Consider the following 57,671-nt stretch of genomic DNA (forward strand, 5'->3'; position numbering starts at 1 on the left):
GAAGCCCCACGAGCGGACGATCGCCTTTGGGCCTCGGCTTCGGCGCGGCCTCGCCGATCTTTGCGATCGAGATCAGTGGCAATCCGGCAAGCGCCTTGGCGTGCGGCGTCGCCAACCATTCGTCATGCGAGCGCATGAAGGCGACGACGGCGCCACCGGCATAGGCCGCGGTCTCGAACGCCTCGCCGTCCCATTGCATCAGTGCGGCCTGAACCGCGTTACGCTCCGGCCTGCAGTTCAGCACCTTGCAGACGGCATCGCGGTGATGGGGAAAATTGGTGTGCAGGCGCACGAAGCCATCGCGCGTTTTGTAGACGCCAGCGATCGCGTCCCAGGCCGGCGGCGGCGGCTTGCCGTCGACGCGCAGATAACGTTCGCTCCGGCATTCGACCATGGCATGGCGCATATCGACCGCGACCTCCTGCGCTTGCCCGCTGCGCATCTTCCATATCTCGGCCGCCGCCAGTCCGGTCGCAGCGACGCTGACCTGTGCCGCCGCGGCGACACGAAATGAGGACGGCAATTGCGGCTCATCGCCGGTCAGCGTGAGCGCGTCGAGCGCGGAAGCTTCGCCGCCAATGGAGGTCCAGATATCGGAAAGGATTTCGCGGGGGCTTTGCATCGGCGTTTCTCTTCCCTAACGTTCTTTTTCAACATCCCACGCAAGCTTAGCCCGGATGGAGCGCGAGCGAAATCCGGGGAGAATTTGCCAATGGGATCGCTCTACTACGTCCTTGACCGCAGAAGGAGTTGCAATGGCTGCCATCGATCCCCTGACGGCGGGAGCCGTTCTGCTTGCGACTGCGGCCACGGATGCAGTCTACGTCATGTTCACCTCGGCGGTGGTCGCGCGCAAGCGCGTGCCGGCGGCGACCTGGAGCAGCGTCTGGTATTTGCTCTCGTCCTACGCCGTCATCAGCTACACCGAGAATTGGGTTTACGTTGCCTTCGCAGCGCTCGGTTCGTGGGTGGGCGCCTATGCAACGATCACCTTCCTGCATCGCCCGCCTGGAGGACCGCCGGTTGGGGCCGCGCCGGAGTAGACCCTTGGTCGTCTTTGCGGGCTTCATCTCGCAAACAGTTCTCTGTCGTCGCCCGGCGATGACAACTGAATATGAGGTGGCATTCTCGCGACGCATTGCGTCCGAGCTTTGCTGTCAACTTTCCTGCCATCCAAACAGGGCGCAGGGAAGACCGGGTGCTTGCTGCACCCGCGGTCTCGCGTGCGATTTGCGCAAACAAAACTGCACACGAGCATACAGGGCAGCGGGAGCATTCCGGCCTTCCCTGCGCAATGGCTTTACGGTTTACTTCGTGCTCTTCCCGGAGAACGGCTTTCTTGCCTCCGTCGCCCCCGAGAAGCTTTCGCTTCTCTTGGACTTAACGCCAGCACCGCGGCGCCCGAACCACACGACTTCGCCGTACGCTTCCGGCGCGCAACGTCTATCGCGCCCTCAGCGTCCATCGCATCTCACAGCGCGTTCGTGACGATCGCGAGCGCCCCTCATCCGCCGTGAGACGGGCGGAGTTATGCGGCTGATTTGGCCTGCGACGAAAGCGGAATATTTTTGCGCGGAGGGCTGGACACTTTTTGACTGATTTGCCCGTCGGGTTGATTTGTCGCGGGCCTCTGCATGAACTCACACTTGCGCGCGAAGCAAATCAGCCCGAGGCCGGATCGGGTTAGTTTGGCGCACCCGCCACCTTCACGTCGTCATGCGAGCCAACGGGTCGCAATGACGGAAGGAGGGGCGCTCTCGCCTACCCAATCACTGCATCCCGGGTTTGGTGCGATCGCGCCGAGCGCGCGTGCGGTGACGAGATCGCATCCCTCTTCGCCAGGAAGAGGTTCATGGTCGCATGATGGTTCTTACCCATCGTCAATGGATCGGTCGGCGATTTGATCGAGAAGGCGGCAGGGAGGCTGTCGCGCGGTTTGCTAGATGAGTTGAGACTAGGGATTCTGTTCTTTGGACGGCAGTAAAAAGCTCTGTTTTTGCTAAACAATGCAAGGTAGCATCGACCTCGCCTCTAACGGAGAGTCTCATGGGTCTACGTATCTCTGTTGCGATACTGCTTTCCCTGACCTGCTCCCAAGGCTGGGCCCAATCCAACGCGATCCGCGTTGTCTCAAGCTTCTCGGAAAAGTCATCGCTTGCAAGTACCGTGAGGGAATTTCAAACGCGAACGACGGAGCGCCTTGGGAAAGAGTGGAAGATTGAAATTCTTCCACCCTCCGTTAATGTCCTTGATACCGTCCGCACCGGTGGTGCCGACCTTGCTGTATTGTCGACTTCCGCGCTGGCTTCGCGGAAGTCGCTGTTAAGCATCGATGATAACGACACCAGCTTTGCAATATTCGATCTTCCATTTTTCTTTAAGGACCTGCAGGAAGCGCAAGAGGTACAAAAATCAGCAGTCGGCGATACGGTACTTGCTTCTGTTGGAAAGCTTGGCCTTGTTGGATTGGGGTATTGGAATGGAGGGATGAGCCAGCTGTTTGGCAAACCCGTCCAAAGTGTGGATCGTCTGAAGGGCCTGAAGTTTAGAACAACGATCTCGCCAGAAGGCCGGGCAGCGGTCGCTGCGCTGGGAGCTTCCCCATCTACTTTTGCGGCCGGGGAGATAGGGATGGCACTGCAAGCCGGCGCCATCGACGCTATCGAAACCGCGCCGCACTATGTGACGGACGGCGTCATCAACCTGCAAGGCGGCTCAATTTCCGAGATTAACTTCCGACCGCTGGTAGCAGTTGTAGTAGCGAGGCGGGAATTCTGGCGAACTCTGTCACTTCAGAATCAAACGATCCTGCTTGACGAAGTTTCCCGCTCAGCTGAAAGCGCGACAAATCAGGCCATACAGCGGGACCGGTCAGCCCTCGACCAACTTAATGTCTCTGCTGTCTACTCGCATACGGACATTTCACCAATGGAGCTGGCTAATTTTCGCCAGTCAGCCTCGAAGACTTGGGGAACCACCACTTCGTCGCGGGTTGATGGGGTTCTCTTCGTTTCGAAGCAAATAGTGGCTCGAACTCCACCGACCACTCCCTCCATAGCCCCGTCAACCATGACGGTCAGCACGCCGGTCTTTTTCGCGACCGATCGCAAGGATGAGGGCGCCACCGACCCGAACGTCCGCTTCGCCGGGCAGCGTGGAACCTTGTCATTCGGACGTGCCGAAGTCACCGTTGGCATCAATCGGCCGGTCGCTAGCGATCCCGACCCCGCTACGAAGCTCGACCAGATATCGCTCCTGTCCCGCGCAGATTTTATAGCGAAGCTTAACGATAGGTTGACCGGCAGCAGCCGCAAAGAAGTTCTGATTTACGTTCACGGTTTCAAGAATTCGTTCGCGGACGCCGCAAAGAACGCAGCGTTGCTTGCATCCGATATCAAGTTGGACGGCGCGGTGACGATTTTCAGTTGGCCTTCCGCGGCCATCGCCTCCGAGTATTGGGGAGACGAAGACGAGGTTCTAGCAAGCCGAGCAGCCTTTCTTGATTTCCTCCAGGCTGTTCGAAGTGCGGCAGGCGCTGGCCGTATCAATATTGTTGCGCACAGCATGGGCAGCCGTCTTATTGCCGAAGCAATGGAATGGGCTCTGGGGCGTCCCGGCTTTAAACAACCCCTCTTGCAACATCTCGTCCTGGCGGCACCGGATATCTATGTTGCGAGGTTTGAACAAGCCGCACCAAGTTTAGTGGCATTTGCAAAGCGCGTAACATTGTACGCCTCCGACAATGACCAAGCCCTGTGGTGCTCCAACCAGATCGTCCACAGCAAGCGGCGTGCAGGCCAAGGAGGCAAGGAAGTCGTGGTAGTCAGCGGTGTTGATACGCTCGATGCAACGCCCGCCGACGTGCGACCATGGTGGCAATGGCGCCCCTGCGGCTCTGGTCATTCTTATCTGACACGCAACAGTTCAGTCCTCGCCGACCTACACAATCTAATGACCTTCGATGCAGCGCCACGTGAACGGTTTCGTTTGCAGGCGCGACAGAAAGGCACCCTCAGCTACTGGATATTTCAGGCTGCGCAGTGAAGTCGGTCACGTATCGGGTTAGAGCGGGTCTTGGTCATCATACACTCACGCCATCGCGAAACTTTAGATCCGTTAGCAACTGGCCGGAGTTCACCACAGAAGCACCTGACGTCGATCCGATCCGCCCGCACGTTCAGGGGCGCGAGATCGATCTGTTACGCGAAATCTGGTCACATCATCAGAAAAATTTTCTCGCGACTCGATGACGTCGCCACGCGACCAACTGCCTGCTCGACACAAAAAGACGCAGAGCTTGCCGGCCCGGCTTCGGCGATTTGAGCCTTCTTCGGAGTTAACCTGGCCGCTACAATGCGGCGGAATCACATAAGGAAAAACAAGATGGACTTGGGTTTGAAGGGCAGAAACGCCGTGGTGCTCGGCGGCACGCGCGGCATCGGGCGGGCGATTGCGGACACGCTGGCGGGCGAAGGCGCAGGCGTCGCAGTGTGCGCCCGCAACGCGGATCAGGTCGCCGGCACCGTTACGGAGCTGAAGGCGATGGGTGTGAAGGCGACCGGGGCATCCGTGGATATCACCGACGCCGCCGCGTTGAAGTCGTGGATCGCGGATGTTGCGCGGCAGCTGGGCAGCGTCGACATGCTGTTCTCCAATGCCGGGGCCATGGCGCAAGGCGGCGATCCCGCGTCGTGGGAGCAGAATTTTCGGCTCGACGTGCTCGGCGCCGTCAACGCGTTCGAGGCCGCGCGGCCGTTGCTCGAGGCCAGTGGCGAGAAGACCGGCGACGCGGCCTTCGTCATCATTTCATCGGTTTCGGCGGCGCAGGCCGATACCGCCAGCTCCTACGGCCCAATCAAGGCGGCGCTGATCCACATGGCCAAGGGACTGTCGCGGCAATACGCTGCCAGGAAAATCCGCGTCAACGTGGTGTCGCCGGGCACCGTCTATTTCAAGGGCGGCATCTGGAACATGGTCGAGCAGAACATGCCGAAGCGCTACCAGGACGCGCTGGCGCGCAACCCGACCGGCCGCATGGCAACGCCGCAGGAAATCGCCAACGCGGCGGTGTTCCTGGCGAGCCCGGCCTCCTCCTTCACGACGGGTTCGAACCTCGTCGTCGACGGCGCGATCTCGAACCGGGTGAATTTCTAGACGATGGGTTGATCGGGTGGGCAAAGGCGCATCGCGCCGTGCCCACCATCCATCCGCAGCGGCAGCAGAATGGTGGGCACGCTTGCGCTTTGCCCACCCTACGATTCCGAAATGACGGACGCCTACTTCACCGTATCCGCGCCGGCCTTGCACGCGACGGCATCCTGATCGCCGGTGGCACCACTGCAACCGACCGCGCCGATGATCTTGCCGCCCTCGACAAGCGGGATCCCGCCGGGAGATGCGGTCGGCGAAGGCGACTCCAGCGTGGCGATATAGGCGCCGGCGGGGGTCTGCATCGCGTTGTTGAAGATCTGCGTCGGGCGCCGATAGCGCGCCGCAGTCCGTGCCTTGTTCTGTGAGATCGTCACCGACGCCTGCTGCGTGCTGTCCATCTTGTAGAAATAGACGAGATCGCCGTGCGTATCGACGACGGAAATGGCGAGCTTCCAGTTGCGGGGAGATTTCGTGGCCTCGGCAACGATCGCCTTCACCACGTCAGCGGCGCGATCGGCCGTGATCGAATTTCCGTACGGGACATCGAACGGCATCTGGTCCGGCACCGCCGCCGGGGCCGCCGGCTGCTGGGCCTGAGCCTCGCCGCAGGTGGTCACGACCGCGCAAGCCGCAAGAATCGCCAAGGTCTTGTGACGCATGTCTTCCTCCCAAGGATATTGATTATGAGGGTATTGATTATGTTGCGGCCGGGCCCGTCCCCCTACGCTGCCCGGCTGGCATCGACAGTAGGCGTTTTCAGGGCCGGTTGAAACTCAATTTGGGCGTGCGTATCGCGCGCTTCGCGCTTTGCTGCGGCCGCGAAGACAATTGCGACGTCCCGAACGCCCGACGGCGCAAGCAGAGTTGCGAGAACTCGGCTTACAACTCGCGAACCAAACCGGTAAATTTGAAACGATAAACTAAGGAAACTTTACGAAGTTACCTTCATTATGACGGCCTGTTTCGAAGACTCAGACGACTGGGTCCAACGACGGATGGGCAGGATGATTGTCGACGAACAAAGAACAAAAGTGCAGCGCGAACCGCGGCGCGAGCTGCGCAAACGGCCGACATGGCTGACGATCGACAACGGGACGACGAAGATTGAATGCTTCGTGCTGGACGTCTCGCCGGGCGGCGCCAAGATCGCGACCGATACTGCGCTTGATGTCAGAGACAGCTTTGAATTGGCGCTGGTGCCTGAACATACGACGCGCCAGTCGTGCGAAGTGGTCTGGCGCCGGGGCAAGACCTACGGCGTGAAATTCCTGTCCTGAGAGCGACGCCTTCGCCGCGTCCCGAAGGATGCAGCCGCCACCGTGGCCTCTCGGTTCGCCCGGCGATGCGAAGCATCGTCCGGAGAGGGCGCTTGCGCGCCCCCTCACCATGAGGGGAAATAGATTTTCCTCGGCCGGGCGCCCGCCCGCCGTCCCCACCCACTCCCGCTGACATACTCTTGTCGTGATTGGCCTTGGCGTATGACTGTATTATTACAGTTAAGTGTCAGTTCGATTACGGCGGAGCGACGAATGAGCTTGGAATGGCAGGCGCGGTCAGGTTCCCTGGCCTGGTCTAATCCCGTGTCCTGGTGGTGGGCCCTGCTGACGCTGGTGAGCGGCGTCAATATAGCCGTCTGGTTCGTGCTGTATCGCGAGCTTCCCCTCCAGCCGACTGGCGCGGCCGGCATCGGGGCCATGCTGCTGTTCTGTGCGGCCTATGTTTTCGGCTGCGCCTTCAGGTCGTTTCTGCCGCGCGCCGATGTTCAGCGGATCTGCCTGTTCGACACCTGGCTGTCGAGCGTCGTTGTCGGTCGGACGGTGGCGACCGTGGCCGAGATCTGTTTTGTCGCGCAATGGGCGATTCTCCTGCACCAGCTCGGCACGATGACCGGGGCGGAAACGACCGTGAATGCCGCGTGGGTGATCGTCCCGCTGATCCTGATCGCGGAATGCCTGTCATGGTATGCGGTGCTGACCAGGAATTATCTCGGTAACGCCATTGAAAATTCGCTATGGGCAGTTGCCTTCTTCATCGTCGGTGTCGGTCTTTGCCGCCTGCTGCCGGAATTCCATGGCGTGGTTCGCGTGGTGCTGGCCATAACCATCGCAGGCATTGCAGGCTTTCTGGCGTTTCTGATGACGATCGACGTCCCGATGTACCTGAACCGCTGGCGGACCGGCGATGCCGATGGCGACAAGCGCCTGACGCCCCGCGAGGGCCTGCGCGACGTCAGCACGCGCTGGGTGGTGACGCACGACCTTGCCGAATGGAAGGACGAGATTGCCTGGATGTCGCTTTATTTCAGCCTGGCGGTATGGTCCAGCCTCGCGCTGTGCGTCTTCTACTCGCTCGAAAATCATCTGCCGCAGTACCGTACCGAAGCTGCGATCGTGAGCGGAACGTCGACCACGGCGGCAGCGGCGGGCAGCCCCCGGTAGCACAACAGCCGCGCTGAAACTTTACGCCGCATTGCCGCGTTACACGCATGTATCGCAGGTGCGGCGTTTTTTGTTTCAAGGGCAGGCTTTGGACCGGTTTCAGATAGGCACCCATTTTCTGGCGCTGGCCGCGGCCTTCGCGCTGGTCGCGCTGGCAGGCTGCGGCTTCGTGCAGGCCAGCGAAAACCTGCGGGTGCATTCCCCTGCTCGCTGAAGCCTGGTGAAGCGAGCAATCTGTCGCAGCCGGTATTTGCGACTCCTGTGATCTGCGGACTTGCGGTGAGCCGAAATCAGGAATCATCTTGTCGGATCGGGATCGAAAGGAGAAGGTTATGCAGCCATCGACAGACGATCTGCTGATACGTCAAATCAGTGCCCTGGTATCAGCGACCGCTGACGCAGCGTCCACCAGCAGGGAACACGTTCCATTCATGGAAGCCAGGCTCTACGAAACCCTGGCTGCCTATTGCGCCGAAAAGCAGCGGCTCACAGCGGCATTTGCCGGAAGTGGAGCCGGAAAGACGCGCACGGAATTGGTCTACTGGTAGATCGGAACCAGCGGATCATTATGACAAGCCACAAGGCACTCAAAGGGAATACTTTTTAGATTCTCACGCCGTGCGAATGCGAGTTGGTCCGTTACCTCCGACCAGGTCCGATCGGGCAGACGATCGCCTGAACTGGCCTGGCGGAATACCGAACTCGCGCTTGAACGCCCGATTGAACGCCGCTTCCGAGTCGTAGCCTACCTCGGAGGCCACCTGGATTACTGCCTCCCGCGTGGTTTGCAGCCTCCTGGCGGCGAGTTGCAATCGCCAGCGCGCAAGGTAGGTCAGCGGCGGCTCGCCGAGAAACCGGGAGAACCTCTCGGCAAGGACCGAGCGCGAAACGCCGGTTTCGGCGGCAAGCAGCTCCACGGTCCAATGATGACAGGGTTTCCGATGCAGCAGCGCCAATGCGCCGCCGACGACCGGATCCCGCGCACCTGCAAGCCAGCCGGTCTGTTCCGGCGGCAACGCCTGCATATAGCGGCGAAGGGTTTCGATGAAGAGCGCCTCCGCCATCTTGGAAAGCAGGACCGCCTGTCCCGGCAGCGCGGATCCCGCCTGGGAGACAAGATGGCGAACCGAGCTCTCCAGCCATTCGCCGGCCGGGTCGCCCCGCAGGTTGATCTTGATCATCAGCGGCAGGCCGGCAAGGAAGAGCCGGTCGGCATGACGTTCGCAGCCGAAATAACCGCAGACGAACCTTGTCACCTCGCCTCCGCCGCCCAATCGCATCGTGGTGAGATGGCCGACCAGGAACTCGCCGAGCGAAGCGCCGCTGTCGAGGTAGGTCGATGGCGAGCCGTTCGAAACAGTATGGGCATCGCCGTGGGGGATGATCAGTATATCGCCCGCAGCGACGGCGATGTCGTCTTCGCCCGGGAAGTGCACGATCGCCTTGCCGTCCGTGACCAGGTGATAGCTGACCAGGCGCTCGGTTCCGGGAGCAAGGACATGGGCGACGTTTTGCAGGTGAGGCACCCGGAACCCCCAGGGGGCTGTGCACTCTGCGTGGTAGAAGATGGCGCCCGTCATATGCACCGACGCGAGAGCTTCCGATAGGGCATCCATTTGCCTGGCTCCCGAACGTGGACCCCATGGGCTGCAAAGAACCACGGAGTTTCGGCAAAGTTGGGGCTTCGGTTTCTCGCTAAACTCGACTGCATGATCTCGGCCGCCCGATCAGTCAGTCTGGCTGCCATGAACCGGCACGGAAAAACTTTGCAAGGAGATTTCGATGGGCAAGGAATTCGACGTGATCGTCGTGGGCGCGCGCTGCGCCGGTTCGCCGACCGCCATGTTGCTGGCGCGCAGGGGCTACCGGGTGCTGGCGGTCGACCGTGCGTCATTCCCGAGCGACACCGTGTCGACGCATCTTGTGCATCCTCCCGCCGTGAATGCGCTGGCGCGATGGGGGCTGCTCGACCGGCTGGTCGCGACCGGATGCCCGCCGATCCATACCTACTCCTTCGACTTCGGCGCATTCACCATTGCCGGCGCCCCCGGCACCGACAAGGATCCCGTTGCCTACTGCCCGCGGCGGACCATCCTCGACAAGCTGCTGGTCGACGCCGCGGCCGAATCCGGCACGGAGATTCGTCAGGGTTTTGTCGTCGAGGAAATCATGCTCGAGGGAGAGCGCGTGGTCGGCATCAAAGGTAGGTCGAAGCACGGCGGCACTGTTACGGAATATGCCGACGTGATCGTCGGCGCCGACGGCCGGCACTCCATGCTGAGCGAGGCGGTTCACCCCGAGCCCTACCGCGAGAAGCCGCCCTTGCTGGCGGGTTACTACAGCTACTGGCGAGGGCTGCCGACCGACGGCCGCTTTGAAACCTATGTCCGCGACAAGCGCGCATTTGCGGCAATGCCGACCCATGACGATCTGACGCTCGTCATTGCCGGATGGCCTTACGCGGAGTTTGCGGAAAACAAGAGGGATATCGAGGGCAATTACCTGAAAGCCATCGAACAGGCGCCGGACCTTGCCGGGCGGCTGCGTGGCGCAACACGCGAAGCACCGTTCGCCGGCGCGGCGGTGCCGAACTATTTCCGCAAGCCTTACGGCCCAGGCTGGGCTCTCGTGGGAGACGCAGGCTATAACAGGGATTTCATAACGGCACAGGGAATTCTCGATGCCTTCCGGGACGCCGAACTCTGCGCCACGGCAATCGACCAGTCATTGTCGGGCGTGCGGCCCTTCGAGGACGCCATGGGCGAGTACCAGCGCACCCGCGACGCGGCGGCCGGGGCGATGTACGACTTTACTTGCGAACTCGCAACGCTCGAGCCGCCGCCACCTGAGCTGCAACGAATCCTGGAGGCGGTTCACAGCAACCAGGCCGCCATGGACGGCTTTGCACGTCTAAATGCCGGGACGATATCGCCGACGGAATTTTTTGCACCTGACAATGTCGAAGCGATCTTTGCCGCGGCAGACGCGAGAACTCAAAGGGCGAACTCATCGTGACTGCCGCAGATAGATCGGCTCAGTGAAAATCACGTGACGGCGGCAGGATGCGGACGTTGCGCGGGTGGCGGATTTTTTGCGCGGGACTATCGGCGTGGTCGCGGCGGTCGTCGTTGAGCGGTTCGACCAGCGCGGGGCCAGCCGGGACCGGATGCCTGCGGCCCGGCGCGTCATTGGCGAGGCCGATCAGGTCGTGGGAGCGGTCGAACATCCGCTGCGCCACCAGATGCGTGACGTGTTCCGGGCTGCTCTGGATATAGCCTTCGACCAGGATGAGGCGCGCGCCCATCACCTCTTTCCGGTACTGCTCCATCACCTTGGGCCACACCACGATATTGGCGATGCCGGTTTCGTCCTCCAGCGTCATGAAGACGACGCCCTTGGCGCTGCCCGGACGCTGGCGCACCAGCACCACGCCGGCGCAACTGATACGGCGCCTGTCGTTCTTGTGGTTGACGTCCTTGCAGGCGACGACGCGCTCCTTCGTGAACCTCTCGCGCAAGAATTCCATCGGATGGCCCTTCAGCGACAACCGGACCGTCTGGTAATCGGCGACCACCTGCTCCGGCAGCGGCATCAGGGGCAGCGGCCTTGCGTTCTCGTCGGGCTGCTCGCGGGCGACCGCGGCCTGAAACAGCGGCAGCGGCACATCATCGGGCAGCCGCCGCACCGCCCACAGCGCGGCGCGGCGGTCGAGCCCGAGGGAGCGGAAGGCATCGGCGTCCGCCAAGAGGATCAGCGCGCGCTTCGGCAGTGCGGTGTCGCGGGCGAATTCTTCCAGCGAAGTGAAGGGACGGCGCGCGCGCGCGGCGACGATGCGGTCGGCCCAGTCTGTTTCCTGCACGTTGTCATTCCGGGGCGCTGCGATAGCAGCGAACCCGGAATCTCGAGGTTCCGGGTTCACGCTTCGCGTGCCCCGGAACGACGAGAAACCCCGGAAGGACATCTGAACTCTCTTCAACCGCTCCTCGTCCTCATCAACCCAACTAAACCCGTCGATCTGGCGAAAACCAAGCCGCACCGCGCAATACTTCCCACTCCCCTGCTCCAGCGTGTTCTGTGCAAAGCTGTAGGAGACGTCGATCTCGCGCACCTCGACGCCGTTGGTGCGGGCGTCGCCGACGATCTGCGCCGGCGCGTAAAAGCCCATCGGCTGCGAATTGAGCAGGCCGCAGCAGAAGGCGTCCGGGTGGTAATGCTTCAGCCATGAGGAGATATAGACGAGCTGGGCGAAGCTTGCGGCGTGGCTTTCCGGAAAACCGTAGGAGCCAAAGCCCTTGATCTGGTCAAAACAGCCTTTGGCGAATTCGGGATCGTAGCCGCGCGCGACCATGTTGCCGATCAGCTTGGTTTCGTACGTGCCGATGGTGCCGAGGTTGCGGAAGGTCGCCATCGACCGGCGCAGGCCGTTGGCCTCTTCGGAGGTGAACCTGGCGGCCTCGATCGCGATCCGCATTGCCTGCTCCTGGAACAAGGGCACGCCGAGGGTCTTGTGCAGCACGCGATACAATTCGTCCGCCGGGCCTTGGTCGGGCGACGGCGACGGATAGCTCACCTTTTCCTGGCCGTTCCGCCGCCGCAAATAGGGATGCACCATGTCCCCCTGGATCGGACCGGGGCGCACGATCGCCACTTCAATGACGAGGTCGTAGAAGGTGCGCGGTTTTAAGCGCGGCAGCATGTTCATCTGCGCGCGGCTCTCGACCTGGAACACGCCGAGCGATTCCCCGCGGCACAGCATGTCGTAGACCTTTTCGTCGTCCTGCTCGACGGTGGCGAGCTCCCAGCGCTCGCCCTTGTGATCGGCGATGAGATCAAAGCATTTGCGGATGCAGGTCAGCATGCCCAGCGCCAGCACGTCGACCTTCATCATATGAAGCGCGTCGACGTCGTCCTTGTCCCATTCGATGAAGGTGCGGTCGTCCATCGCGGCATTGCCGATCGGCACATAGGTGTCGAGCCGGTCCTGGGTCAGCACATAGCCACCGACATGCTGCGACAGATGGCGCGGGAATTCGATCAGTTCGGTGGCGAGTTCGACCGCGAGCTCGACCATCGCATTCTGTGGATCGAGCCCGGCCTGCCGGACCTGCATCTCATTGAGGCCCTTGCCCCAGCTTCCCCACACCGTGTCGGCGAGCGCCGCGGTGACATCCTCGGTCAGCCCCAGCGCCTTGCCGACGTCGCGGATCGCACTGCGCGGACGATAGTGGATGACGGTGGCAATGATCGCGGCGCGGTGGCGGCCGTAGCGGCGATAGACATATTGCATCACCTCCTCGCGCCGCGAATGTTCGAAATCGACGTCGATGTCGGGCGGCTCCAGCCGCTCCTTGGAGATGAAGCGCTCGAACAAAAGATCGACCTTGGTCGGGTCGACCGAGGTGATGCCGAGCACGTAGCAGACGGCGGAGTTGGCCGCCGAGCCCCGACCCTGGCACAGGATGTTCTGGCTGCGGGCGTAATGGACGATGTCGTGCACGGTCAGGAAATAATGCGCGTATTTGAGCTCGGCGATCAGCGCGAGTTCTTTCCGCAAGGTGGCGCGCAAGGTATCGCTGATCTCGCCGCCGAAATATTTGTCGACACCGGCCCAGGTCAGGTCTTCGAGATGCTCTTGCGCGGTCTTGCCCGGCGGCACCGGCTCGTCCGGATACTGGTATTTGAGCTGGTCGAGCGAAAATGAAATGCGATTGGCAAAGCGCATGGTCTCCGCGATGGCTTGGGGAATATCGCGAAACAGCCGCGCCATTTCATGAGACGGCTTGAGATAGCGTTCCGCATTGGCCTCCAGCCGCTTCCCGATCGCGTCGATCGTCGTCTTCTCGCGAATGCAGGTCAGCACATCCTGCAGCGGTCGGCGGGCGGGATGATGGTACAGCACCTCGTTGGTCGCCAGCAGCGGCACTTTAGCGGCCAGCGCCAGCCGATGCAGCCGCGCCAGCCGGCGCTTGTCGTCGCCGCGGTAGAGCAGGCTTGCGGCAAGCCAGACGCCATCGGTGCGGCTGGTCTTCAGTCGCTGCAGAATTTCTTGCGCATTCGCCGCGTCGAAACGATGCGGCAGCGTCAGCACCAGAAGCTGGCCTTCGGAAAATTCCAGCAGGTCATCGAACCTCAGATGGCATTCGCCCTTTTCGATCCGCGTGATGTCGTCGCCGCGCTTGCCGCGGGTAAGCAACTGGCACAGCCGGCCATAGGCGGCGCGGTCGCGCGGATAGACCAGGATGTCAGGGGTGCCGTCGATAAAGACGAGGCGCGCGCCGATCAGGAGCTTTGGCTTGTGCTTGACCTCAGGGTTTTCGAGTTCCTTGTACGCGCGCACCACGCCGGCCAGCGTGTTGTGGTCGGCGATGCCGATGGCGGGAATGCCGAGTTCGCTTGCCTGATGCACATAGGCGCGCGGATCCGAGCCGCCGCGCAGGAACGAGAAATTGGTGGTGATGCCGATCTCGGCATAACCGGAAATGTTGGCAAGGCCTTTCATGCGAACAGCCCGTGCACGAACCATCTGACCGGCGCGGGTTCGCCCTCCGCGTCGGCCAGCTCGCTTTCATAGAGCCCGTCGCGAAAGATCCAGAAGCGAAGCCCCGCTTCATCCTCGATGCGGAAATAATCTCGCGTCGGGCCATCGCCGCCTTGCTTCCACCATTCCATGGCGATGCGTTCGGGCCCCTCCACCCGCACCACCGCGTGCGTCACGCGCCGCCAGGTGAACTGATGCGGCGGGCCGTCGGGCACGGTCGCGAACGGCACCTTGATGGGCTCCGGCCTGTCGAACAGCCTCAACGGCCGCAGCGGCGGCTCGCTCTCGATACGCTCCGGCCATGCCGCCTGCGCGGCGGCCGCCAGATGATGCTGTGCGGCTACGGCCATCACCGCGCGCTCGGGGATGTGGGTATCCTGCGGCAGGTGCACGACGACGCGTTTTCCGCCGATGCGCGCGGCGATGCGGTCGATCAGCGCGGACAGTTCGTCATTGTCGTGGACATTGGCGTCGAGGTCGCGCTGCTGCTGCACCACGATTTCGGTGCGGCTGGCGGACAGCCTGATGAGATCGAAGCCGAAGCCGGGATCGAGGGGATCGTTCAGCGCATCGAGCCGCTCGCGAAACAGGCGGTCGATCACCTCTGGCTTCGTCACTGGACGGCCGGTATCGACCGAGATGGTGCGCACCGCGCCGTCGGTGCGAAAAAAACTTGCGTCCAGCCGCCGGGCGCCCTTGCCCTGTCTGTCCATCGCCGTGACCAGCATGGCGGCGAGCGCGGACAGGTTCATCGCGATCACGGTGTCGGTGGCGACCGGTTCGGGAAAGCGCTTTTCGACGATGTAATCCGGCAGCGGCTTTCGGGGACTGATCGGGGCATCGCCCTCGCCCAGCGCCTGCTCCAAGAGCGTGGTGAAACCCGAGCCGAACCGCGCCGTGATTTCGTGGCGTCCGCGCGAGGCGACGTCGCCGATGATCTTTAACCCCGCGCGGCGCAGGCCGACGGTGATGGCGTCACCGGCGCCGAGCGCGGACACCGGCAGCGGGCTGACGGCTTCCGCCTCCTCGCCATCGGCAACGATCTTTCCGGAAGTCTGGCGCGTCAGCGTGCGGGCGCAGATCGAGGTCGAGGCGATTGCGGCGCTGACCGCAAAGCCGCGACGGCTCAGCGCGCCGCTGACGGCCTGCAACAGCGCGCGCTCGCCGCCGAACAGGTGGGCGCAGCCGGTGATGTCGAGATAGAGCCCATGCGGCGGATCGAGCGCCACCAGCGGCGTGAAGCGGTCGCACCAGTCGGCGATGTATTCAAGCGTCTTGCGATCGGCGACTTCGTCGGCGTCGAACACCGTCAGTTCGGGGCAGATCGCGCGGGCATTGGCGAGCGGCAGGCCGATCGAGAGGCCGGCGTGTACAGCCAACTCATCAAGCGCATAAATCAGAATGGCGTTGTGCTGCTTGGCGACGACGACGCTGGGGGTTTTATCCAGCTCTTCGTTGTCGTTCCCTACCTTGCGCTTGATGCGGTCGATGGGCAGGCGTGGCAGCCACAGGCTGAGGATACGCCGACGGTTCTCTGAAGAGGCACTCATCACAATTCCATTCCATGATCCAGCGGCCGACCGGGCCATGACGGTTACGAACCAGTTGCGCGTCGAAGACGGGCGCGCCCCAGGCGGTCCACGGGGCTGACGGCGGCGAATGCGCCGCGCGCACGATCCATCTGGTCTCCGCGGTCGAGGGTCGCGGCTCCGCCGCCATCCGCAGCAGCAATGCGGTGACGCCGGAGGCTGCCGCGGCCAATGTAAGTTTGCGGCTGGCGACGAGATCGAGCTGACGCGCCTGCCCCCAGACTTCCAGCACGACGGCGCCGAGCGCATCGCAGGCCAGCGCGTCGGCGGCGGTCCGCAACGCGGCGTCGGTATCGGGCGCGCGCACGGTCACGAGCAGCCGCGGATCGAGACCCAGCTCGCAAAGCCCGCTCAGCGACAGTGCACCCGATTCAATTTCCGAAAAGTCCTGCCGCACCCAGACCAGCGGCCGGCGCGGCGATACCCTTCCCGCCAGCCCCGTGATGAATCCCGTGGCCGCCGCGCTCTGATGGCCCTCGGCGAACACTTCATGCACCGCGGCGAGCGCAAGACCGCCCTGCAGCACAGCATCCGCTACCGCATGGCCGAGCGCGATCTTGTTGAGATCATGCGCATCGCCATGCGTCTCGATCCGCTCGATGCGTCCGCGCAAATTCGCAAGCGTGCTTGTGCGTGCGGTGCTCATGCGCCGCTCCCTTAGAAATTTTGGCCTTACCGCTTTTTCCTAATGAACCCGCGGCCAGCCCATTTGTTCATGATATGTTCTAATATAAAGCTAACCGGCCCGGCAGAGTCAATCGAGATCGACACTTGGCCGATTCATTAGTGGAATCAAAGGGATTCAGCGATGGATGTGCAACGTAAGCTGGAAATCCTGGCGGATGCCAACCCCGCACGAATGCACCACATCACCCTCGACAGCGAAACCGATTTCGACGGCTGGCGTAAAGCCGCCCGCGCGCTGGCGCTGAACGATGTGAAACCCTCCGACGTGAGCTGGCGCGTCGCTGATGATGCGCCCGAACTGTTCGCGCCGACGGCGCCGCTGGAGCCGCCACACGGCACCTTCAACGTACCTGCCAAATTCGTTGAACTGGCAGGGGTCGCGATCCTGCACAGCAACCCCGAGCGGTTCGCCCTGCTCTATCGGCTGCTATGGCGGCTGCGAAGTCATCACGATCTGCTCGACATTGCGACTGATCCTGACGTGGCCGAGATCGCCGCGATGGCAAAGGCCGTGCACCGCGACGAGCACAAGATGCATGCCTTTGTCCGCTTCCGCGAAGTCGGCCGCGAGCAGAAGTCGCATTTCGTGGCCTGGTTCGAACCGGAGCATCACATCGTCAAACTGGCCGCCCCCTTCTTCGCGCGCCGTTTTGCCGATATGCCCTGGTCGATCCTGACGCCCGATGTCTGCGCGCATTGGGACGGCCATGCCGTCTCGATCACGCCGGGGGTCGCCAAAAGCGAAGCACCGACCGTGGATCGGCTGGAGGAAATCTGGCGCAGTTACTGCGCCAGCATTTTCAATCCCGCCCGGCTGAAAGTGCAGGCCATGCAGAAGGAGATGCCCCGGAAATACTGGAGGAACCTGCCGGAGGCCTCGTTGATTAAGTCCCTGATCGAAGGTGCGGAACGTTCAACCAGCGCGATGATCGAAAATGGCGTCACCGAACCGCACAAGGCGCAGAAACGGCCGGAGCCGCCCATGGTCCGTAAAAAAGGTCAGGACGACATCGAAACCCTGCGCGAGGAAGCCGCCGATTGCCGCGCCTGTCATCTCTACAAGCATGCGACCCAGACCGTGTTCGGCGAAGGCCGGCAAACGGCGCGGATCATGCTGGTCGGCGAGCAGCCCGGCGACAAGGAAGACCTCGCCGGCAAACCGTTCGTCGGACCCGCAGGGCAAATGCTCGATCGCGCGCTGGAAGAAGCCGGGATCGACCGCCGCACAGTCTACGTCACCAATGCGGTCAAGCATTTCAAGTTCGTGCCGCGCGGAAAAATCCGCCTGCACCAGAAGCCGAACACGCCGGAGATCAGGGCGTGTCGGCAGTGGTACGAACGTGAACTGGCCGCGATCAAGCCCGACCTGGTGGTGGCGATGGGCGCCACCGCAGCGCAGAGCGTGTTCGGAAAAATTACCCCGATCAACAAGAACCGCGGCCGCCCGATCGATCTCGATGACGGCACCAGGGCGCTGGTGACGGTGCACCCATCCTATCTGTTGCGATTGCCCGATGCCGACGCCAAGGCACGCGAATACCAGCGCTTCGTCCAGGATCTCAAAATCGCCGCCGGCGTGCTGCGAAAATCAGCACATGCGGCCTGAATTCCGCCAATCCGGCAGCCGCAATTTCTGGTGAAATACAACGGGAAAATTGACAATCCCATCTGCAACCATTAATTGATGGAAGACACAATCGCATTCTCAAGGGAATGTGGGACGTCTGGTCACGCCATGACGCTCCCATACGGTCGACGCGCTGCGCGGGTCCCCTTCAGCCCCGGCACCGTGCAGCGCGCGACCCACCTCTTCCGGCGCGAACCGAGCACAATGCCAACATCTCAAGTCGCGGCTGAGCGGCAAATAAAGAAGGCCCGTATTGGAGATACGGGCCTTCCTTGATGTGACCTCGCACTTCATGTGCGATCGAAGTTCATGAACGTGCGATGCGAGTTACGCCGCCGCCAGCTTGTTCTCGACCAGCTTGATCCAGTACGAGGTGCCGTACACGATCGCCTCGTCGTTGAAATCATAGGCGGGGTGATGGAGCCCTGCGCTGTCGCCGTTGCCGCAGAAGATGAAGGCGCCCGGCCGCGCTTCCAGCATGTAGGAAAAATCTTCCGCACCCATCAACGGCGGCATCTCATGGACGTTCTGGGCGCCGGCCACTTCCCTGGCCACCTCTGTGGCGAAGTCGGTCGGCTCGGCATGGTTTTTGGTGACGGGATAGCCGCGCTCGTAAACCAGATCGATTTTGGCGCCGGTCATCTTGGCCACGCCCTCACACACCTCGCGGACGCGCCGTTCGACCGTTTCGCGCACTTCCGGCGTCAGCGTCCGCACCGTGCCGCGGAGTTCGGCGGTCTGCGGGATCACGTTGCGGGCGTTGCCGGCGTGGAACTCGCAGATCGAGATCACCGCCGAGTCCAGCGGATCGAGGGTCCTTGAGACGATCGACTGCAGGGCGGTGATAAGCTCAGAGCCGACGAGCACGGAATCGATGCACTTGTTCGGGCGCGCGGCGTGACCGCCGAGCCCTTCGATCTTGATGTCGATCGAGTCGGTCGCAGCCATGACAGGACCGGACCGGATGGCAAAGGAGCCGACCGGAATCCCTGGGCCATTATGCATGCCGTAGACCTGCTCGATGCCGAACCGGTCCATCAGCCCGTCCTCGATCATGGCGGCGGCGCCCGCGCCGCCCTCCTCGGCCGGCTGGAAAATCACGACCGCGTCGCCGGCGAAATTCCGGGTCTCGGCGAGGTACCGCGCTGCACCCAAAAGCATCGCGGTGTGACCGTCATGGCCGCAGGCGTGCATCAGGCCCGGCGTCTTGGAAGCATGGGGAAGGTTGGTCGCTTCCTCGATCGGCAGCGCGTCCATGTCGGCGCGAAGCCCGATCACCTTGATCTCGCCATTGCCGGGCTGCTTGCCCTTGATGACGCCGACGACGCCGGTGCGGCCGAGGCCCGTCGTCACCTCGTCGCAGCCGAATTCGCGCAGGCGGTCTGCCACGAATGCTGCGGTGCGGTGGACCTCGTACAGCAATTCGGGATTTTCATGGATATCGCGGCGCCAGGCCTGAATATCGGGTTGCAGATCGGCGACGCGGTTGACGATGGGCATGGGAATTCTCTGGCCTCAAAGGTTGGAACGCTCGTGCTTCCTTAGCATGCAAGCGGCGGTCCACCCAACACTATGCCGCAGAGCCCCATTCCACCCGGGGGCTTGGCCGACCAGCGCTGGAAAAGCCCGGCGCAGCCTTAGCCCGCCCCTTGGCGGGTCACGCGGCCAGCGTGTTCTCGACCAGCTTGATCCAGTAGGAGGTGCCGAACACGATCGCCTCGTCGTTGAAATTGTACGCGGGGTGATGCAGCCCTGCGCTGTCGCCGTTGCCGCAGAAGATCAGCGCACCCGGCCGCTGCTCCAGCATGAAGGCAAAATCCTCGCCGGCCATCAGCGGCGGCATCACATGCACATTGGCATCGCCGGCGATGTCTCTGGCTGCCCGCGTCGCGACATCCGTCTGCAGGGCATGATTGACCGTTACCGGATAGCCGCGATCGTAGGTCAGATCGATCCTGGCGCCGGTGACCTGCGCCACGCCGGCGACGACCTCGCGGACCCGCCTTTCCACCATTTTCCGCACTTCACTGTCCAGTGTACGGACGGTGCCCGCCAGTTTCGCGGTTTGCGGGATCACATTGCGGGCGTGGCCGGCGTGAAATTCGCACATCGAAATGACAGCCGATTCCAGCGGATCGACGCTGCGCGACACGATCGACTGCAGCGCCGTGATCAACTGCGCGCCGACCAGGACGGAATCGATGCTTTTGTGCGGCTGTGCGGCGTGGCCGCCGCGCCCCTCGATCTTGATGACGACGGCATCGCCGCCGGCCATGATCGGACCGGGCCGGAGCGCGAACGCGCCGACCGGAATGCCCGGACCGTTATGCATGCCGTAGACCTGCTCGATACCGAAACGGTCCATCAGCCCGTCCTTGATCATTGCGACGGCGCCCGCGCCGCCCTCTTCGGCCGGCTGGAAGATCACGACCGCATCGCCTGCGAAATTGCGGGTCTCGGCGAGATAGCGCGCCGCACCCAGCAGCATGGCGGTGTGGCCGTCATGACCGCAGGCGTGCATCAGGCCCTTCGTCCTGGATGCGTAGGGCAGATTGGTCGCCTCGTCGATCGGCAGCGCGTCCATATCCGCCCGCAGCCCGATGACCTTCACGTCACCGTTGCCGGCGGGCCTGTTGCCCTTGATGACGCCGACGACGCCGGTGCGGCCGACACCGGTAATAACCTCGTCGCAGCCGAATTCCCGCAACCGGTCCGCCACCAATGCCGCAGTGCGGTGCACGTCGTAGAGCAGTTCCGGGTGTTCATGAATATCCCGACGCCAGGCCTGGATGTCGGGTTGAAACTCGGCGACGCGGTTGACGATGGGCATGGAGATAACAGGCTTTCCGGGGTTGAACGCTTCTGCCCCTGTAGCATGCAAGGGACGGTCCAACCACGCACCCTGCCGGCAGACCTCCCGTCCGAGTCGTCATGGCCGGGCTTGTCCAGGCTTGTCCCGGCCATCCACGTCTGACTAATAGGACAGAAAAGACGTGGATGCCCGGAACATCTGGCGCGAAGACGCGCTTCGCGCTTTTGTCCGGGCATGACGGCGTCGGTGGGTGGAAACTGAAAGATGCCGAAACGGCTTGAAGGTGATTTCGATTATATCGTGGTTGGCGCGGGAACAGCCGGCTGCATCATGGCCAACCGGCTGTCGGCGGATCCGAAAAACCGCGTGCTGATCCTCGAGGCCGGCGGCAACGACAACTGGATCTGGTTTCATATCCCGGTCGGCTATCTCTTTGCGATCGGCAATCCCCGTTCGGACTGGATGTTTCGGACCGAGCCGGAGCCCGGGCTCAATGGCCGGTCGCTCGCCTATCCCCGCGGCAAGGTGATCGGCGGCTCCTCCGCTATCAACGCCATGATCTCGATGCGGGGACAGGCCGCCGATTACGACCACTGGCGTCAGCTCGGCCTGACCGGCTGGGGCTATTACGATGTGCGGCCGCTGTTCAAGCGGCTGGAGGATCATTTCCTGGGCGAGAGCGAACATCACGGCACCGGCGGTGGCTGGCGCATCGAAGCGCCGCGATTGTCCTGGGAGGTTCTCGACGCGGTCGGCGACGCCGCCGAGGAAATGGGCATCAGGCGCATTGCGGATTTCAACACCGGCGACAATGAGGGCACGAGCTATTTCCACGTCAACCAGAAGCGCGGCCGGCGCTGGTCTTCGGCGCGCGGCTTTCTCAAGCCGGTGCTGAACCGCGGCAATCTGCGGCTGGAAAAGAACGTGCTGGTCGACCGCCTGATCGTCGAGAATGGCCGCGCGGTGGGCGTGCGCTTCATCCAGGGCAATGAAGTGGTCGAGGCGCGCACCAAGGGCGAAGTTGTTTTGTGTGCGGGATCAATTGGATCGACGCAGGTGCTGCACCGATCCGGCATCGGGCCGGCCGACTGGCTGTCGCCGCTCGGCATCGATGTCGTGCTCGACAAGCAAGGCGTCGGCCGCAACCTGCAGGACCATCTGCAGCAGCGCGCGATCTACAAGGTTTTTGGCGTCCGCACGCTGAACGAGACCTATTACAATCTGATCCGGCGCGGCCTGATGGGACTCGACTACGCCTTCCGCCGCCGCGGCCCGCTGACCATGGCGCCGTCGCAGCTCGGCATCTTCACCCGCTCCGACCCGCGTCGCGAGCGCGCCAACATCCAGTTCCACGTGCAGCCGCTGTCGCTCGACAAGTTCGGCGATCCCCTGCATCGTTTTCCCGCGATTACCGTCAGCGCCTGCAATCTGCAGCCGACCTCGCGCGGCACGGTACGCATCCGCTCGGCGAAGCCGGACGAGGCGCCATCGATCGCGCCGAACTATCTCTCGACCGACGACGACCGCCAGGTCGCCGCCGACGCCATCCGCACCACGCGGCGGCTGATGAAACAGAAGCGGCTCGAACGATATCGGCCGCAGGAGTATCTGCCCGGCCCGAGCGTCGGCGACGACGACGCATCGCTGGCGAAAGCCGCCGGCGATATCGGCACCACGATCTTCCATCCGGTGGGGACAGCGAAGATGGGCACGGCGAGCGATCCGATGGCCGTCGTCGACGAGCGGCTGCAGTTCCACGGCATCGCGGGCTTGCGCGTTGCAGATGCGTCGGTGATGCCGACGATTACGTCGGGCAACACCAATACGCCGACGGCGATGATCGCGGAGAAAGGCGCCGCGATGATCCTGGAGGATGCGCGATAGCGCCCTGCGTTAGCGGATTTACCTCTGGGCTATCCGACGCCAATTTTCGCGTGCACGCGCGCTGAAAGCGCAAGATCATCGTTGGTGGCGTACAATTCCAGGAAAGGAATGGTTGTCTTGACGACAATTCGATCCCGCCACTGATCGATCAGTTCGGCCAGTTCCCTCGTTTCCAGCGGATCGAGTTCATTGCGCATATGATAATATCCGACGAGGTAGAGTTTCGTCGGCGACACGCCGATGCTCTTTTGCACCAAAGCAAATGCATCCTCGCCCCTGATCTTTTGCGGGTAGACCGGAAAATAGATACGACCGGTATTCCTGGTGCCCTGAAAGGGCCCTTTCAGGCAAACGGATATCGAACCAATTTGGTCCAACAGACCTTGAACCGCCTCCGCACAGCGAACGAGGTCGGCCTCCGAAATGCCGCTAGCGAGCGTTGCGTGCAACCTTGATCGGCGCAATTCGCAAAGCTCCCACGCAATCTTTGGCGCGAAGCCTGATGACTTCATGGTCCGCTCAAGCGCCTGAACCTGGTCGGATCCGAGAAAGGCACCCGCGGAAATTGGCATCACCAGCGCATAGCGCGTCTTCTCGTAGGTACCGTTTCGATAATCGCGACCGTCGATCTCGCTGATGACGGCAGGATGACCGGCATTGACGAGCGGGAGGTGCGCGAGCCGGTATCCCTCGTCGAAGACGACGCCTTCGCCGGGCTGGAATGTCCTTCTCGCTGACCGATAGGCCATCATCGAGTCGTCGCAGTAAGTTATGGCTGGCATGCGTCCCTGCTCCGCGGTCTGCCGTACATGCCGGCAGCGCTTTATGTCTCACGATTCAAGACTTGTCTTGCGACAAGTGAGACGCGCGCCCGCCGTCGCTCGTGGGGCCGCGGGGATTTTGCGCCCGAACGCCGGCCGTTTCCGGGAGAATTGAGCCCGATCCCTGCTGGCACACCGCTTGCTCCATGCCCGGAACCGCGCATCAAGACGCGTCCGCAGGCAGTAGAAACCATCGAGGAGAACGCCATGGAGATTGGATATTTCACGATGCCTTCGCATCCGCCGGAGTGTGGATTGAAGGAGGGGCAGGACTGGGACCTCCTGGTCCTGCGCTGGCTCGACGAACTCGGCTATCAGGAGGCCTGGATCGGCGAACATCATACCGCGCCCTGGGAGCCCCACCCCGCGCCGGACCTGTTGATCGCGCAGGCCCTGCTGCAGACCAAGAACATCCGCATCGGTCCCGGCGGATTCCTGCTGCCCTATCATCATCCGGCCGAGCTCGCCAACCGCGTCGCGATGCTCGATCACCTTTCCGAGGGACGGCTGAATTTCGGCGTCGCCGCCAGCGGTCTGCCGAGCGACTGGGCGATGTTCAATGTCGACGGCATGAGCGGCCAGAACCGCGACATGACGCGGGAGGCGCTGGAGATCATCCTGAAGCTCTGGAGCGATCCCGCGCCCTTCACCTACAAGGGCAAGTTCTGGACGGTGACAAAGCCGGACACGATGTTCGATTTCCTCAAACCTCACATCAAGCCGGTGCAGGCCCCGCATCCGCCGATCGGCGTCGCCGGGCTTTCCAAGAACTCCGATACGCTGAAGCTGGCCGGCGAGCGCGGCTTCATCCCGATGAGCCTCAACCTCAATCCGGCCTATGTCGGCAGCCATTGGGACTCGGTGGAAGCGGGTGCGGCGAAAGCCGGTCGCAAGGCGAACCGGCAGGACTGGCGGCTGGTGCGCGAGGTGTTCGTCGCCGATACCGACGAGGAAGCCTGGAAGCTCTCAGCGGGCGACATGATGGGCCGGATGATGGGCGAATATTTCCTGCCGCTGCTCGGGCATTTCGGCTTCAAGGATTATTTGAAGCACGCGCCCGAGGTGCCTGACAGCGACGTGACGGTCGACTATTGCGCGCGGCGCAACTGGATCGTCGGCTCGCCGTCCACCGTCGCCGAAAAGATCGAGACCATCTATCAGGAAGTCGGCGGTTTCGGCGTGCTGCTGGTGTTCGGCTTCGACTACAAGCACAAGCCCGAGGCGTGGCGCCATTCGCTCGAACTGTTGCGGCATGAAGTGATGCCGCGGCTGAAACATCTCGGCGCCGACCGCATCAAGGCGGCGTGACAATGAAAGCAACGGATGCGGGACGATCGTTCCGCATCCGCTGGTCCGCGTTTGACCACAACCACCCGCATTATTCCGGAATCGAGGCATGAGCATCGACGCGCCAAGTTTCAAGCAGGCCATGCGCGAATGCGCCGGCGCCGTTGCGCTGGTGACGGTAGGCACGGCGCCAGGGCAGGCGCACCGGCCTGACGGTGACGTCGGCCTGCTCGCTTTCCGACGAGCCGCCATCGCTGATTGCCTGCGTCAACCGCAATGCGAGCGCGCATGCGCGCATCTGCGCGGAGCGCGCCTTCGCCGTCAACTTCCTGCAGGAGGAGCACGCGATGCTGGCGCTGACCTTCAGCGGACAGAAGGGCATCAACGGCGACGATCGCTTCGCCTTCGGGCGCTGGACCACCGGCGTCACCGGCACGCCGATCCTGGAGGATGCCGTCGCGGCCTTCGACTGCGTGCTGACGCAGGAATTCGAAACAACAACCCATTCGATCTTCATAGGCGAAGTACGAAAGGTGTCGGTGTCGGCGCAGACTACGCCCCTGCTCTATCTCCGCGGAAGTTTTCACGGCACGCGCGAAATACGCGATGCACTCTCGCTCGGCGACGTCGATGCCAGACGGCTGAGCTGGAGCGATTTTTCCTGACGCCTGTCCGCATCGCAACGACCTGCGTCGTGTACTCACAGACCGGTGGCGTAACGCACCGAAGTTGATGTTGGCTATCCTCCTAAACCGCCGCGGTTGCTGCGCAGCAGCGAAATGGCGTGATGGGCTACAAGGCGACAACATTCAGACGGCCTAACCAGGTTCTCTCTTTCCCTAGAAGCAAGAAGCAGACATAACGGTTCCCACAGCCCGCGTCTCCGAGAGTCGATGCCGACCTACAGTCCGGCCAGGATCCATCTCAACGCAGGACGTTCGGAAGTCTGCCGCGTCATGCCCGTCAAATGTCAAATCGATACACCTGGGGCAATTGATCTTGGGTTCATACCGAGCGATGGTATGGACATGGAGATGCGCTATCCGATCTGGAAGGATCCTTCTTGGCTTCCCTATTGTTTGGCCATCCTGATATTTTTTTGTTCGCGGGTGGTGGTCGCACTCGGACTTGTGTTCTCTCAAAAATACTTGCCCTCCGGGCCCGATGTCTGGTCTGCGGGACCGCTCTGGTACCACCAATTGCTGCAATGGGATTCGGAATGGTATTTCAAGATCGTCACAGATGGCTATCAGTATAACGGCGATCCGAGTGTTCAACAGAACATCGTATTTTACCCGCTGTATCCGATGCTCGCACGGGGCCTGGCGACGATTAGCGGTCTCACGCCTGCGGATGCATTGCTGTTGGTATCGAACGTCGCGGGATTGCTCGCGATCGTCGCCCTTTTCAAGCTGGTTCGCGAGGAATTTGGCGATCAACAGGCTCTCGCCACAACCGCGCTGCTCAGCTTCTTTCCCGCTTCGGTCTTGCTATCGGCCGGGTATACCGAGCCCTTGGCACTGCTGCTAATCGTCTCGTTCTTTCTTGCTTTGAAACGAAAATACTACTTGTCGGCAGCACTGCTTGCAGGCTTGGCAGTCTCTACTCGATCGACGGGCGTTGTCCTGTTGCCTGTCCTTCTTTGGGAGATGTGGGCCAATCGCTATCAGACCAAGTTCCTCCTTGCCCTCCTGCCATGCGTCCTTCTTGCGACGTCGGGCTTCTGGCTATTCATGATCTACCTCTGGAGCGCTTTCGGGACTCCATTTGCTTTTGCGGATGGGCAGGCGGCTTTCCATCAAGGAACGACGCTAGCGACAAGATTGATTGCGGCACTAAAGCTTGAGCCGTTCACACGAATGATGCTCAATGATTGGAATCCTTGGGGACAAGCGAGCTGGTTTACATTATTGTTCATTATCCTGATTGTCCTGGGCTGGTCTCGACTGCGCTCAAGCTGGACACTGTTCGCCATGGCTGTCCTGTTGCTGCCATATCTGACACTCAGCGGTGGGCCGGCAGGCTTCGTCTCAATGAGTCGATTTAATCTCGTTTCATTTCCCCTGTTTGTGACGTTGGCTGGTTTAGGATTGCGAGCAAAGTGGTTTTTGGCAGGAGCGATAGGACTCTTCGGCGCATCCTTGTTCATGAACACCGCCTTGTTTGCTCGTAGAATTTGGATTGGTTGATCGCTACAAATACTCGCGATGACATGCTGAGCAGCGACCCAGTTTCACACTGCGTGTCTGCCATAGATTTTTCAGATCGAATGTTCGCTTCGGGTCGCTTTCGACCGCATCTGCGGGCTTTGCCTGCCATTAATGTCCGCCATTGCTCCGAGAGCAACCGGTGGCGCCCTAGAGCCTTTTCCGTTCCGATGGAATCGGAACGGGGCTCTAGATTTTTGATTTGACGCGTTTTCTTGACGCGAACCGGTCTCCACTTCGCTGGAAAACGCTCTAGTGCGGGTTTGTATCGATCTTCAGCAGCTTGATCTTGCGGTAGAGCGTGGCGCGGCTGACATGCAGCGCCCGCGCGGCATCAGTGACGCGCCCGCCATGGCTGCGCAGCGCTTCGGTGATTTCGGCCCGTTCAGCCGCGGCGGAATCCGTCTCGGCCGCGCGGCCGCCGAACGGCGGCAGATCGAGATCGGCATCCGTGATGACGCCATCCTCGGCCGTGCAGCCGGCGAGCCGCAGCGCGTGGCGGAGCTGCCGCATGTTTCCCGGGAACGGATAGGCCAGCAGCATCGACCAGGCCGCGGGCGCAAGCCGGCAATCCGGCGCCTCCTCGCGTGCGATCAGCGCGATCAGATCGGCCCTGTCGGCGCGCTCCCGCAAGGCGGGCAGCCTGATTTCCAGGCCCCGCAGCCGGTAGTAAAGATCTGCGCGAAAGCTGCCGGCCTCCGCCATGCGGCCGAGATCGCGATGGGTCGCGCTGATGAGGCGGATGTCGACGGCCACCGGCTTCAGCGCCCCGAGCGGCCAGACCTCGCGATTTTCGAGCACGCGCAACAGGCGCGTTTGCAGCGCGATCGGCATGTCGCCGATCTCGTCGAGGAACAGCGTTCCGCCGTCCGCCTGGACGATCAGACCTTTCGATCCGTCGCGCCGCGCGCCGGTGAAGGCGCCGGTCTCATAGCCGAACAATTCGGCATCGATCAGGCTCTCCGGCATCGCCGCGCAATTGAGGGCTACATAGTTTTGCCGCGCGCGGCTGCTCGCGGCATGGATGGCGCGCGCGAATACGTCCTTGCCGACACCGGTCTCGCCGCGCAGCAGGATCGGCAGGTTGTGATCGCCGATGCTCTTCAGGCGGTTCACGCCCCTGATCAGCACCGGATCGCTGCCGGCGAGCTGGTTCAGGCGATCAAAGCGGCCTGCCGGAACTTCGCGGCGCTGCACCGGTGGAAGCCGCGCCGGTTTGGCGCGAAGCGGCGGCGCCACGTGCCCCTGCCCCAACGAACTGCCGTCGGCGCGATGAAGGTCGACGCGGCCATCCGCCATGCCTGCGGCTTGATTGTCGAACCTGACGACATCGGACAATGCGATACCGGACTCGAGCAGGCTGTCGGTCAGTGCCAGCATCGATCGTGCAGAGCGGCAGGCGCCGACGAGCCTGCGGTCGTCGTCATAGGCAATCAGGCCGCTGCCGCCTTCGCCCGGCACCGTTGCAATCCAGGCGTTGCGAAAACGCCGGCGGAAGATCGACCGCTCGATCCGGCGCGTGGCTTCCATGGTGACCGCCAGCGCGAGCTGGTGCGCGGCGCGGCTGAGGTCGTCGCGGCAGGACGTGATGTTGACCGCGCCGGCGAGACGGCCGCCATGGTCGAACAGCGGCGCCACGGCGCAGCTGAAAATGCCCCATTGCTCGCGAAAATGCTCATCGCGATGCACCAGGATCGGCTTCTGCTCGGCGAGCGCGGTGCCGAGCCCGTTGGTCCCCTCGAACGATTCCGAAAAATTCGACCCCGTATAGACCTTCCATTGCAGGAACATCCGGTCATCGGTCCCGCCCGGAAGGCGGCTGATCAACATGGTCGCGTTGGGGTCGGCCAGGTTGACGCAATATCCGGCGTCGCGCAGGACCCGCGCGATATCCTCCAGTTCGGGAACCGCGGCCCGGATCAACTCCTCCATCGGTTCGGCGACGTGCCTTACTTCGGCTTCGGTAAAGGTCTGCGGCGGCCCGCGGCGGGCGGGATCGAGCTTGTGGTCGATCAGGCAGCGCCGCCATGAATTCGCGATCCGCGAACCGTTATCGATGTCGGCCACCTGATCGGCGACGGACAAAACGCGGGCGACATGGTTCGAAGCCGAAAGGCTGGCCATGCGGACGTCTCCACCCCTGTAGCGCTGTGCAAAGTCTGGCACCGCAGGCATGGAAGTCAATCGTCAAGCGGGACGCCGACGGCCTTGACCGGCCCGCATCGCGTGATCCTGCCTGGAGGCACGGAACCGACCAGCATCGGCAGGCAAGCCGCTTGCGCTACTGCGCCCTGCGATAATGCCTTGGCGCGACCGACCTCTGCCGCAGCCGCGGCTCGGGTGCGGGCATAGCTTGGCCGTAATAGGCATTGGAATTGTAATAGGCACTCGATTGATCGAACGATCGGTACGCCGGCCTTCCGCCGAGTACGTCGGCATTGGGGTGAAAGAAGGAGTAGGCGCCGGGCTCCTGGATCGCGGGCTGTGCGAACACGGGCGTTGCGATCGCCGTCATCAGAAGTGCGGCGGCGAGTGTTGGGATGGACCTGGTCATCGGTGAGATCCTTTTTGTTAGTCACTCCGTCCAATTGGGTATCGCAGCGCAAAAGCGGATAGCTGTACGATGGTTTCACCGCGATGTGAAAAGCCGTGCTCAAAAGTCGCGACGGCGTGAGTGCGAAGTCTATTTTCGCCAGCAAATGCGCGGAATATTCGCCTACAAATGAAACGATGGACGCGACGCTTTCGCTATTGCGTGGCCGTGCTGCAGGGCGGATCAGCGAAGCGTAATCCGCCAACAAGCACGATGGTGAGACTTGCGGCGGATTAGGCTTCGCTAACTAATCCGCCTTACGACGGCGCGCGATTACGCCGACTTGCGCACCGCGTTGTCGACCAGCGTCTTGCCGAGCGACCAGATCGCACCGGGGACCTTGTGGCTGGCGGCGATGACGTCGTCGAACGACTTTTCGATCCAGCTGCAGTCTTCTTCCGTGATCACGAGCGGCGGCAGCAGCTTGATGGTGTGGCTGCCGTGGCCGGAGACCTGCGTCAGGATCTTGTGATCCTTGAACAGCGGCACGGTGATGAGCTGGCAGAACAGGCCCTTGTTGGCGGTCTCCAAGAGATTCCAGGAAGCCTTCAGCCGCAGCGATTTCGGCGGACCGAACTCGATGCCGATCATCAATCCTTTGCCGCGCACTTCCTTCAGCAATTCATAGCCGGGCACCATGCGGGTCAGCGCGAGGCGAAGTTCGGCGCCGCGCTTGGCGGCCTGCTCGACCAGCTTTTCGTTTTTGATCACGTCGAGGGTTGCGATACCGGCGGCCATCGCCAGATCGTTCTTCGCAAAGGTCGAACCGTGCACGACCGCGCGGTCCATCTGGTTGAAGATCTTGTCGAAGATGTGCTTGCGCGTCAAAAGCGCGCCGACCGGCACGTGACCGCCCGACAGCGCCTTCGCCAGCAGCACCATGTCGGGCTCGACGTTCCAGTGCTCGACCGCCAGGAATTTTCCGGTGCGGCCGACGCCGGTCTGGATTTCGTCGGCGATGAAGATGGTGCCGTATTTCTTGCACAGCGCGGCGGCGCCCGGCAGGAATTCGTCCGTGGGCAGGTTGACGCCCTTGCCCTGGATCGGCTCGACGATGAAGGCCGCGACCTGACGCGACGACAGTGACTGCTCGAGTGCGGCAAGATCGTTGAAGGGAATCTGCGTGCATCCCGGCAGCAGCGGCTCGAATCCGCTGCGGAAATTCGCATCATCCATCAGCGACAGCGCGCCGTAGGACAGGCCGTGGAAGGAATGCGAGCAGGAGACGATGCCCGGGCGGCCAGTCGCGCCGCGCGCGAACTTGATCGCGGCCTCGACGGTCTCGGCGCCGGAATTGGCAAAGAATACCTTGTCCAGATATGGCACATGCTCGAGCAGGCGTTCCGCCAGCACGCCGGCGAGCGTGGACACATCAAGTTGAACCAGATTGGGAAAATCGCTGTCGAGCACGCCTTTCAGCGCCTCACGCAACGCCGGATGATTGCGGCCAATCGCAAAAACGCCAAATCCGCTCAGTAGATCGAGATAGCGGGCCCCGTCCCGATCGAACAGGTATTGACCTTGACCCTTCTGAAAACCCACATCGTAGCCGATGGTCTTCAGCACCCGGACGAGCTGTTCATTCAGGTGTCGCGCATGCAGGGAACTGCGTTGCGCCTGCCGCTCTACAAACAGCTCCGAAACATCTAGATATGAATCTGGCATTGGCTACATACGTCGGTTGATGGCCGTTTCGTCAACTGAAAACGCTCAATGCGGCGTTTTGACCCCCGCCTTTGGATCATCTACTTAAACATAGGTTTGGACCATGTTGCACTGCCCAAGAACCATCGCGCGTACAATAGTTTATTCGGGAATCATTTTAGCCACAGGTGTTAACTTGGCGCTGGCCGCCGACCCCACCGGTGACTGGAAAGTGGCCGATGGTGTCGCCAACATCCGCGTCGCCCAATGTAACGGCAACATGTGGGGGGTCGTCGCCTGGGAAAAGACGCCGGGCGGCAAGGACAAGAACAATCCGGATACCGCAAAGCAGAGCCGGCCGACCCTGGGCATGCCGATCCTGATCGACATGAAGAAGAAGCCCGGCGTCGATGCGTGGGAGGGTGAAGTCTATAACGCCAAGGACGGACAAAACTACAGTTCGACCATCAAGCCGGTTGGGACCGACCAGCTCGAGATTCAAGGCTGCGTACTCGGCTTTCTGTGCGGTGGGGAAACCTGGACCCGTGTCGGTCCGCCGATCCCCTCAAGCCCCACCAACAGCATGGCCAAGGGCGCGCCAAAGGGTCCAGCCGGTGCGCCGCCCAAGACCGCAGCTCCGGCGCCTGCGCCGGCGGCGCCGAAGACCACGGGTGCGGTCAATCCTGCTCCCGCGCCGAAGGCCGCGCCCGGTCAGAAGCAGGCGGCGGCCGCGCCCGGCCAACCCGCCGATATCGGCGATATCTGCCTACTTCCCGACATCGCGCGGTTTGCCCATTAGCGCCGGCTGGAACAGCAGCACCGCGGCCAGCGTGATGATGAACGACAGCGCCAGCAGTTTTCCCATGCTGGCGGTGCCGGGATGACTGGATAGCCACAGGCTTCCGAAGGCGGTCGCGGTCGTCAGCGCGGAGAAAAAGATCGCGCGCGTCAGGCTCGACTGCAGCAGGTTGGTTCTGCCCTCGCGCCAGGCCGTGACATAGTAGATCTTGAAGGCGACGCCGACGCCGAGCAGCAGCGGCAATGCGACGATGTTGGCGAAGTTGAGCGGCAGCTCGATCAGCACGCAGAGTTCCAGCGTCACCGCGCCGGCCACCAGCAGCGGCACCATCGTCATCAGCACGTCGGAGATCCGCCGCAGCGTCAGATAGAGCAACAGGCTGATCACCAGCAGCGCCCAGATGCCGGCATGGATGAACGCCTTCACGATGGTGTCGCCGGATTTGAGGATCGACACCGGCCCGCCGATCGCATTCGGCTCGGCCGCCAAAACCGCATCGGCAAATCGGCGCAAATTGTCGTTGTCGTTGGGATCGCCCTTCGGCAGCGCCTCGACGCGAATCAACCCATCCTTGGATTTCCAGCTGTTCAACAGTTCCGGCGGCAGCGTCTTCAGCGTGACGGGGCCTGCCTGCATCGTGTTCCTGAGCTGATCGAATACGATCTTGAGCGGGACAACGAAAATGTTCTGCGCCTTGTCGCGCGTCGCCTGGTTGCTGCCGGCAAGGTTCGACAGCGCATCCGCCAACCTTCGCGAGGCAACCGCGCCCGGCCCCTTGCCTTCGCCGGCGGTCCTGCGCAGGCTGTCGACCGAACTCTTCAGCGCCTCCACATTCTCTTCATCGGTGGGCGCGGCATCGACAGAGTCGGGATTGAGCGCGGGTCCGACCACCCTCGCCGCCTTCGCGATCAGCTGCAGCTTCGCCGGCTGATCCTCAGGGACAAAACTGTCGATCGACATCACGCGCAGGACTTCCGGCAACTTTTCCAGCCGCGCCTCGATCTTCTTCGCTTCCGCTTCCGAAGTGGTCAGCACGTTGATGGCGTTGGCGCCGGTGTTGGGGTCCTTGCGCAGGTCGAGGAAGGTCGCGATCGATTCAGCCTTCGGATTGCGCAGGTTGATCGGGTTGAAGTCGAACTTCATGAAATAGAGCAGCGGCAGGCCTGCCACGACGAGGAGCAGCGTGCCGACGACGATGATGACGCGATGCCTTTCGAGGAATTCGTCCACGGGCGCCAGGAAGGCGTAACCGACCGGCTCGCTTTCACCGGGCGGGTGAAGCAGCTTCAGCATGGCAGGCAGGGCCGTGATGCTGGTGATGAACGCGATCAGCATGCCGGCGCCGGCAATCTTGCCGAGTTCGGAAATGCCCTTGTAGTCGGTCGGCAGGAAGCACAGGAAGCCGGCGGCGGTCGCCATCGCGGCGAGTGAAAGCGGCACCGCGCAACGTCGGGCCGCGCTCTCCAGCGCCAGCGCCATATCCTCGTTCTTGAAACGCTCGGAACGGTAGCGGACGCTGAACTGAATGCCGAAATCGACGCCGAGGCCGACGAACAGCACGGCAAAGGCGATCGACAGCAGGTTCAGCGATCCCACCATCATCAGGCCGACGGCCGTCGTGGTGGACAGGCCGATGAACAGGTTTACGAACACCGCGAAGATGATCTTCGAGGAATGCAGCGCCATCCAGAGAATGACGAGGACAATGAGCACCGTGACGACGCCATTGACGATCGCGCCGTCCTGCACGGTCGAATATTCTTCATTCGCGATCGGAACCGGGCCGGTCAGACGCACACGCGCGCTGTACTGACCCGCAAAATTGAGATCGGTGGCGGCTTGCCGGATTGCGTCGGTCGCATCCTTGCCGGGTTCGAGCGCGTTATAATCGAGCTTCGGCTTGAACTCGATGAAGGCGCGGCGGTCCGCATCGGTCAAAGGCTTGTCGTTGACGAGTTCGCGCCAGGAGAACGTTGCCGTCCCCTTGTTGAGGATTTCCTCGACCGTCTGGCTGATCAGGTTGAAGGGCCGCTCGGTATTGTCGAGCTTGACCTGCCCGCGCTTGACGCCGGCAAGCCCGGTTTCCAGCGCGCCGGTCAGGCCGCGGATCGAGGGATCGCCGGCCATGATCTCGATCAGGGGGGCGGCAGCTTCAAGCTGGCCGGCGACCTTGCCGACTTCTTCCACCGGCAGAAACAACAGCCCGTTTTTTTCGAAGAACTCGCCGGAACCCAGCGGCTGCACCGATTCGAAATGGTTGGTGTCGCCGGAGAGTTTTGTGGCCAGCGCCTTGCTCGCGGCGCTGGCGAGCTCGGGAGTCGGCGCCTCGACGACGGCGAGAATCAGTTTTTCGCGGTCGAACGCATGCTCGAATTGATTGTCGCGCTTGCGCCAGTCGAGGTCGGGCGAAATCAGCGTATTGATGTCGGTGTTGATGGCGAAATGCCGGGCGGCATAGTAGCTCCCTCCGACCGCCAGCAGCAGGGCGACGATGACGACGAGAGTGGCAAACCGCGTACAGGTTCTGACAATGGAGACAACAATACTGGTCAGCACTTCGTTTCTTTCTGAATCTCAAGGAGAGCTGGGCGAAAACGCCCGCTGTCTAGCGGAGTTCCCGAAGCCGATCTAATGTTGTTTTGGTTACTTCCCCGAGGGTTCAAGCGGAGCCGCCAAAACAGACCGGAACAGGCATGCGGGGGCCGGTATAGCCCGTCCGAATGGGCGATAAAGTGACGAACCGGTGAGGAGCAACGCTTCACAGGAAGCGGGTATTGGTATTTTGTTACCAATTCCTTGGTAACCATTGCGCGATCGACCTTTTCTATCTGCACGATTTTTGACACATAGTCCTGCGCTTCCATCTACTTGGGTGGGGATTACCTACGGGTTCCGGTCATGGTGCGGATATTGCAGAATCCGGATGTGACCGGCTGCACGGAGACCTACGGGTGAATTTGCGAGTTCAGTACCTGGTGCAACTATCGTAATGGACATCCCATGGAAGTATATCTAGCGCAGCCCCGCGGATTTTGTGCGGGCGTCGTGCGTGCCATCGAAATCGTTGAGCGCGCGCTCGAGAAATACGGTCCGCCGGTCTATGTCCGGCATGAGATCGTGCACAACAAGTACGTGGTCGAAAGCCTTAAGGCCAAGGGCGCGATCTTCGTCGAGGACCTGTCAGAGGTTCCGCCGCTGGCGGTAACCGTGTTCAGCGCCCACGGCGTGGCCCGCAGCGTCGAGGAAGAGGCCGCCGCCCGCGGCCTGCCCGTCCTCAATGCCACCTGCCCGCTGGTCACCAAGGTCCACAATCAGGGTAAGCGGTATATGTCCAAGGGCCGTACCCTGGTACTGATCGGGCATGCCGGCCATCCCGAGGTCGAGGGCACGATGGGCCAGGTTCCGGGACCGGTTCTGCTGGTCCAGAACGTCGAGGACGTGGCCGCCCTGCCCCTCCCCGTCGACGCCCCGGTGGCCTATATCACCCAGACCACCCTCAGCGTGGACGACACAAAGGACATAATTGCCGCCCTTCAGGCCAAATTTACAGATATTCAAGGCCCCGACATCCGGGATATCTGCTATGCGACACAGAACCGCCAATCTGCGGTAAGGGACCTAAGTAAGCTGGTGGACGTCATTTTGGTGGTGGGGGCCGCCAATAGTTCCAACTCAAACAGGCTTCGCGAAATCGGCACCGAGGTCGGGGTCGCGAGTTATCTCATTGCCGACGGGAGCGAGTTGAACCCCGATTGGCTGAAGGATGCGAAAGCCGTCGGCATTACGGCGGGCGCCTCGGCGCCCGAAGTTTTGGTCGACGACGTGATCGAGGCTTTGAGGCGTATCGGACCCGTCAAGGTGTCGGTACTTCCCGGCCGGGAAGAAAATATCGAGTTCCGTCTTCCAGCCGAACTGACTGCGGGTTGATCCACTTCAAGAGTTCCAGGTCTGGGCTCCAGGCCCAGACTCAAGTCCAGAAAGAAAATCTCTCAAATGGCAATACCGTTCTTCAAGGAAATGCGTATCGGCGGCTATCTGATCAAGCAGAAGTTGCTTGGCCGGAAGCGCTATCCGCTCGTGCTGATGCTTGAGCCGTTGTTCCGCTGCAACCTCGCCTGCGTTGGCTGCGGCAAGATCGACTATCCCGACGCGATCCTCAATCGCCGCATGTCGGCGCAGGAATGCTGGGATGCGGCCGATGAATGCGGCGCGCCGATGGTGGCGATCCCCGGCGGCGAGCCGCTGATCCACAAGGAGATCGGCGAGATCGTGCGCGGCCTCGTGGCGCGCAAGAAATTCGTCTCGCTCTGCACCAACGCGCTGCTGCTGGAGAAGAAGCTCGACCTGTTCGAGCCCTCACCCTATCTGTTCTTCTCGGTGCATCTCGACGGCCTCAAGGACCATCACGACAAGGCAGTGTCGCAGAAGGGCGTGTTCGACCGCGCGGTTTCCGCGATCAAGGCCGCGAAGGCGCGCGGCTTTACCGTCAACGTCAACGCCACGATCTTCGACGGCCATCCGGCGGAAGAGATCGCAAAATTCCTCGACTTCACCACCGAGCTCGGTGTCGGCGTCTCGATGTCGCCGGGCTACGCCTATGAGCGCGCGCCGGACCAGGAACACTTCCTCAACCGCACCAAGACCAAGAAGCTGTTCCGCGACGTGTTCGCGCTCGGCAAGGGCAAGAAGTGGAATTTCATGCATTCCGGCCTGTTCCTCGACTTCCTGGCCGGCAACCAGTCTTACGAATGCACGCCGTGGGGCATGCCGGCGCGCAACATCTTCGGCTGGCAGAAGCCGTGCTACCTGCTCGGCGAAGGCTACACCAAGACCTTCAAGGAATTGATGGAGACCACGGACTGGGAAACCTACGGCACCGGCAAGTATGAAAAGTGCGCCGACTGCATGGCGCATTGCGGCTACGAGCCGACGGCCGCCAACGCCGCGCTGGTCAATCCGCTGAAGGCGATGTGGGTCGCGCTGCGCGGTGTCCGGACCACCGGTCCGATGGCGCCGGAGATCGATCTCTCCCAGCAGCGCCCGGCGCAGTACATCTTCTCCGAACAGGTTCAGAAGAAGCTCTCGGAAATCCGCCGCGACGAGGCGGCTGCCGCCGCCGCGAAGCAGCAGGAAAAAGCCTCCACCGCCGCCTGAGCGGGATAAGCGAAAAGATCAGGGCCTCGGTTCTTGCGTGAACCGAGGCCCTTTTTTTGTTTGACGCCTTCGAAAATTCAAAAGCCGGATACGTGCGCGGATCAGATCTCCGCGGCAGCGAGGCTCTCGCCGTGCAGGAAGCCGCGGCAGCCGCGCAGGGAGCGCAACGCGCGGTTGAAATCGATTCCCGTCGAGACCAGCGCGCGCAGCGAGGTGGGATTGCGCGCAACCCCGCGCAGCACCTTGCGGAGGTCGATGTCGCCATTCGGCTTGATGGCGCTCTTGGCCAGCGCCGGAAGCGCCCGGCTCGCAGGATCGGAGATGACCCGTAATGCGGCGAACGGCAAGCCAGCCTTGGCCGCATAGGCCGCAGCAATATGGCTTTCCATATCAACCGCTGCCGCGCCCGTCTCCGAATGCAGCGCGGCCTTGCAGGCGGCCGCCGCAATCACCTGTTCAACGCCGGCCAAGCCACCGCGGACCACGCGCCGGCGACGAAGTGCCGCACGGGCGATCAACTCCTCATTCAACGCCAGACCAGCCAGAAAACGGGTGTCGCCGGCCATAACCTCGGTCGCTACCACCACGTCGCCGGACTTCAGCGACGGATCCAGCCCGCCGGCGACGCCGAACGAAATGACACCCCTGAAAGTAGTGGAATCCAGCGTTGCCAGCAATGCGCGCAATTGCTGCGGGTCACTGGAACTGCAGATGACGATCATGCCGGGGCCGGCCGCAATGCGGGCCTCCTGCACCAATCCTGTTACGATCAAAACCGGCCGCGGATCATTCGAGTTGCGATCAACCGAATTGTCCACGATCGCGGCGGCCCCCGCCCCAGTCACATCCCGACCCCTACCACCCTGCTGTTGGTGCTCTTCAAATTCCGATACCGCGCCAGCGCCCAGAGCGGAAAGAACTTCGAGTAGCCATGATAACGCAAATAAAACACCCTCGGAAAGCCCGTAGCCGTGTAGCGCGCCTCGTCCCAGAGCCCTTTCTCCGTCTGTGTGGCTTTTAGGTACTCCACACCCCGCACGATTGCCGGGCTCTCGACCTCGCCGGCCGCCATCAGTCCAAGCAAGGCCCATGCCGTTTGCGAGGAGGTCGACGGGGCGTCCTCGAATCCCTTGTAGTCCAGCCGATAACTGACGGCATCCTCGCCCCAGCCGCCATCCCTGTTCTGGATCGAGACCAGCCAGTCCACAGCCTTGCGCATCATCGGGTCATGGTGGTCGACGCCTGCGGCGTTGAGCGCACACAGCACCGACCAGGTTCCGTAGATGTAGTTGAGACCCCAGCGGCCGTACCATGACCCTTCCGCGAGCTGGGTGCGGCGCAAATAGGCGATCCCGTCCGCAACCGCCTTGCTGGTTTGTGCGGTCTCGCCAAGTTGCGCCAGCATCGAGATGCAGCGCGCGGTGACGTCCTCGGTCGGCGGGTCGAGCAGCGCGCCGTGGTCGGAGAACGGGATGTTGTTGAGGTAATATTCGAGGTTGTTGACATCGAAGGCGGCCCAGCCGCCATCGCGGCTCTGCAGGCCCTCGATCCACTCGCGGCGCCGCGCGCAATGGCGGTGTCGTATTCCTTGCTGCCGGACGCTCGCCGCGCGCGGTCCATCGCCATCACGACCACAGCGGTGTCGTCGAGATCGGGATAATAGTCGTTGTTGTACTGGAACGCCCAGCCGCCCGGACGCACATCAGGCGCCTTCGCCGCCCAGTCGCCCTTGAGATCGAGCACCTGCCTCGGCTTCAGCCAATCCAGGCCCTGCTCCATCTTCTTGATCGTGTCTTCGCCGCCGGCTTCCGCCAGCGCGTGGCAGGTCAGCGCGGTGTCCCACACCGGAGAGACACAGGGCTGGCAATAGGCCTCGTGCTCGCCGATCACGAGCAGCTTCTCGATGCCCTTGCGGGTAACCGCACGCGGCGGAAAATCCGGCCCCTTGCCGAGCGCGTCATACATCATGACGATGTTGGCCATCGGCGGATAGATCGCGCCCATGCCGTCTTCGCCGTTGAGCCTCTCTTCGGTGAAAGCGAGCGCCGCATCGATCGCGCGCTGCCGCAGCTTTTTCGGAAACAGCGGCTCAATGACCCGCAGGATCCTGTCGAGCGTGCTGAACAGCGTGAACCAGCCCCAGCTCTGGTGCGGCGCCTTCGGCGTCATTCCGACCGACTTGGGATCCTGCAGGAACAACTCGTCGACGCCGACGCCCTTGGGATTCTTCGCCAAAGGCTTCAACGCCGCCATCACCATCAGCGGCACAATCGTGGTGCGCGCCCAGTAGGAAATCTTGTTGATATGGAACGGCGACCACATCGGCAGCAGCATTATCTCGACCGGCAACACCGGCACCGCGCGCCAGCTCAACACGCCGTAGAAGGCCAGCAGAAAGCGCGTGAAGACGTTGACGCGGGCCGCGCCGCCGTGGCTGTGGATCGCTTCGCGCGCACGCACCATGTGCGGCGCATCGATGGAATCGCCGATCATCTTCAGCGCGAAATAGGATTTGACGCTCGCGCTCATGTCGAACGGGCCGTCCTGCACCAGCGGCCAGCCGCCGTGATTGCCTTGGGTGCGGCGCAGATAGTTCGCGATCTTGGCTTCGAGCGCGCTGTCGACGGGCTCGGCGAGATAGTGGCGCAGCAGGATGTACTCGGCCGGGATCGTGCTGTCGGCTTCCAGCTCGAACACAAAGTGTCCATCCGATTGCCGATAGCCGAGCAGCGCCTCGGTCGCTGACGAGATGCTCTTCTCCAGCGCGACGGGGTCGACTGTCGCGACGGGGTCGACTGTCGCGATGGGGTCGCCTGCAATAGTTTTGTCTACGGAAAGCATATCGCCAGCATCCCTCTATTCACGCGCGGGCTCTGTGAAGCCGGTCACGCAACTCCTGTCAGGCCTCAAGGCCTCGCCAGAACCAGATCGGCGGCGCGGTCACCCGACCGCACCGATCCTTCGATGGTTGCCGGCAATCCCGTATCAGTCCAGTCGCCGGCGAGAAACAGGTTATTGAATGATGTCACCGCCCCCGGGCGTAGCGCGTTCTGCTCCGGCGTAGCCTCGAACGTCGCGCGACGCTCGCGCACGATCTGCCATGGCGGCAACGGCAGGTCGCCCTGCAGGCCGGCGGCCTTGCAGACATCCCGCCAGATCGCCAGCGCGAGTTCTTCGCGCGGCATGTCGACAAGCCGGTCGCCATTGCTGATGGTGACCGACAGCCGCTGCGGGAATGCGAACAACCATTCCACGAGGCCACCGACCACGCCGAGGATCGGCGCGGCATCGCGGGGCGGATCGAAGCGAAAATGCGCATTGACGATGGCGCGGAATTTCGACGGCGTCTTCAGGCCCGGCAACAGACCCGCGGCCGGGCGCGGCGGCACCGCCAGCACCACGACGTCGTCGGGGCCGAGCGCAATCGCGTCGCTGCCGAATTTCAGTTCGCCGACGGCGTTGCCTGTCGTCGCGAATTCGCGCAGCTCATGGCCGAGTTGGACCGAGGCGCCCTTGTCCTGCAACAGCTTGATCGCCGGGTCGACCAGTACCGCGCTCAAGCCGTCGCGCGCGATCAGCGGCCGGCAGGCCTGGCCGCCCGCCAGCAACGTTTCCCGCACGATCGCGCCGGCCAACCCCGCGGAGCCCTCGGGCGGATCGACATTGAGCGCGGCCAGCAGCAGCGGCTGCACCAGCCGCTGGTACAGCGTACCTTTGCAGGGGATCGTATCGCCGACCAGCTTTCCGGTGCCTGCCCAGACCAGCGGCGCCAATGCGAGATAATCGAGCAGCTTGGTATCGGGGACACGGCGCGCCTCGTCGAACACCCATAGCGGCAATTTGCCGTCGCCGAGATCGAGCTGCCAGCGCTGGCCGGTCATGATGTCGACGAAGGGAAACTGCGCAGCCTTCGGCCCGACCAGCCCCGCCTCGGTGCCGATCGATCTGGCATAGGCCAGCGCATGCCGGTTGCCGGACAACAGCAAATGGTTGCCGTTGTCGATGGTGAGATTGGTGGCCGCGTCGAAATAGGACCGGCAACGGCCGCCGATCTGCTGCGTGGCCTCGTGGACATGCACCCGGTAATTGGCGTTGGCCAGCCGCACGGCGGCCGAAAGGCCGGAAATGCCAGCGCCGATAATATGAGCGTTTTTCTGCATCAGATGATCGCGTAACGGAGAAGGATGGCGATCTTCGCCCATTTGTGGACGCGGACCGGCTCGCGCGGGGCGGCAAAGCCCCGGGCCAGCAACAGGTCCAGGATCGCGCGGTAATATTTCGACATGATCCGCGGCGCGCGCACCACGCGGCGCGAATTGCGTTTCATGATCTCATCGGCCTTTTCGAAATGCTTTTTCGCCCGCTCGGCCAGCGGCAGGCAAACCTTGGGAAGTGCGCGATCGGCAGTCACCTTCTGCGGATTGTCGCTGGTGATGCCGGCGAGCAGCAGGCCTTCGCGCGGCAGATAGAGCCGGCCGAGGCCGGCGTCTTCGTCGATGTCGCGCAGGATGTTGGTCAATTGGAGCGCGCGGCCGAGATGGTGGGCGAGCAGGATGCCGTCTTCCTCGGGCATGCCGAACACCCTGACCGACAGCCGCCCGACGGCGCTGGCGACGCGATCGCAATAGAGATCGAGGGTCGCAAGATCCGGCGCACGAATGTCCTGTGGCACGTCCATCTCCATGCCGTCGACCACAGCGAGAAAATCCTCGCGCTTGAGGCCGAAGGTTTTCACCGAGGCGGCGTAATCTTGCAGGCGCGGCGGCGGATGACCGTGATATAGCGCATCGATGTCGTCGCGCCATTGTTGCAGCGCAGCCAGCCGCTCGGGCCGCGGCCCGTCGGAATCGGCGATGTCGTCGACCTGCCGGCAGAAGCTGTAGATCTGGAACATTGCCTCGCGCTGGTTGCGCGGCAGGATACGCATCGCGGCATAGAACGAGCTGCCGGACGCGGTGGAGCCGTAATCTGCGTTGGCCGCCGCCGTCTGCATCGTCATGCGCCGGCCGCCGGTTTTGTCTGGGGACGGCGTCCGGCGGCACGCCTGATCATTTCGCTGATCATGCCTCCGATGCTCTGCACGAGCAATTCGGGCTTGCTCAGGTGCACCCGCTCGCTCAGGGGATCGCGCACCTTCAGCATGCCGACGATCTTGTCGGCAAAGGCCTGGATCACGGCAATCTCGAGCCCGAGCCGGAAATCCTTCACCTCGGCGCTCAGCGACTTGCTTTCATTGAGCAGGGTTTCGGTGCGCACCGCGAGCGCCTGCAGGCCTTGCAGCAGCGCCGGCTGCGACTTCGCCTCGCCGAGCATCTCGACGGTGGCGCCGCTGGCGGCCAGCGCATCGCGCGGCAGGTAGACGCGGTTGAGATTTTTGTAGTCCTTGGCGCAATCCTGCAAATGGTTGTTGATCTGCAGTCCCGCGCACAGCGCGTCTGACGCGGCCCAGGTCGAAGTGCTCTCGCCATGGACGTCGAGCATGAAGCGGCCGACCGGCATGGCCGAATAGCGGCAATAATGAATGACGTCGTCCCAGTTCTCGTAGCGCAGCTTGGTGACGTCCATCCGGAACGCGACCAGCACGTCGAGCGCGTGGCGCGGCGCCATGGCGCGCTCGGCAAAAGCGCGGCGCAGGCTGACCGCCTCCGGTTGCGTGTCGCCCTTGCCCAGCAATTCGGCCTCGAGCAGGTCGAGATAACGCAGCTTCTCGTCCGCGCCGAGTGTCGTGTGGTCGGCGATATCGTCGGCCGTCCTGACGAAATTATAGAACGAGAGGATCAGCGCCCGGTGACGCGGATGAATGATCCACGACGCGACTGGAAAATTCTCGTCGCGGTGGGTCTTTCCGGATCGCAGATCGCTCGCGGTGGTCATCAAGAACTGGCTACATCAATCGGGATTGGCCGCATGCGCCGATGCTTCAGCGCATGCGAGGAGATCGCGAGCCCCATATAGGGGAATACGTCGCCAAAACCAATGCTATATGGGCTGATTAGCCCCGCCCGTGACGCGCGTCATAGAGCTGAAAATGGCTATTCCGCGAGGGTTAACGGACGCTGGCCGCGCCTTATTGACCGTTGCTCTTGAGGACCTGATCGCAGGCGGTGCTGATCTTGGAACGATGTTCCTTCAGACACGCCAGGATAGTGAAATCGCCCTGGTCGATCACGGGACGGCAGAACTTCTGCACGTCGCGGGTGCAGGCCTTCTGTTCCTCCGGCGTTCCGCTGCGTTGCTGCTGGGCGAAGGCTCCGGACGAAGCCGAGACCGACAACAGGGTGAGTGCGAGGAGAAATTTACGCATCGTATTCCTTCATTTCGGCAGCAAGAAATCCTGTTCCTCAATCTGCGCCGGAACAGATTTGTTTGGATGGCAGGCGCGCCGCGTAACGCAGCAACGAACGAATGACAAGCATGGTAAATGCGGACAAATTTACGGCGACCTTTTCGGCGACCCAAGCACCTTTAATAACCGACTGATACTTAACGTGTATTTCTGCCACACTTTGCCGACAATTGGTTGTTGCAGACGATGCGATGCAAAGCTAGATGCTGCGCCGACGGAGTCGGTTTGAATGCTTCCATTCCACTCGGCCGACTGTGCACTTTTTCGTGCCGAGATCGCCGGAAACCGCACTCTGTCATTTGAACCTAAGATACTGCGGGAATACTAAATCTTCGATGCGGCGAGACGTATCTTGCAAGAGAAGCGTCTATTTTATGGGAAAACTCACGATGAAACTGCTTGGTTCCAGCTTGCTCGGTCAGGCTCTCGCAGCGGCCGGCGTCGGCGCCGCGCTCTTGTTATCGGCCACCGCCGGCCACGCCCAGGCGGGAGGCCCGTTCGCCGGCTTTGACGGAAACTGGAGCGGCACCGGCACAGTCGCGCTCTCCAACGGCACCACCGAGAACATCCGCTGCAAGGCCGACTACAAGGTCAACGCCAACGGGCTCGGCCTGAAGCAAAATCTGCACTGCGCCAGCGACAGCTACAAGTTCGACCTGTCGAGCGACGTCACCAGCCAGGGCGAACGCATCTCCGGCAACTGGAGCGAAAAGAGCCGGAATATCTTCGGCAATCTGCAGGGTACCGCGGGCGGCGGCCAGATCGAGGTGTTCGTCGAGGCTTCTGGATTCGCCGCGAACCTGAATTTGAAGACTAACGGCAACAAGCAGAGCGTACAGATCGACTCCAAGGGCGAAATCCGCGGCGTCAAGATCACGATGACGAAGAGCTGAGGCTGCCCCTTTGAAACAGTGTGAATGGCAGCGCCCCGGCGCTGCCTTTTCATTTTGATCAGCCGAATTTCCAGCGCCAGCAGGGGTCGCCGCGGTCACGGCGTTGCGTCACTTCGACGCGCATGAAGCGATCATGCGCAAGTGCTGCCCCCACCCACAATTCGTTCCAGGCATCGAACACTTGAGGCGACAGCGCCTCGCGTTCCGCCATCAGGCGCCACGACGTCTGGCGCACGGTCGCGGCTGAGCCTTCCAGCTGCAACTCCGCGTCGTCGTCCTGCCCGCGGGCCAGCCGGGCGAAGGCGTTGGCGAAACCGGCCGCGCCCGCTTCCACGCCGCCCAACAGCCGGGCAACCTTATCGAAGGTGTGCATCCCGACGAGCCGCGCCGCGGCGCCGGCGAGATGGCCGCCCTCCTCCGGGCCGAGCACGGCGATCGTTTCCGGCACGATCGAGGTGACGTACTCCATCGCATAATTGCGAAGCACCTTCTGCAGCCGCTCCTCCGGCCATGTGTTCGCGGGAAGGCGCGGCGCGAGATCAGCCTGGAACGGCGGACAGCGCTCGCCGGGCGAAAACTGCAGCCGCTCCTCGGGCGCGAGATCGTGAGCCCACTCCTTGTAGTAACCTTCCAGCCCCGGCTGGCCGTCGACGGTCTGTCCCGTACAGACGAAGCCGAGCCTGGGATTGCCGAGCACGACGCCGTTATTGGCGTGCCATCCGCGCAGCATCGCCCGCGAGACTTCGGAAGGGATGCCGCAGATCGCAGTGCCGGACCAGATCCAGCGCGGCGGCGGATAGCGCACCCAGGCCTTGGTGTCGCTCTCGTAGACATACTCGACCTTCACGCCGCCGACCTGGTTCGACAGATAATGATATTTCGCGCACGCCACCGCATGCGGAAGCTGGTCGAGGCCGAGCTTCTTCAATCCGGGAAGGAAGCGCGCCAGTTGCTGCCGCCGAAAGGTGCGGAACACCACCTCGGCCGCGCGCGGCGCGCCCGCCCGCGACGCAAGCATCAGGATCAGCCCGGTGAGATAGGAATGATAGATGTGCTCGACCGCACGGTAGGCGGCCGCGTCGGCCGCAGGGCGAACAGCTAATCCTGCAGACGTCATTCCTCGGCCCCTCTCGGCTGCCGTTGGCCGGCAGCCCTTGTTTTCAGTAGCGGTTTGTTACTCCGCCGGCTTGGCGTGACTGACGCCGCGGATCTTTTCCGACAGATTGATCAGGAACATCGAGGTCGGCCGCAGGATGAAAAGATCTGCCACCAGCGCTGCGATCATCGAGAACGCGCTAAGCCAGCCGAACAGCCGCAGCGACGGCAGGTCGGAGAACACGGTGACGACGAGGCCGCAGGCCAGCACCACCGTGGTCAGGATCAGCGCCGGGCCGACCAGCACGGTGGCGCGCTCGACCGCCAGCGCCGAGCCGACGCCGGGCTTGCTCTCCAGCCGCAGCCGGTTGAGGAAGTGGATGGTGGCGCTCAAGCCGAGACCGAACGACACCGTCAGCGCGACCACGCTGGCGAATTGCAGCCCCTCGCCCAATATCCACAGCACCGTGCCCGATGCCACGACAGGGAAAATGCCGGGCAGGATACAGGAGAACATCACCACGACCGATCGGAACGCCAATCCGATGAAGATCGCAACTATGAGGAATTCAATCGTCAGGCCGTGGTTGAGCTTGTCGATCATGTTGGCGCTGTTGCGCGCCGCGATCGCCGACAGGCCGGTGACCGCGATTTCGAAGCCGGGATGCTCGGCCCTCACCTTGTCGAGCGCCTTGTCGAGCTTGTCGACGACGGGAAGGATTTCGCTGGCATCGAGGTCGGGAACACGCCCCGAAACCACCACCGCATCCTGATCGGCCGAGATGAAGCGACGGACCAGATGTTCGGGGATAACGCTGACATATTGCTTCAGCGTTTCGACGTCGCTGCTGCCGGCTTTCTCGGCGAGCCAGCGGCGCAGGGTTTCGAGCGACCAGACGTTGCCGACGCCGGCCGATTTCTCGACCATGGCGTGAACTTCGGCGATCGTCTTCAACGTATCCGGCGCATAGAGCGAGGCGCCCTTGGGGAATTCGATCAGCACGTCGATCGGATTGGCGCCGGTGAGCTTGGCGTCGAGGCGGCTCGACGCCGCCACCGCCTGCCGCTTGTCCGGCACCTGATCGGCGAGCCGATAGCGCGGCTCCAGCGTGGCGTAGATGAAGCCGAGGCCGCCGACGAGCAGCAACGCGAGCAGGCTAAACAGCCCGGGGCGGCCAACCATGCGCACCGCGATCCAGTAGCAGAAGTTGCGCAGCGCCTGCACGCCCGCATCCGCGCTCTGGAACTTGACGGCAAAAATCTTCTCGTTGCGGACGAACAGTACGCCGAACACCGGTACCAGCGAGAGCACCGCGATCAGCGCGATGATGGTCGCGGCAAGTCCAGCCTCGCCGAACTTTCGGATCAGTTCGGAATCGGAGAATTGCAGGGCGATGAACGAGATGCCGGCGGTGCCGTGGGTCAGCACGCAGGCCGGGCCCACCACCAGCACGGCATTGGTGAAGGCGGTGAGCTTGTCCTGGCCCGCGATCAGGCGGTCACGCGCCGCGAACGTCAACTGCATCGAGTCGGAGAAGCTTATCACCATGATGAGCGGCGTCATCACGTTCAGGAACATGTTGAGATTGAAACCGGCCCAGCCGAGGCCGCCGAGCGCGAGCAGGATCGCGATGATCGGCGGAAAGGCCGCAACCACCATGAACGATATCTTGCGAAAGAAGATGATCGCGATGATGCAGCCGGCCAGAATGCCAAGGATGTTGTAGGTCAGCCCGTCGCGCTTGACCGCGTTGCGGATCTCGAGCTGCATGACGGGAACGCCGGAGAGCTGGGCGTTGAGACCGCTGCCCGACAAATCTTCGGCCATGATCTTGCGCATTTCGCCGACCACCTTGCCGAGATCGTTTGAGGAAACCACCTTCGGTTCCAGCGACAGCACGATCAGCGCCAGCGTGCCGTCCTCCGACAACAGCTTGCCGCGAATGATCTCGTTGGTTTTGACGGTCTCGACGAACTTGTCGTAGGCGGCGCCTTGCGGCAGCTCGGGCGGGAACAGCGCGGCCGGCAGCTTGCCGGGCTCCGGCGCCTGGCGCGCCGAAAACAGCGAGACCAGACCACGCACGCCCTCGACCAGTTGCAGGTCGGTGACCATGTCGCGGATCTTTTCGAGGTTCTCGCGGGCCATGAGCGTCTTGCCCTCGACCACGACGAGTACGTCGAATTCGGTCGCCGGGAAGCGCTTGGTCACGGCCTCGTATTGCTTGTAGTCCTTGGAATCGGAACGGAACAGCTGGCTCAGCGAGTCGTCGATCTTGATCCGCTCGATGCCGAACAGCGCAGCCACAATCAGCGCGGCGAGAACGATCATCGACAGGATCGGCGCCTTGACCGCAATGAGCCCCATTCGCTCGAGTCCGAAGGCGATGCTCTTGCCCGGCGGCGGCTCCTCGATGGCTGCGACGTGGACGCGACTTTCGGAGTTCTTGTCGAGCATACCCTGTCCAGTTCTCACGTCGGCCTGTTGTGCAGCTTGGTTTTATGCAGTTTGGTGGCGCGAATGCGGCTTTGCCAGCCCCATCCGATCGGCGCTAGCCATTGAAATCACGCGGTAAATTAATCGGCGCCGTTTTACAGGGCCGAACCCCATCCGGCAAGCGCGCGCGGCGGGGCAAATCGACACGAAGGTGACGAAAATGCGCGTTAAGTCTCTGATTTGCCACACCTGCCGGAGCCCCCGCTGGCGGTTAACGCCAACGTCGGTCGCGATGGCCCGGCGCGGCCACCTCCGGTCAATTTTTCGGGATGCGGCGCACACAAGAAAACCGCACCGGAAGTGACGCACCGCTCGGCCGCGTGTCGATCCGTTTCGGACTCAATCGATCGGCCTGGCAGCGATCAGCGCGGTTCCGCTTTCGTCCTTCAGCGCTACGCCGGTGACCTGGCGCGCGATGCCTTCGCGCACCAGCCACGCGATCTTGAAGGCGGCTTCATCGTAGCTCAGCCCCGCACCGTGGATGTTGGACACGCAATTGCGCTTCTCATCGGTGAGGCCGATGCGCGGCGCAAAGGTGAGATAGGCGCCAAGGCTGTCGGGCGCCGACAGGCCGGGCCGTTCGCCGATCAGCATCACCAGCATCCGCGCGCCGAGCACGGCGCCGATCTCGTCGCCCAGCGCCACCCGCGCGCCCGATGCGACCACGACATGCCCCAACGAGATTCCCGCCTCCGTCAGGCGCGGGGCCAGATGGCGAACCAGTTCGACGGCGTGGACATTGACGGCCGCCGGCGACAGCCCGTCGCCGATCACGACCACAATCTCGCTCGCGCTGCCGCTTTGCCTTTCCAGCGCGCGCCGCGAATCCGTATCCAGCATGCGTCCGAGATCGGGACGGCGCAGATAGTCGCGCCGGTTCTGCGCCTGGCTGGAAACCTCGCTAACCTGCAGGCCGAGGCCGGCCAATCCGGCAACCAGATGCGGCGCATCGAAAGCTGTGTGAACGGCATCGCGCGCACGCGCGTGGTCGAGCATGAAGGCAAGCAGTGCGTCGGTCGGCAGGCTCGCGCCGGAGCGGCCGAGCCCGACACGCGCCGGCGTCAGCTCCCGCAAGGCCTCAAGCGAGCGGGACGGCGGCGCCGGCGTTTTCATGGGCTTTACTCGGCAGGGACCGAGGCCTCGCGCAGCCGGATCGAATAATTCGATGCGTTCTGCCGGCCGCTGGTTGCGGCGCGCGCAAATTCGATCAGGTGATGCGCAATCGTCGCCGAGCCGATCAGCCCCTCGATATCGCCGCGACGAAGCCGTCCCAGCGCGAACTTCCAGAACACTTTTCGGTAGTCGCCGAGCACGCCGACCTGCCAGAAGATATTCCGAAGCATGATCAGGGCGCGCTTGATGTTGGCCCAGCTCTTCTGCTCGGGCGCCACCGGCACCTTGATCCGCTGCGCGTAGGTGTAGTCGCATTGATACTGGTAGCGCGCGTACAGCTTCTCCGGCTGGTAGGCGATTTCCATGCACCGCTTCCAGGAATTGATGACCTGGTCGTAGGGCATCAGGAATTCAACGTTGGAGTCGCGGCTGTCGTCGTCGTTGACCAGCCGGCCCTCGCGCTCCAACCGGTCCCAAAGCGGCGTCTTCGGCAGCGCCTGCAGCAGGTTGATCGTCAGCAGCGGAATCTGCGATTCATCGACGAACTTGAGTAGCGCGTCGGCAGTCCCCGGCTTGTCGGTATCCAGCCCCATGATGATGCCGGAGACGACCTCCATGCCGTAGGAGTTGATGGTGTGGATGCCTTCCTGGATCGGGACCATCATGTTGTGGTCCTTGTGCATCGCGTGCAGCGCGTCGGGATCGGGCGTCTCGATGCCGCAGAATACGGTGACGAACATCGCCTCGCGCATCAGCGTGAGGATTTCAGGCCGCTTGGCGATGTTGAGCGTCGCCTCGCAGGCGAGCCGCGTGATGTAGCCGGTTCGCTTCTGCCATTCGACAAGGTGCGGCAGCAGATCCAGCGCCGCCTTGCGGTTGCCGATGAAATTATCGTCGACGAAATAGATCGTGTCGGTCATGCCGCATTCGCGCAGCCTGTCCAGTTCGGCAACGATTTGCTGCGGCGTCTTCAGGCGCGGGTTGCGGCCATAGAGGCCGGGGATGTCGCAGAATTCGCACTGATAGGGGCAACCGCTCGAATACTGGATGCTGCCGAGCAGATACTTCCTCGCTTCCGCCAGCTCGTAGGCCGGAATCGGAAACTCGGTCATCGCCAACCGATCCTTGGTCGTCAACACCACCTGCTGCGCGGGGCGCGACGGGTCGCGCGCCAGACGCGCGATCAGCTCATTGGTGGCGTCGCCGAGTTCGCCGACATGGAGATAGTCGAACGAGGGATAGTAATCCGGGCACGCGCTCACCGACGGTCCGCCGATCGCCACCGCGAGGTCGAAGGCGTGCGCGCGGCGGCAGATGTCGTTCATCTGCTGGCGCTGGATGTGCATCCCGCTGACGAACACCACCTCCGCCCACTCGAAATCTTCTTTGGTGGCGGGACGAATGTTCTCGTCGATGAAGCGGACCGGCCAGTTCTCCGGGAGATAGGCCGCGATCAGCAACAGGCCCTGCGGCGGCATGAACGCCTGGACGCCATCGGTCAGGGGATAGGCGTATTCGAATGTACCAAAAGAGGAGGTATAGCGCGGGAAGACGCACAGGATACGCCGTACCGTTCCGATGCCTTCAGCTCTCATCAAAATTCCTCAAGGCTTACATGAATTTAAGCACGACATTGAAAGTTGGGCCAGAAATTCTTCAACATTGTGACACTCAATTCTAACCGGTTGTGGGTTCTAACTCTTTGTGGGTTCAATTGGTTGCAGGAAAATCTGTGGGTCGTAGGCCGCAGGGCTGCGAGCCGGCGTCCCGGCGCTCAGGCGATCAGCCGCGCGGCAAATTCGGGCAGCAGACCCGCACTGCCCGCAAGCCGGAAATCGCCGTCCGCGAGGCCCGAGCGAACCAGCCAATCGTCGAACTCCGGCGCCCGCTTCAACCCGAAGAGGTCGCGGATATACAGCGCGTCGTGGAACGAGGTCGACTGGTAGTTCAGCATGACGTCGTCGGCGCCCGGCACGCCCATGATGAAGGTGACGCCGGCGGCGGCCAGCAGCGTCAAGAGATTGTCCATGTCGTCCTGATCGGCCTCGGCATGGTTGGTGTAGCAGACGTCGACGCCGAGCGGCAGGCCGAGCAGCTTGCCGCAGAAATGATCCTCCAGGCCGGCGCGGATGATTTCCTTGCCGTCATAGAGATATTCCGGACCGATGAAGCCGACGACGCTGTTGACGAGCAGCGGATCGAACGCGCGTGCCACGGCATAGGCGCGCGCCTCGAGAGTCTGCTGGTCGACATTGTGATGGGCGTTGGCCGACAGCGCCGAGCCCTGCCCGGTCTCGAAATACATCACATTATCGCCGACCGTGCCGCGGTGGAGCGACAGCCCGGCCTCACGCGCCTCGCGCAGCAGCGCGAGATCGACGCCAAAGCTGCGGTTGGCGGCCTCCGTTCCCGCGATCGACTGGAATACCAGATCGACCGGCGCGCCCTGCCCGATCAATCCGAGCGTCGTGGTCACGTGGGTGAGTACGCAGCCCTGCGTCGGAATCTGCAGCCGCGAGATGATGCCGTCGAGCAGCCGCAGCAGTTCGCCGATCACGGCCGGATCGTCGCTGGCCGGATTGATGCCGATGCAGGCGTCGCCCGATCCCAGCAGGATGCCGTCGAGGATCGAAGCGGTAATGCCCTTGGCGTCGTCGAAGGGATGGTTGGGCTGCAGCCGCACGCTCATCCGCCCCTTCAGGCCGATGGTGTTGCGAAACGCCGACGTCACCGCGCACTTCTTCGCGATCAGGATCAGATCCTGGTTGCGCATCAGCTTGGAGACGCCGGCGGCCATTTCCGGCGTGATCCCGCGCGAGACCTTCGCCAGCGTTTCGCCGGTTGCGGCATCGGACAACAGCCAGTCGCGGAAGCCGCCGACGGTCAGCGCGGAAATCGGCGCAAAAGCCTGCGCCGCATGGGTATCGAGGATCAGCCGGGTGACCTCGTCGTCCTCGTAAGGGATCACCGCCTCGTTGAGGAATTGCTTGAGCGGCACGTCGGCGAGCACCATCCGCGCCGCGATCATTTGTTCCGCGCTTTCGGCCGCGACGCCGGCAAGCCGGTCGCCGGACCGCGGCGGCGTCGCCTTGGCGAGCAGCTCGCGCAAATCGGCGAACACATAGGAGGTGGCACCGATGATCTGACGATAGACCATGCTGACTTTCCTGCACCCGTCCCGCTCAGTTACTCCGCTATCCTATCATCACGCGCGTGACCGTGCGGAAGAGGATTTTCTTGAGGGCGGCGTGCGCTCCGGCCGACCCGCCTCTCTGCTCAGTTCAGCGTAGCGTAGTAGCGAGCGAAAAAGCTTAGCTCATAAACGAACGCGGCGAACACGAACAGCGCATGGAACCTGGGATTACGCGTTGTCGCGGCCACCGCGCACAACAGTATGAATATTCCGATCCGCGGCAGATATTCCAGTCCCAGCGATTGCAAATGGGCGTCGCCCTTTATCAAGGTGTCGACCACATCGAGCGCTTCTGTCAGGGCCACAAAGCCAAAGAACCAGCGGCGGCGGGAGAGAAAGTAATCCTGGTAACCCTGATATTCGTCGAGATCCTGAGGGAAAAGCAGGGCGCTCAGGAAATAATACATCGACGCGTAAACGCAGACGAAGATGTAAAGGGCAAACGTCCAGTGCTGGACGAAGCTCAGCCGAAACTCCCACCACCAGAACGTGACCACGTTCAGAAGCGCCCAGGCGACCCAGCCCAGATGAACAGACCAGGTCGGGGAACGGCCGGGATGCTGGATCAATGCCGCGACGCCGCTGACCAGCCGCGTGATGCTGAGCCCGAGGATGATGGCGATCAGTACGCGGACGTGAAGATAGAGGTCGACGTTGCCCGGCAAGGCAGCACTTTGAGCCATTAAGTCCCCGTTCTCGCGCATCATCAAACCCGCGCTGCGCCTTCAACGGGCGTCCCGCGACGATTCCGGCGATGGCCTTCAGGATTGCGCGCTTGCCGCCCGGGCAAGACGAAATCGACACGTTCCGTCCTCGTGCTCTCTGTCTAGCTTGATTCGATCCACAATTGGATTGCCAACGCCGGCTGCCTTCGGGAGAAGATTCCCGATTGCCAGCGGCAGGCGGGCGCGGCGCCTGGGTCGGCCCCTAAAATAGAACGACCTCCAATTGCACAGGCATACCAGAGCCCGTTACAGTCGCGGGAGGCTGCCGAATTTTCCCGGCGCCGTAACTTGCCGCAACTTAGTAATCATCTGAAATTACTCGATTATCTCGACAAAGTTGCAGTTCCATGAGTTTCGCGCGTTAAGACAATCTCCATCAAAATTCAGCACACTTTGCCTATGCCGAAGGCAATCGCTGGAAACCATTCCGGCGTGCCGATGTGGCTGAATTGTAAATCCCGTACTTATTTTTGGTGGCACCATGGCATCCCGGTTTTCGCTAGCAGCCAAGTTGTACTCGATCTTCGCGCTGTTCGCCCTGCTCGTCGCCGCCATCACCGTCTTGTCCGACTACAACACCCGCCAGAATGCCGAGCTAACCGAAGCGGTCTCGACCGCCAGCCGCGCCGCGCTCAACGTCGAGCGCATCAATTCGCTGGTCTATGCGGTCGTGATGGAATCCCGCGGCGTCTACATGTCGACCGAGCCTGCCGTCGTGAAGAAATACGGCGACGGGCTGCTGAAGTTCAACGAACGCATTCTCGAGGTCGTCAAGAACTGGCAGTCGCTGGTGCAAGCTGACGATGCCCAGCAGTTCGCCATCTTCAAGAAGCGCATCGAGCAGTTCGTCGACTTCCGCAAGGAGCTGGTTCGCCGCGGCGTCGAGATCAACGGGGCTGCGGGCCGCGAATGGGGCGACAACGATGCCAACCGCCAGGTGCGCACCGCGCTGAACAAGGATCTGGAAGCCCTTTCCAAGGTCTATGCCGAACGCAGCAAGCGGCTGGCGCAGCAGACCGATACCAACCACACGATGGCCTTTGTGCTGACCTGCCTCGGCGTCATGGCGCTGGCGGTGGTTGTTATCGGCGTGCTGATCATCGCCCGCTCGATCGCGCGGCCGCTTTCGGTGATCACCGCGACCATCAAGCAGGTCGCCGACGGCGCGGAAGGCGTCGAGGTGCCGCACACCGGCCGCTCCGACGAAATCGGCGCACTCGCCCGTGCGATCAAGATTTTCCAGGAAGCGATGGATCGCAACCGCAACCTCAATTCGCAGGTGGTAGAGGATTCAAAAGCGCGCGACGAGCGCACCCGCCACATCGAAGCCTCGGTCGACGCCTTCCGGGAAGCAATCGGCGGCGTGCTGCGCGCGGTCACCGACAATGCGACCTCGATGCGCGGCACCGCACAGACCATCGCCAGCGTGTCATCCGACGCCAGCGGACGCGCCGTTGCCGCCTCCAGCGCCACCGAGCAGGCTTCCAGCAACGTTTCCGCCGTCGCCAGCGCAGCCGAAGAGCTCTCAGCCTCGGTCGAGGAAATCGGCCGCCAGGTGCGGCAATCGGCCAGCGCCGTCGAGCAGGCGGGCCAGCGCACCGAGAAATCGGTCGCCGAAATCGAAGGGCTTGCCGCCGCGACCCAGCGCATCGACGGCGTGCTCAGCCTGATCCAGGCGATCGCCGAGCAGACCAATCTGCTGGCGCTCAACGCGACGATCGAGGCCGCACGCGCCGGCGACGCCGGCCGCGGCTTCGCCGTGGTCGCTCATGAGGTCAAGGCGCTCGCCGAGCAGACCGCCAAGGCGACCGCCGAAATCGGCCAGAACGTCGGCTTGATCCAGACGTCGACCAAAACCTCCGTCGAAGCAGTTCGCGAGATCGGCAACGCCGTGCGCGACATCAACGAGGTGACTTCCATCATCGCCAGCGCGATCGAGCAGCAGGATTCGGCGACCCGCGAGATATCGTCGAACGCGCAATTGGCGGCGCAGGGCAACGGCACGCTGGTGGTCAATATCGGCTCGCTCAGCGACGCCATCGGCACGACCAGCACGGCCGCGGCGTCCGTCCTCACCGCATCCAGCGAACTGACGGCTACCGCCGAGACGCTGTCCCGCGAGGTCGAAAAGTTCTTCCGCAACCTGCGCGCGGATTCGTCCGAACAAGCGCGCAGGACCGGGACCTGATCGAGCCTCAGTCCACCGGGATCACGTCCACGGCCACGCCAAGCTTCTGCTTGCGCGAGCCGACAATGATGCCGTCGACCGGCGAGACATCGGAGAAGTCGCGCCCGATTGCCAGAATGATGTGATCGTTCTCGATCATGATGTCGTTGGTCGGATCGAACCCGACCCAGCCGAGTTCGGCGCCGCACCAGACCGACACCCAGGCATGGGTGGCGTCGGCGCCCTGCAGGCGCGGCTGCCCGGGCGGCGGAACGGTGCGCAAGTAACCGCTGACATAGGCCGCGGGCAGACCCAGCCCGCGCAAACCCGCAATCATCACATGGGCAAAATCCTGGCACACGCCGTGGCGCTTCTCGAACACCTCCCGGAGCGGCGTCGAGATCACCGTGGCCTTCGGGTCGTACCTGAAATCGTTGCGGATGCGGCGCATCAAATCGGCCGCACCTGAAAGAATGCCGCCGCCCGGCGCGAAACTCGCTACCGCATAGGCGGTGACCGACGCCTGCACCGGCACCAGCGCGCTGGCAAAGACATAGCCGACCGGCGAAGCAGGGCCGAGACTGGCGGCCTCGAACGCCACGTCGCGGATATCCTCCCATGACGGGCTAGGCGCGGCGCGGTCGAACGCCTTGCGTGACACCGAAACGCGCGAGCGGGAATCGATCCGCAAATTGCGATGCGCGGTTTCGATCAAAATGCTCTCGGTATGGGTACCGAAAAAATCGCGCCGCACGGTGCGGTCCGCAGGCCGCGGCCGGATCTCGACCGAATGAGAGATCAATTGCTGCCCGTCTCCGCTCCGAGGCTCCAGCCGCAGCGAGCACCGCGCAAAATTCACCGGGCTTTCGTAACTATAGCTCGTGACGTGACGGATGTCGTAGATCACGCGAGGCCCGTGAGCTTCTCCGGCCGGCTCGCATTGGGTCCGTGCGGAAAGTAATGCAGGCCGATGGCGTCGGCGAGGTTGAGCAGGTCCTGCTCCAGCGCGAACAGGGTTTTGACGTCCAACGCAGCCGCTTCCGACGTCGTCAGCGTCGCCTGCAACGCCACCGCCAGCCGCTGCGGCCGCTCGATCAGGCCGTGCTCCTTCAGGCTCGGGAGGGCGGCGATGTGGTCGTTGAGGGCGGCGACCTGAAACGCCACCGAGCGCGGATTATAGGGATCGAGCACCGCAAGATCGCGCACCGGCGCCAGCGCCGGGCCGACCAGATAGCGCGAACGATAGGTGATCTGACAATCGACCAGCGTCAGCAGCACATCGAGGTCTTCCTCGCCGGCTTCGTCATAGGCGAACTGCCGCGCGAACCGCGCGGTGTTGATGGCGCGCTCGACACGGCGGCCCATGTCGAGGAAGCGCCAGCCGGCGGCGCGATTCATGTTTTCCTGCGCCAAGCCTGCAAGGCTTGCCAGTTCCTGCAACGTCAGTTCGGCGGCGCTGACGACGCTGTCGTCGTCGTCGACCTGCAAGGCGAGACGCTCCACCATCTCGGTGATGATCTGCCAGGCGTCGGGCGGAAAGCCGCTCGCGCAACGAACTCGCGGTACGCTGCGCCGATTTTGCCAGTGACAGGGCCGAGCCGAATTTGTCCGGGCTCTGCAGCGCCTCGGCGACCACCCTTGCGGGGTTGGTCCGCGTCGCCTGCGAGGTCGCGCCCCAGGTCACCAGAAGCCGCTGGATGCGCTCGACCGAGGGCAGCGCGGTCGACGATCCCTTGGCAGGGTCGCGCATCGGCGCGCCGAGCGCGCGGATCAGCCGCAGCGTCGCCTCGGCGCGCTCGAGATAGCGGCCGAGCCAGAACAGATTGTCCGCGGCCCGGCTGGGCACCACGCCCGCGATCCGCCTGATGCGCACGGTGTCGACTCCAGGCAGCAGCGTCGAAGCCGATACCGCCTTGTCGGACACCACCCAGACATCCGCCGATCGCGCGCCATCGCCCATCGATACTGCACGGGCATCGGGCTCGTCAGCGATCCGGCAGAAGCCGCCGGGCAGAATGGTCCAGCCCTGGGGCGTTGCCGCGGCAAACACCCGCAGTACGAACGGACGCGGCGTGATCCGGCCCTGCTCCCACACCGGCGTCGTCGACAGCCGCACCAGTTCCTGGCCGACATAATCAATGCCGCGATCGGTGATCGCCTGCCTGAGCCGGTCGCGTTCGGCGGGCTCCAACTCGCCCGCGAGCACGGGGCCATGACTGGAAAACCCAGGAACGGCCCGGCCGTAAGCGCCCTCGATCGCAAAATCTTCGAGCCGCGACAACACTTCCTCGCGCGCGGCTTTCTGCCCGCACCACCATGTCGCGATGTGCGGCATGATCGGATTCTCACCGAGCAGCCGCCGGCACAGGCTCGGCAGGAACCCGAGCAGCGCCCTCGCCTCCAATACGCCGGAG

Annotated in this window: 42 protein-coding genes and 3 pseudogenes (2 of these 45 only partly in view); 18 read left to right on the top strand and 27 right to left on the bottom strand. The window is 62.7% G+C overall.

All coding sequences use genetic code 11. The features are described from left to right. Positions 1–622, bottom strand: the 5' portion of a protein-coding gene (locus V1293_RS11855) for a CoA transferase (RefSeq protein ID WP_334509625.1). 773 nt of this gene lie to the left of the window's left edge; 622 of the gene's 1,395 nt are visible here — the first part of the coding sequence; it begins with the start codon at positions 620–622; the stop codon falls past the left edge of the window. A gap of 133 nt (positions 623–755) precedes the next feature. On the opposite strand from V1293_RS11855, the gene V1293_RS11860 reads away from it, so the two are divergent. From V1293_RS11860 to V1293_RS11870, 3 genes are all read left to right on the top strand, one after another. After that, complete coding sequence (locus V1293_RS11860) at positions 756–1,043, top strand: hypothetical protein (protein WP_334509627.1); 288 nt, start codon at positions 756–758, stop codon at positions 1,041–1,043. Between the two features lie 1,003 nt (positions 1,044–2,046). Then, positions 2,047–4,044: a TRAP transporter substrate-binding protein DctP gene (dctP, locus tag V1293_RS11865; protein WP_334509629.1), complete on the top strand. Its 1,998-nt coding sequence runs from the start codon at positions 2,047–2,049 to the stop codon at positions 4,042–4,044. Between the two features lie 339 nt (positions 4,045–4,383). Next, complete coding sequence (locus V1293_RS11870) at positions 4,384–5,154, top strand: SDR family NAD(P)-dependent oxidoreductase (protein ID WP_334509631.1); 771 nt, start codon at positions 4,384–4,386, stop codon at positions 5,152–5,154. 122 nt (positions 5,155–5,276) lie between these two features. Here the strand turns inward: V1293_RS11870 and V1293_RS11875 are convergent, their stop codons facing one another. Further along, a complete protein-coding gene (locus V1293_RS11875; protein WP_334509632.1) occupies positions 5,277–5,810 on the bottom strand; it encodes a GlcG/HbpS family heme-binding protein in 534 nt (177 codons plus the stop codon). Positions 5,811–6,155: 345 nt separating this feature from the next. Here V1293_RS11875 and V1293_RS11880 point away from each other — a divergent pair, with 345 nt between their 5' ends. The 4 genes from V1293_RS11880 to V1293_RS11895 all read left to right on the top strand — a co-directional run bounded on the left by V1293_RS11880 (position 6,156) and on the right by V1293_RS11895 (position 8,137). Next, positions 6,156–6,428 carry a PilZ domain-containing protein gene (locus V1293_RS11880; RefSeq protein ID WP_334509633.1) on the top strand — a complete coding sequence of 91 codons (273 nt, stop codon included), beginning with the start codon at positions 6,156–6,158 and terminating at the stop codon, positions 6,426–6,428. A gap of 252 nt (positions 6,429–6,680) precedes the next feature. Continuing rightward, the gene (locus V1293_RS11885; RefSeq protein ID WP_334509636.1) at positions 6,681–7,589 is read left to right on the top strand and encodes a hypothetical protein; all 909 of its coding nucleotides are present in this window, start codon (positions 6,681–6,683) and stop codon (positions 7,587–7,589) included. An 88-nt stretch (positions 7,590–7,677) separates the two neighbouring features. Beyond that, positions 7,678–7,803 carry a hypothetical protein gene (locus V1293_RS11890; RefSeq protein WP_334509638.1) on the top strand — a complete coding sequence of 42 codons (126 nt, stop codon included), beginning with the start codon at positions 7,678–7,680 and terminating at the stop codon, positions 7,801–7,803. A gap of 118 nt (positions 7,804–7,921) precedes the next feature. Further along, the gene (locus V1293_RS11895) at positions 7,922–8,137 is read left to right on the top strand and encodes a hypothetical protein (RefSeq protein WP_334509640.1); all 216 of its coding nucleotides are present in this window, start codon (positions 7,922–7,924) and stop codon (positions 8,135–8,137) included. Between the two features lie 63 nt (positions 8,138–8,200). On the opposite strand, the gene V1293_RS11900 is transcribed toward V1293_RS11895, so the two are convergent. Beyond that, positions 8,201–9,205: an AraC family transcriptional regulator gene (locus V1293_RS11900; protein WP_334509642.1), complete on the bottom strand. Its 1,005-nt coding sequence runs from the start codon at positions 9,203–9,205 to the stop codon at positions 8,201–8,203. Between the two features lie 166 nt (positions 9,206–9,371). On the opposite strand from V1293_RS11900, the gene V1293_RS11905 reads away from it, so the two are divergent. Then, positions 9,372–10,604, top strand: coding sequence for an NAD(P)/FAD-dependent oxidoreductase (locus V1293_RS11905; RefSeq protein ID WP_334509644.1), 1,233 nt, complete (start codon positions 9,372–9,374; stop codon positions 10,602–10,604). Between the two features lie 19 nt (positions 10,605–10,623). Here V1293_RS11905 and V1293_RS11910 read toward each other — a convergent pair whose 3' ends face one another. From V1293_RS11910 to V1293_RS11920, 3 genes are read right to left on the bottom strand one after another with little or no spacing between them, the layout of a single operon-like run. Beyond that, positions 10,624–14,088 (bottom strand): error-prone DNA polymerase, encoded by a 3,465-nt coding sequence (locus tag V1293_RS11910; RefSeq protein WP_334509646.1) that lies wholly within the window; start codon positions 14,086–14,088, stop codon positions 10,624–10,626. Continuing rightward, positions 14,085–15,677 carry a Y-family DNA polymerase gene (locus V1293_RS11915; protein WP_334509648.1) on the bottom strand — a complete coding sequence of 531 codons (1,593 nt, stop codon included), beginning with the start codon at positions 15,675–15,677 and terminating at the stop codon, positions 14,085–14,087. The genes V1293_RS11910 and V1293_RS11915 overlap by 4 nt, the downstream gene beginning before the upstream one ends. Continuing rightward, on the bottom strand, positions 15,568–16,362 hold the full coding sequence (locus tag V1293_RS11920; protein ID WP_334509650.1) for an ImuA family protein: 795 nt from the start codon (positions 16,360–16,362) through the stop codon (positions 15,568–15,570). Before V1293_RS11920 ends, V1293_RS11915 begins: the two co-directional genes overlap by 110 nt. Before the next feature lie 213 nt (positions 16,363–16,575). On the opposite strand from V1293_RS11920, the gene V1293_RS11925 reads away from it, so the two are divergent. Then, positions 16,576–18,009, top strand: a complete 1,434-nt coding sequence (locus V1293_RS11925; protein ID WP_334516705.1) for a UdgX family uracil-DNA binding protein — start codon at positions 16,576–16,578, stop codon at positions 18,007–18,009. A 348-nt stretch (positions 18,010–18,357) separates the two neighbouring features. Here V1293_RS11925 and V1293_RS11930 read toward each other — a convergent pair whose 3' ends face one another. Then, positions 18,358–19,530, bottom strand: a complete 1,173-nt coding sequence (locus V1293_RS11930) for a M20 aminoacylase family protein (RefSeq protein ID WP_334509652.1) — start codon at positions 19,528–19,530, stop codon at positions 18,358–18,360. 157 nt (positions 19,531–19,687) lie between these two features. Next, positions 19,688–20,860: a M20 aminoacylase family protein gene (locus V1293_RS11935; protein ID WP_334509654.1), complete on the bottom strand. Its 1,173-nt coding sequence runs from the start codon at positions 20,858–20,860 to the stop codon at positions 19,688–19,690. A gap of 246 nt (positions 20,861–21,106) precedes the next feature. Between V1293_RS11935 and V1293_RS11940 the strand changes: the two genes are divergently transcribed. Continuing rightward, positions 21,107–22,726 (top strand): GMC family oxidoreductase, encoded by a 1,620-nt coding sequence (locus V1293_RS11940; protein WP_334509657.1) that lies wholly within the window; start codon positions 21,107–21,109, stop codon positions 22,724–22,726. Between the two features lie 29 nt (positions 22,727–22,755). On the opposite strand, the gene V1293_RS11945 is transcribed toward V1293_RS11940, so the two are convergent. Further along, positions 22,756–23,238, bottom strand: coding sequence for a hypothetical protein (locus V1293_RS11945; RefSeq protein ID WP_334509659.1), 483 nt, complete (start codon positions 23,236–23,238; stop codon positions 22,756–22,758). Between the two features lie 516 nt (positions 23,239–23,754). On the opposite strand from V1293_RS11945, the gene V1293_RS11950 reads away from it, so the two are divergent. The 3 genes and pseudogenes from V1293_RS11950 to V1293_RS11960 all read left to right on the top strand — a co-directional run bounded on the left by V1293_RS11950 (position 23,755) and on the right by V1293_RS11960 (position 27,023). Further along, the gene (locus V1293_RS11950; protein WP_334509661.1) at positions 23,755–24,855 is read left to right on the top strand and encodes an LLM class flavin-dependent oxidoreductase; all 1,101 of its coding nucleotides are present in this window, start codon (positions 23,755–23,757) and stop codon (positions 24,853–24,855) included. 88 nt (positions 24,856–24,943) lie between these two features. Beyond that, positions 24,944–25,499: pseudogene (locus V1293_RS11955) on the top strand (flavin reductase family protein). A 228-nt stretch (positions 25,500–25,727) separates the two neighbouring features. After that, positions 25,728–27,023, top strand: a complete 1,296-nt coding sequence (locus V1293_RS11960; RefSeq protein WP_334509663.1) for a mannosyltransferase family protein — start codon at positions 25,728–25,730, stop codon at positions 27,021–27,023. Positions 27,024–27,293: 270 nt separating this feature from the next. Here V1293_RS11960 and V1293_RS11965 read toward each other — a convergent pair whose 3' ends face one another. From V1293_RS11965 to hpnO, 3 genes are all read right to left on the bottom strand, one after another. Further along, positions 27,294–29,165, bottom strand: a complete 1,872-nt coding sequence (locus V1293_RS11965; RefSeq protein ID WP_334509666.1) for a sigma-54-dependent Fis family transcriptional regulator — start codon at positions 29,163–29,165, stop codon at positions 27,294–27,296. A gap of 157 nt (positions 29,166–29,322) precedes the next feature. Continuing rightward, complete coding sequence (locus V1293_RS11970; protein ID WP_334509668.1) at positions 29,323–29,595, bottom strand: hypothetical protein; 273 nt, start codon at positions 29,593–29,595, stop codon at positions 29,323–29,325. Between the two features lie 312 nt (positions 29,596–29,907). After that, the gene (gene hpnO, locus V1293_RS11975; RefSeq protein WP_334509670.1) at positions 29,908–31,299 is read right to left on the bottom strand and encodes an aminobacteriohopanetriol synthase HpnO; all 1,392 of its coding nucleotides are present in this window, start codon (positions 31,297–31,299) and stop codon (positions 29,908–29,910) included. Between the two features lie 103 nt (positions 31,300–31,402). On the opposite strand from hpnO, the gene V1293_RS11980 reads away from it, so the two are divergent. Further along, a complete protein-coding gene (locus V1293_RS11980; RefSeq protein WP_334509672.1) occupies positions 31,403–32,077 on the top strand; it encodes a DUF2147 domain-containing protein in 675 nt (224 codons plus the stop codon). Here the strand turns inward: V1293_RS11980 and V1293_RS11985 are convergent. Beyond that, the gene (locus V1293_RS11985) at positions 32,045–34,633 is read right to left on the bottom strand and encodes an MMPL family transporter (RefSeq protein WP_334509674.1); all 2,589 of its coding nucleotides are present in this window, start codon (positions 34,631–34,633) and stop codon (positions 32,045–32,047) included. The two genes, V1293_RS11980 and V1293_RS11985, sit on opposite strands and share 33 nt — an antisense overlap. A gap of 444 nt (positions 34,634–35,077) precedes the next feature. Between V1293_RS11985 and ispH the strand changes: the two genes are divergently transcribed. Together ispH and hpnH are read left to right on the top strand one after the other, a co-directional pair. After that, positions 35,078–36,004, top strand: a complete 927-nt coding sequence (gene ispH / locus V1293_RS11990) for a 4-hydroxy-3-methylbut-2-enyl diphosphate reductase (protein WP_334509676.1) — start codon at positions 35,078–35,080, stop codon at positions 36,002–36,004. Positions 36,005–36,070: 66 nt separating this feature from the next. Then, complete coding sequence (hpnH, locus tag V1293_RS11995) at positions 36,071–37,231, top strand: adenosyl-hopene transferase HpnH (RefSeq protein WP_334509678.1); 1,161 nt, start codon at positions 36,071–36,073, stop codon at positions 37,229–37,231. A 101-nt stretch (positions 37,232–37,332) separates the two neighbouring features. On the opposite strand, the gene V1293_RS12000 is transcribed toward hpnH, so the two are convergent. From V1293_RS12000 to V1293_RS12025, 6 genes and pseudogenes are all read right to left on the bottom strand, one after another. After that, on the bottom strand, positions 37,333–38,049 hold the full coding sequence (locus tag V1293_RS12000; RefSeq protein ID WP_334516706.1) for a phosphorylase: 717 nt from the start codon (positions 38,047–38,049) through the stop codon (positions 37,333–37,335). A gap of 23 nt (positions 38,050–38,072) precedes the next feature. After that, positions 38,073–40,072, bottom strand: a pseudogene (gene shc, locus V1293_RS12005) (squalene--hopene cyclase). A gap of 65 nt (positions 40,073–40,137) precedes the next feature. Continuing rightward, positions 40,138–41,391, bottom strand: coding sequence for a hydroxysqualene dehydroxylase HpnE (gene hpnE / locus V1293_RS12010; RefSeq protein ID WP_334509680.1), 1,254 nt, complete (start codon positions 41,389–41,391; stop codon positions 40,138–40,140). Then, positions 41,391–42,230, bottom strand: a complete 840-nt coding sequence (gene hpnD, locus V1293_RS12015) for a presqualene diphosphate synthase HpnD (RefSeq protein WP_334509682.1) — start codon at positions 42,228–42,230, stop codon at positions 41,391–41,393. The genes hpnE and hpnD overlap by 1 nt, the downstream gene beginning before the upstream one ends. Further along, positions 42,227–43,105 carry a squalene synthase HpnC gene (gene hpnC / locus V1293_RS12020; protein WP_334509684.1) on the bottom strand — a complete coding sequence of 293 codons (879 nt, stop codon included), beginning with the start codon at positions 43,103–43,105 and terminating at the stop codon, positions 42,227–42,229. The genes hpnD and hpnC overlap by 4 nt, the downstream gene beginning before the upstream one ends. A gap of 193 nt (positions 43,106–43,298) precedes the next feature. Next, positions 43,299–43,535 (bottom strand): cysteine rich repeat-containing protein, encoded by a 237-nt coding sequence (locus tag V1293_RS12025; RefSeq protein WP_334509686.1) that lies wholly within the window; start codon positions 43,533–43,535, stop codon positions 43,299–43,301. Between the two features lie 431 nt (positions 43,536–43,966). On the opposite strand from V1293_RS12025, the gene V1293_RS12030 reads away from it, so the two are divergent. Further along, positions 43,967–44,470: a hypothetical protein gene (locus tag V1293_RS12030; RefSeq protein WP_334509688.1), complete on the top strand. Its 504-nt coding sequence runs from the start codon at positions 43,967–43,969 to the stop codon at positions 44,468–44,470. A 58-nt stretch (positions 44,471–44,528) separates the two neighbouring features. Here V1293_RS12030 and V1293_RS12035 read toward each other — a convergent pair whose 3' ends face one another. The 6 genes from V1293_RS12035 to V1293_RS12060 form a co-directional block, all read right to left on the bottom strand. After that, positions 44,529–45,587 (bottom strand): hypothetical protein, encoded by a 1,059-nt coding sequence (locus tag V1293_RS12035; RefSeq protein ID WP_334509690.1) that lies wholly within the window; start codon positions 45,585–45,587, stop codon positions 44,529–44,531. 57 nt (positions 45,588–45,644) lie between these two features. Continuing rightward, positions 45,645–48,020: an efflux RND transporter permease subunit gene (locus tag V1293_RS12040; protein ID WP_334509692.1), complete on the bottom strand. Its 2,376-nt coding sequence runs from the start codon at positions 48,018–48,020 to the stop codon at positions 45,645–45,647. A 378-nt stretch (positions 48,021–48,398) separates the two neighbouring features. After that, entirely contained in the window at positions 48,399–49,172 is a 774-nt protein-coding gene (gene eutC / locus V1293_RS12045; RefSeq protein ID WP_334509694.1) for an ethanolamine ammonia-lyase subunit EutC, read from the bottom strand. Positions 49,173–49,177: 5 nt separating this feature from the next. Continuing rightward, positions 49,178–50,767 carry a B12-binding domain-containing radical SAM protein gene (locus V1293_RS12050; protein WP_334509696.1) on the bottom strand — a complete coding sequence of 530 codons (1,590 nt, stop codon included), beginning with the start codon at positions 50,765–50,767 and terminating at the stop codon, positions 49,178–49,180. 179 nt (positions 50,768–50,946) lie between these two features. Further along, positions 50,947–52,329: an ethanolamine ammonia-lyase subunit EutB gene (locus tag V1293_RS12055; protein WP_334509698.1), complete on the bottom strand. Its 1,383-nt coding sequence runs from the start codon at positions 52,327–52,329 to the stop codon at positions 50,947–50,949. Positions 52,330–52,448: 119 nt separating this feature from the next. After that, positions 52,449–53,072, bottom strand: coding sequence for a hypothetical protein (locus V1293_RS12060; RefSeq protein WP_334509700.1), 624 nt, complete (start codon positions 53,070–53,072; stop codon positions 52,449–52,451). Positions 53,073–53,571: 499 nt separating this feature from the next. On the opposite strand from V1293_RS12060, the gene V1293_RS12065 reads away from it, so the two are divergent. Further along, positions 53,572–55,278 (top strand): methyl-accepting chemotaxis protein, encoded by a 1,707-nt coding sequence (locus V1293_RS12065; protein WP_334509702.1) that lies wholly within the window; start codon positions 53,572–53,574, stop codon positions 55,276–55,278. Positions 55,279–55,285: 7 nt separating this feature from the next. Here V1293_RS12065 and V1293_RS12070 read toward each other — a convergent pair whose 3' ends face one another. Both V1293_RS12070 and V1293_RS12080 read right to left on the bottom strand, forming a co-directional pair. After that, entirely contained in the window at positions 55,286–56,164 is an 879-nt protein-coding gene (locus V1293_RS12070) for a transglutaminase family protein (RefSeq protein ID WP_334509704.1), read from the bottom strand. Beyond that, positions 56,161–57,671: pseudogene (locus V1293_RS12080) on the bottom strand (circularly permuted type 2 ATP-grasp protein); it runs 1,001 nt beyond the window's last position. Before V1293_RS12080 ends, V1293_RS12070 begins: the two are co-directional and overlap by 4 nt.

Source organism: Bradyrhizobium sp. AZCC 1693 (assembly GCF_036924745.1).
In the GTDB taxonomy this organism is placed as follows: Bacteria; Pseudomonadota; Alphaproteobacteria; order Rhizobiales; family Xanthobacteraceae; genus Bradyrhizobium.

Excerpts from the sequence above, each read along its gene's own strand:
- V1293_RS12050 (WP_334509696.1), bottom strand. The coding sequence starts at position 50,767 with ATGAGAGCTGAAGGCATCGGAACGGTACGGCGTATCCTGTGCGTCTTC.
- V1293_RS11895 (WP_334509640.1), top strand. The coding sequence starts at position 7,922 with ATGCAGCCATCGACAGACGATCTGCTGATACGTCAAATCAGTGCCCTG.
- V1293_RS11980 (WP_334509672.1), top strand. The coding sequence starts at position 31,403 with ATGTTGCACTGCCCAAGAACCATCGCGCGTACAATAGTTTATTCGGGA.
- V1293_RS11970 (WP_334509668.1), bottom strand. The coding sequence starts at position 29,595 with ATGACCAGGTCCATCCCAACACTCGCCGCCGCACTTCTGATGACGGCG.
- V1293_RS12030 (WP_334509688.1), top strand. The coding sequence starts at position 43,967 with ATGAAACTGCTTGGTTCCAGCTTGCTCGGTCAGGCTCTCGCAGCGGCC.
- V1293_RS11880 (WP_334509633.1), top strand. The coding sequence starts at position 6,156 with ATGATTGTCGACGAACAAAGAACAAAAGTGCAGCGCGAACCGCGGCGC.
- V1293_RS12055 (WP_334509698.1), bottom strand. The coding sequence starts at position 52,329 with ATGGTCTATCGTCAGATCATCGGTGCCACCTCCTATGTGTTCGCCGAT.
- V1293_RS11925 (WP_334516705.1), top strand. The coding sequence starts at position 16,576 with ATGCACCACATCACCCTCGACAGCGAAACCGATTTCGACGGCTGGCGT.
- V1293_RS11940 (WP_334509657.1), top strand. The coding sequence starts at position 21,107 with ATGCCGAAACGGCTTGAAGGTGATTTCGATTATATCGTGGTTGGCGCG.
- V1293_RS11950 (WP_334509661.1), top strand. The coding sequence starts at position 23,755 with ATGGAGATTGGATATTTCACGATGCCTTCGCATCCGCCGGAGTGTGGA.
- V1293_RS11915 (WP_334509648.1), bottom strand. The coding sequence starts at position 15,677 with ATGAGTGCCTCTTCAGAGAACCGTCGGCGTATCCTCAGCCTGTGGCTG.
- V1293_RS12065 (WP_334509702.1), top strand. The coding sequence starts at position 53,572 with ATGGCATCCCGGTTTTCGCTAGCAGCCAAGTTGTACTCGATCTTCGCG.
- hpnH (WP_334509678.1), top strand. The coding sequence starts at position 36,071 with ATGGCAATACCGTTCTTCAAGGAAATGCGTATCGGCGGCTATCTGATC.
- hpnE (WP_334509680.1), bottom strand. The coding sequence starts at position 41,391 with ATGCAGAAAAACGCTCATATTATCGGCGCTGGCATTTCCGGCCTTTCG.
- hpnO (WP_334509670.1), bottom strand. The coding sequence starts at position 31,299 with ATGCCAGATTCATATCTAGATGTTTCGGAGCTGTTTGTAGAGCGGCAG.
- V1293_RS11885 (WP_334509636.1), top strand. The coding sequence starts at position 6,681 with ATGAGCTTGGAATGGCAGGCGCGGTCAGGTTCCCTGGCCTGGTCTAAT.
- V1293_RS11935 (WP_334509654.1), bottom strand. The coding sequence starts at position 20,860 with ATGCCCATCGTCAACCGCGTCGCCGAGTTTCAACCCGACATCCAGGCC.
- hpnC (WP_334509684.1), bottom strand. The coding sequence starts at position 43,105 with ATGACCACCGCGAGCGATCTGCGATCCGGAAAGACCCACCGCGACGAG.
- V1293_RS11965 (WP_334509666.1), bottom strand. The coding sequence starts at position 29,165 with ATGGCCAGCCTTTCGGCTTCGAACCATGTCGCCCGCGTTTTGTCCGTC.
- V1293_RS11900 (WP_334509642.1), bottom strand. The coding sequence starts at position 9,205 with ATGGATGCCCTATCGGAAGCTCTCGCGTCGGTGCATATGACGGGCGCC.
- V1293_RS12025 (WP_334509686.1), bottom strand. The coding sequence starts at position 43,535 with ATGCGTAAATTTCTCCTCGCACTCACCCTGTTGTCGGTCTCGGCTTCG.
- V1293_RS11960 (WP_334509663.1), top strand. The coding sequence starts at position 25,728 with ATGCCGACCTACAGTCCGGCCAGGATCCATCTCAACGCAGGACGTTCG.
- V1293_RS12035 (WP_334509690.1), bottom strand. The coding sequence starts at position 45,587 with ATGACGTCTGCAGGATTAGCTGTTCGCCCTGCGGCCGACGCGGCCGCC.
- V1293_RS11920 (WP_334509650.1), bottom strand. The coding sequence starts at position 16,362 with ATGAGCACCGCACGCACAAGCACGCTTGCGAATTTGCGCGGACGCATC.
- hpnD (WP_334509682.1), bottom strand. The coding sequence starts at position 42,230 with ATGACGATGCAGACGGCGGCGGCCAACGCAGATTACGGCTCCACCGCG.
- V1293_RS11875 (WP_334509632.1), bottom strand. The coding sequence starts at position 5,810 with ATGCGTCACAAGACCTTGGCGATTCTTGCGGCTTGCGCGGTCGTGACC.
- dctP (WP_334509629.1), top strand. The coding sequence starts at position 2,047 with ATGGGTCTACGTATCTCTGTTGCGATACTGCTTTCCCTGACCTGCTCC.
- V1293_RS11870 (WP_334509631.1), top strand. The coding sequence starts at position 4,384 with ATGGACTTGGGTTTGAAGGGCAGAAACGCCGTGGTGCTCGGCGGCACG.
- ispH (WP_334509676.1), top strand. The coding sequence starts at position 35,078 with ATGGAAGTATATCTAGCGCAGCCCCGCGGATTTTGTGCGGGCGTCGTG.
- V1293_RS12040 (WP_334509692.1), bottom strand. The coding sequence starts at position 48,020 with ATGCTCGACAAGAACTCCGAAAGTCGCGTCCACGTCGCAGCCATCGAG.
- V1293_RS12060 (WP_334509700.1), bottom strand. The coding sequence starts at position 53,072 with ATGATGCGCGAGAACGGGGACTTAATGGCTCAAAGTGCTGCCTTGCCG.
- V1293_RS11860 (WP_334509627.1), top strand. The coding sequence starts at position 756 with ATGGCTGCCATCGATCCCCTGACGGCGGGAGCCGTTCTGCTTGCGACT.
- V1293_RS11905 (WP_334509644.1), top strand. The coding sequence starts at position 9,372 with ATGGGCAAGGAATTCGACGTGATCGTCGTGGGCGCGCGCTGCGCCGGT.
- V1293_RS11930 (WP_334509652.1), bottom strand. The coding sequence starts at position 19,530 with ATGCCCATCGTCAACCGCGTCGCCGATCTGCAACCCGATATTCAGGCC.
- eutC (WP_334509694.1), bottom strand. The coding sequence starts at position 49,172 with ATGAAAACGCCGGCGCCGCCGTCCCGCTCGCTTGAGGCCTTGCGGGAG.
- V1293_RS11945 (WP_334509659.1), bottom strand. The coding sequence starts at position 23,238 with ATGAAGTCATCAGGCTTCGCGCCAAAGATTGCGTGGGAGCTTTGCGAA.
- V1293_RS11910 (WP_334509646.1), bottom strand. The coding sequence starts at position 14,088 with ATGAAAGGCCTTGCCAACATTTCCGGTTATGCCGAGATCGGCATCACC.